Origin of the sequence: Frigidibacter sp. MR17.24 (genome assembly GCF_037095655.1) — a bacterium.
Taxonomy (GTDB): domain Bacteria; phylum Pseudomonadota; class Alphaproteobacteria; order Rhodobacterales; family Rhodobacteraceae; genus Frigidibacter.
The window spans coordinates 1-55,796 of the sequence record NZ_JBAWKE010000013.1 but is presented as its reverse complement, the minus strand read 5'-3'; the positions used below and the strand labels follow the sequence as shown (position 1 = coordinate 55,796).

At 72.4% G+C, this 55,796-nt stretch carries 54 protein-coding genes and 2 riboswitches (1 of these 56 running past the window's edge); of the genes, 25 read left to right on the top strand and 29 right to left on the bottom strand.

Annotated features, from left to right (window positions below; all coding sequences use genetic code 11):
- The 3 genes in view from queE to queC are tightly spaced (each overlapping or abutting the next) and all read right to left on the bottom strand, a layout consistent with a single transcriptional unit that may run on beyond the window.
- A protein-coding gene (gene queE / locus V8J39_RS22115) for a 7-carboxy-7-deazaguanine synthase QueE (RefSeq protein WP_336463144.1) crosses the window boundary here: on the bottom strand, positions 1-589 show its 5' portion. The gene continues 122 nt to the left of window position 1, outside the view; the window shows 589 of its 711 coding nt (coding positions 1-589); its start codon is at positions 587-589; its stop codon lies beyond the left edge, outside the window.
- A complete protein-coding gene (locus V8J39_RS22110; protein ID WP_336463143.1) occupies positions 586-939 on the bottom strand; it encodes a 6-pyruvoyl trahydropterin synthase family protein in 354 nt (117 codons plus the stop codon). The genes queE and V8J39_RS22110 overlap by 4 nt, the downstream gene beginning before the upstream one ends.
- On the bottom strand, positions 932-1,639 hold the full coding sequence (gene queC, locus V8J39_RS22105; protein WP_336463142.1) for a 7-cyano-7-deazaguanine synthase QueC: 708 nt from the start codon (positions 1,637-1,639) through the stop codon (positions 932-934). Before queC ends, V8J39_RS22110 begins: the two co-directional genes overlap by 8 nt.
- A 208-nt stretch (positions 1,640-1,847) precedes the next feature.
- Between queC and V8J39_RS22100 the strand changes: the two genes are divergently transcribed.
- Together V8J39_RS22100 and aroQ are read left to right on the top strand one after the other, a co-directional pair.
- On the top strand, positions 1,848-2,027 hold the full coding sequence (locus tag V8J39_RS22100) for a hypothetical protein (RefSeq protein ID WP_336463141.1): 180 nt from the start codon (positions 1,848-1,850) through the stop codon (positions 2,025-2,027).
- Positions 2,028-2,147: 120 nt separating this feature from the next.
- Positions 2,148-2,597 carry a type II 3-dehydroquinate dehydratase gene (gene aroQ, locus V8J39_RS22095; protein WP_336463140.1) on the top strand — a complete coding sequence of 150 codons (450 nt, stop codon included), beginning with the start codon at positions 2,148-2,150 and terminating at the stop codon, positions 2,595-2,597.
- 40 nt (positions 2,598-2,637) lie between these two features.
- Here aroQ and V8J39_RS22090 read toward each other — a convergent pair whose 3' ends face one another.
- The 8 genes from V8J39_RS22090 to V8J39_RS22055 form a co-directional block, all read right to left on the bottom strand.
- Positions 2,638-3,135, bottom strand: coding sequence for a flavin reductase (locus V8J39_RS22090; RefSeq protein WP_336463139.1), 498 nt, complete (start codon positions 3,133-3,135; stop codon positions 2,638-2,640).
- Between the two features lie 134 nt (positions 3,136-3,269).
- A complete protein-coding gene (locus V8J39_RS22085; RefSeq protein ID WP_336463138.1) occupies positions 3,270-4,247 on the bottom strand; it encodes a class 1 fructose-bisphosphatase in 978 nt (325 codons plus the stop codon).
- A 201-nt stretch (positions 4,248-4,448) separates the two neighbouring features.
- Positions 4,449-6,068: a thiamine pyrophosphate-binding protein gene (locus tag V8J39_RS22080; RefSeq protein ID WP_336463137.1), complete on the bottom strand. Its 1,620-nt coding sequence runs from the start codon at positions 6,066-6,068 to the stop codon at positions 4,449-4,451.
- 5 nt (positions 6,069-6,073) lie between these two features.
- Positions 6,074-6,856, bottom strand: coding sequence for an ABC transporter permease (locus tag V8J39_RS22075; RefSeq protein ID WP_336463136.1), 783 nt, complete (start codon positions 6,854-6,856; stop codon positions 6,074-6,076).
- A 4-nt stretch (positions 6,857-6,860) separates the two neighbouring features.
- On the bottom strand, positions 6,861-7,718 hold the full coding sequence (locus tag V8J39_RS22070; protein ID WP_336463135.1) for an ABC transporter permease: 858 nt from the start codon (positions 7,716-7,718) through the stop codon (positions 6,861-6,863).
- On the bottom strand, positions 7,718-8,767 hold the full coding sequence (locus V8J39_RS22065; RefSeq protein WP_336463134.1) for an ABC transporter ATP-binding protein: 1,050 nt from the start codon (positions 8,765-8,767) through the stop codon (positions 7,718-7,720). Before V8J39_RS22065 ends, V8J39_RS22070 begins: the two co-directional genes overlap by 1 nt.
- A gap of 184 nt (positions 8,768-8,951) precedes the next feature.
- On the bottom strand, positions 8,952-9,986 hold the full coding sequence (locus V8J39_RS22060; RefSeq protein WP_336463133.1) for an ABC transporter substrate-binding protein: 1,035 nt from the start codon (positions 9,984-9,986) through the stop codon (positions 8,952-8,954).
- Between the two features lie 66 nt (positions 9,987-10,052).
- Positions 10,053-11,012: an isopenicillin N synthase family dioxygenase gene (locus V8J39_RS22055; protein WP_336463132.1), complete on the bottom strand. Its 960-nt coding sequence runs from the start codon at positions 11,010-11,012 to the stop codon at positions 10,053-10,055.
- A gap of 141 nt (positions 11,013-11,153) precedes the next feature.
- Here V8J39_RS22055 and V8J39_RS22050 point away from each other — a divergent pair, with 141 nt between their 5' ends.
- The 4 genes from V8J39_RS22050 to V8J39_RS22035 are packed head-to-tail and all read left to right on the top strand — an operon-like array spanning position 11,154 to position 16,186.
- Positions 11,154-12,332, top strand: a complete 1,179-nt coding sequence (locus V8J39_RS22050; protein ID WP_336463131.1) for a carbohydrate kinase — start codon at positions 11,154-11,156, stop codon at positions 12,330-12,332.
- A 12-nt stretch (positions 12,333-12,344) separates the two neighbouring features.
- Positions 12,345-13,256, top strand: a complete 912-nt coding sequence (locus V8J39_RS22045; RefSeq protein ID WP_336463130.1) for a pseudouridine-5'-phosphate glycosidase — start codon at positions 12,345-12,347, stop codon at positions 13,254-13,256.
- A gap of 36 nt (positions 13,257-13,292) precedes the next feature.
- Positions 13,293-14,117, top strand: a complete 825-nt coding sequence (locus tag V8J39_RS22040) for an enoyl-CoA hydratase/isomerase family protein (protein ID WP_336463129.1) — start codon at positions 13,293-13,295, stop codon at positions 14,115-14,117.
- Positions 14,117-16,186, top strand: coding sequence for an acetate--CoA ligase family protein (locus tag V8J39_RS22035; RefSeq protein WP_336463128.1), 2,070 nt, complete (start codon positions 14,117-14,119; stop codon positions 16,184-16,186). The genes V8J39_RS22040 and V8J39_RS22035 overlap by 1 nt, the downstream gene beginning before the upstream one ends.
- A gap of 121 nt (positions 16,187-16,307) precedes the next feature.
- Here the strand turns inward: V8J39_RS22035 and V8J39_RS22030 are convergent, their stop codons facing one another.
- Positions 16,308-17,246: a nucleoside hydrolase gene (locus V8J39_RS22030; protein WP_336463127.1), complete on the bottom strand. Its 939-nt coding sequence runs from the start codon at positions 17,244-17,246 to the stop codon at positions 16,308-16,310.
- The gene (locus tag V8J39_RS22025; RefSeq protein WP_336463126.1) at positions 17,239-18,687 is read right to left on the bottom strand and encodes an FAD-binding oxidoreductase; all 1,449 of its coding nucleotides are present in this window, start codon (positions 18,685-18,687) and stop codon (positions 17,239-17,241) included. Before V8J39_RS22025 ends, V8J39_RS22030 begins: the two co-directional genes overlap by 8 nt.
- 112 nt (positions 18,688-18,799) lie before the next feature.
- On the opposite strand from V8J39_RS22025, the gene V8J39_RS22020 reads away from it, so the two are divergent.
- Together V8J39_RS22020 and V8J39_RS22015 are read left to right on the top strand one after the other, a co-directional pair.
- Positions 18,800-19,591, top strand: coding sequence for a FadR/GntR family transcriptional regulator (locus tag V8J39_RS22020; protein WP_336463125.1), 792 nt, complete (start codon positions 18,800-18,802; stop codon positions 19,589-19,591).
- Between the two features lie 25 nt (positions 19,592-19,616).
- Complete coding sequence (locus V8J39_RS22015; protein WP_336463124.1) at positions 19,617-20,612, top strand: MDR family oxidoreductase; 996 nt, start codon at positions 19,617-19,619, stop codon at positions 20,610-20,612.
- A gap of 26 nt (positions 20,613-20,638) precedes the next feature.
- Here V8J39_RS22015 and V8J39_RS22010 read toward each other — a convergent pair whose 3' ends face one another.
- The 12 genes from V8J39_RS22010 to cobO all read right to left on the bottom strand — a co-directional run bounded on the left by V8J39_RS22010 (position 20,639) and on the right by cobO (position 33,259).
- Entirely contained in the window at positions 20,639-20,785 is a 147-nt protein-coding gene (locus V8J39_RS22010) for a hypothetical protein (protein ID WP_336463123.1), read from the bottom strand.
- A gap of 224 nt (positions 20,786-21,009) precedes the next feature.
- Positions 21,010-21,738, bottom strand: a complete 729-nt coding sequence (locus V8J39_RS22005; RefSeq protein ID WP_336463164.1) for an amino acid ABC transporter ATP-binding protein — start codon at positions 21,736-21,738, stop codon at positions 21,010-21,012.
- A 19-nt stretch (positions 21,739-21,757) separates the two neighbouring features.
- Positions 21,758-22,411 (bottom strand): amino acid ABC transporter permease, encoded by a 654-nt coding sequence (locus V8J39_RS22000; protein WP_336463122.1) that lies wholly within the window; start codon positions 22,409-22,411, stop codon positions 21,758-21,760.
- 6 nt (positions 22,412-22,417) lie between these two features.
- The gene (locus V8J39_RS21995) at positions 22,418-23,080 is read right to left on the bottom strand and encodes an amino acid ABC transporter permease (protein WP_336463121.1); all 663 of its coding nucleotides are present in this window, start codon (positions 23,078-23,080) and stop codon (positions 22,418-22,420) included.
- Between the two features lie 19 nt (positions 23,081-23,099).
- A complete protein-coding gene (locus tag V8J39_RS21990) occupies positions 23,100-23,906 on the bottom strand; it encodes a transporter substrate-binding domain-containing protein (protein ID WP_336463120.1) in 807 nt (268 codons plus the stop codon).
- Positions 23,907-24,123: 217 nt separating this feature from the next.
- On the bottom strand, positions 24,124-26,757 hold the full coding sequence (locus V8J39_RS21985) for a PAS domain S-box protein (protein ID WP_336463119.1): 2,634 nt from the start codon (positions 26,755-26,757) through the stop codon (positions 24,124-24,126).
- 192 nt (positions 26,758-26,949) lie between these two features.
- Positions 26,950-27,981: a c-type cytochrome gene (locus V8J39_RS21980; protein ID WP_336463118.1), complete on the bottom strand. Its 1,032-nt coding sequence runs from the start codon at positions 27,979-27,981 to the stop codon at positions 26,950-26,952.
- Positions 27,978-28,589, bottom strand: a complete 612-nt coding sequence (locus tag V8J39_RS21975; protein ID WP_336463117.1) for a cytochrome c oxidase assembly protein — start codon at positions 28,587-28,589, stop codon at positions 27,978-27,980. The genes V8J39_RS21980 and V8J39_RS21975 overlap by 4 nt, the downstream gene beginning before the upstream one ends.
- On the bottom strand, positions 28,586-28,972 hold the full coding sequence (locus V8J39_RS21970) for a hypothetical protein (protein WP_336463116.1): 387 nt from the start codon (positions 28,970-28,972) through the stop codon (positions 28,586-28,588). Before V8J39_RS21970 ends, V8J39_RS21975 begins: the two co-directional genes overlap by 4 nt.
- 10 nt (positions 28,973-28,982) lie before the next feature.
- Entirely contained in the window at positions 28,983-31,529 is a 2,547-nt protein-coding gene (ctaD, locus tag V8J39_RS21965; RefSeq protein ID WP_336463115.1) for a cytochrome c oxidase subunit I, read from the bottom strand.
- Positions 31,526-32,530: a cytochrome c oxidase subunit II gene (locus V8J39_RS21960; RefSeq protein ID WP_442902626.1), complete on the bottom strand. Its 1,005-nt coding sequence runs from the start codon at positions 32,528-32,530 to the stop codon at positions 31,526-31,528. The genes ctaD and V8J39_RS21960 overlap by 4 nt, the downstream gene beginning before the upstream one ends.
- An 84-nt stretch (positions 32,531-32,614) precedes the next feature.
- A complete protein-coding gene (cobO, locus tag V8J39_RS21955; RefSeq protein WP_336463114.1) occupies positions 32,615-33,259 on the bottom strand; it encodes a cob(I)yrinic acid a,c-diamide adenosyltransferase in 645 nt (214 codons plus the stop codon).
- A 37-nt stretch (positions 33,260-33,296) separates the two neighbouring features.
- A riboswitch (cobalamin riboswitch) is annotated at positions 33,297-33,510 on the top strand.
- A 98-nt stretch (positions 33,511-33,608) separates the two neighbouring features.
- On the opposite strand from cobO, the gene V8J39_RS21950 reads away from it, so the two are divergent.
- The 7 genes from V8J39_RS21950 to cobJ are packed head-to-tail and all read left to right on the top strand — an operon-like array spanning position 33,609 to position 41,762.
- Positions 33,609-33,968: a DUF1636 domain-containing protein gene (locus tag V8J39_RS21950; protein ID WP_336463113.1), complete on the top strand. Its 360-nt coding sequence runs from the start codon at positions 33,609-33,611 to the stop codon at positions 33,966-33,968.
- Position 33,969: 1 nt separating this feature from the next.
- The gene (gene cobW / locus V8J39_RS21945; RefSeq protein ID WP_336463112.1) at positions 33,970-35,016 is read left to right on the top strand and encodes a cobalamin biosynthesis protein CobW; all 1,047 of its coding nucleotides are present in this window, start codon (positions 33,970-33,972) and stop codon (positions 35,014-35,016) included.
- Positions 35,017-35,029: 13 nt separating this feature from the next.
- The gene (gene cobN, locus V8J39_RS21940) at positions 35,030-38,428 is read left to right on the top strand and encodes a cobaltochelatase subunit CobN (protein ID WP_336463111.1); all 3,399 of its coding nucleotides are present in this window, start codon (positions 35,030-35,032) and stop codon (positions 38,426-38,428) included.
- Positions 38,425-39,603, top strand: coding sequence for a precorrin-3B synthase (gene cobG, locus V8J39_RS21935; RefSeq protein WP_336463110.1), 1,179 nt, complete (start codon positions 38,425-38,427; stop codon positions 39,601-39,603). The genes cobN and cobG overlap by 4 nt, the downstream gene beginning before the upstream one ends.
- Positions 39,587-40,216, top strand: coding sequence for a precorrin-8X methylmutase (locus V8J39_RS21930; protein WP_336463109.1), 630 nt, complete (start codon positions 39,587-39,589; stop codon positions 40,214-40,216). The genes cobG and V8J39_RS21930 overlap by 17 nt, the downstream gene beginning before the upstream one ends.
- A gap of 11 nt (positions 40,217-40,227) precedes the next feature.
- Entirely contained in the window at positions 40,228-41,007 is a 780-nt protein-coding gene (locus V8J39_RS21925) for a precorrin-2 C(20)-methyltransferase (protein ID WP_336463162.1), read from the top strand.
- Entirely contained in the window at positions 41,004-41,762 is a 759-nt protein-coding gene (gene cobJ, locus V8J39_RS21920; RefSeq protein ID WP_336463108.1) for a precorrin-3B C(17)-methyltransferase, read from the top strand. The genes V8J39_RS21925 and cobJ overlap by 4 nt, the downstream gene beginning before the upstream one ends.
- Here the strand turns inward: cobJ and V8J39_RS21915 are convergent.
- Positions 41,708-42,481, bottom strand: coding sequence for a cobalt-precorrin-6A reductase (locus V8J39_RS21915; RefSeq protein ID WP_336463107.1), 774 nt, complete (start codon positions 42,479-42,481; stop codon positions 41,708-41,710). The genes cobJ and V8J39_RS21915 overlap by 55 nt on opposite strands.
- 1 nt (position 42,482) lies before the next feature.
- Here V8J39_RS21915 and cbiE point away from each other — a divergent pair, with 1 nt between their 5' ends.
- The 7 genes from cbiE to cobF all read left to right on the top strand — a co-directional run bounded on the left by cbiE (position 42,483) and on the right by cobF (position 48,683).
- Complete coding sequence (gene cbiE / locus V8J39_RS21910) at positions 42,483-43,658, top strand: precorrin-6y C5,15-methyltransferase (decarboxylating) subunit CbiE (protein WP_336463106.1); 1,176 nt, start codon at positions 42,483-42,485, stop codon at positions 43,656-43,658.
- The gene (locus tag V8J39_RS21905; RefSeq protein WP_336463105.1) at positions 43,655-44,008 is read left to right on the top strand and encodes a cobalamin biosynthesis protein; all 354 of its coding nucleotides are present in this window, start codon (positions 43,655-43,657) and stop codon (positions 44,006-44,008) included. Before cbiE ends, V8J39_RS21905 begins: the two co-directional genes overlap by 4 nt.
- Positions 44,005-44,787: a precorrin-4 C(11)-methyltransferase gene (cobM, locus tag V8J39_RS21900; RefSeq protein ID WP_336463104.1), complete on the top strand. Its 783-nt coding sequence runs from the start codon at positions 44,005-44,007 to the stop codon at positions 44,785-44,787. The genes V8J39_RS21905 and cobM overlap by 4 nt, the downstream gene beginning before the upstream one ends.
- Positions 44,784-46,127 (top strand): cobyrinate a,c-diamide synthase, encoded by a 1,344-nt coding sequence (locus V8J39_RS21895; protein ID WP_336463103.1) that lies wholly within the window; start codon positions 44,784-44,786, stop codon positions 46,125-46,127. Before cobM ends, V8J39_RS21895 begins: the two co-directional genes overlap by 4 nt.
- Positions 46,124-46,879, top strand: coding sequence for a uroporphyrinogen-III C-methyltransferase (cobA, locus tag V8J39_RS21890; RefSeq protein WP_336463102.1), 756 nt, complete (start codon positions 46,124-46,126; stop codon positions 46,877-46,879). The genes V8J39_RS21895 and cobA overlap by 4 nt, the downstream gene beginning before the upstream one ends.
- 19 nt (positions 46,880-46,898) lie before the next feature.
- Positions 46,899-47,149: riboswitch (cobalamin riboswitch) on the top strand.
- 33 nt (positions 47,150-47,182) lie between these two features.
- Positions 47,183-47,860, top strand: coding sequence for an energy-coupling factor ABC transporter permease (locus V8J39_RS21885; RefSeq protein ID WP_336463101.1), 678 nt, complete (start codon positions 47,183-47,185; stop codon positions 47,858-47,860).
- A gap of 82 nt (positions 47,861-47,942) precedes the next feature.
- Positions 47,943-48,683: a precorrin-6A synthase (deacetylating) gene (gene cobF / locus V8J39_RS21880; protein WP_336463100.1), complete on the top strand. Its 741-nt coding sequence runs from the start codon at positions 47,943-47,945 to the stop codon at positions 48,681-48,683.
- On the opposite strand, the gene V8J39_RS21875 is transcribed toward cobF, so the two are convergent.
- Entirely contained in the window at positions 48,680-49,981 is a 1,302-nt protein-coding gene (locus V8J39_RS21875; RefSeq protein WP_336463099.1) for a D-amino acid dehydrogenase, read from the bottom strand. The two genes, cobF and V8J39_RS21875, sit on opposite strands and share 4 nt — an antisense overlap.
- A 200-nt stretch (positions 49,982-50,181) precedes the next feature.
- Positions 50,182-51,045 (bottom strand): 3-keto-5-aminohexanoate cleavage protein, encoded by an 864-nt coding sequence (locus V8J39_RS21870; protein WP_336463098.1) that lies wholly within the window; start codon positions 51,043-51,045, stop codon positions 50,182-50,184.
- Between the two features lie 302 nt (positions 51,046-51,347).
- Here V8J39_RS21870 and V8J39_RS21865 point away from each other — a divergent pair, with 302 nt between their 5' ends.
- Positions 51,348-52,322: a ParB/RepB/Spo0J family partition protein gene (locus V8J39_RS21865; RefSeq protein WP_336463097.1), complete on the top strand. Its 975-nt coding sequence runs from the start codon at positions 51,348-51,350 to the stop codon at positions 52,320-52,322.
- Between the two features lie 21 nt (positions 52,323-52,343).
- Here V8J39_RS21865 and V8J39_RS21860 read toward each other — a convergent pair whose 3' ends face one another.
- Positions 52,344-53,051, bottom strand: a complete 708-nt coding sequence (locus tag V8J39_RS21860) for a GntR family transcriptional regulator (protein ID WP_336463096.1) — start codon at positions 53,049-53,051, stop codon at positions 52,344-52,346.
- Between the two features lie 141 nt (positions 53,052-53,192).
- Here V8J39_RS21860 and araD point away from each other — a divergent pair, with 141 nt between their 5' ends.
- Both araD and V8J39_RS21850 read left to right on the top strand, forming a co-directional pair.
- Entirely contained in the window at positions 53,193-54,929 is a 1,737-nt protein-coding gene (araD, locus tag V8J39_RS21855; RefSeq protein WP_336463095.1) for an L-arabinonate dehydratase, read from the top strand.
- Between the two features lie 9 nt (positions 54,930-54,938).
- A complete protein-coding gene (locus V8J39_RS21850) occupies positions 54,939-55,682 on the top strand; it encodes a ribonuclease activity regulator RraA (protein ID WP_442902625.1) in 744 nt (247 codons plus the stop codon).
- Positions 55,683-55,796 lie beyond the last annotated feature (114 nt).

The window sequence follows — 55,796 nt, the reverse complement described above, 5'->3', positions numbered from 1 at the left end:
GATCGACCGGCAGGTCGGGATCGACCTCGGGATTGCCGGGCTGCACGAACAGCGGCAGCTGCGGATAGCGCCCCGCCACGTCGCGCGCCCAGTCGAAGTCGCGATCGTCGAAGATCACGATCTTCAGCGCCTTCGGCGCCGCGCCCGAGGCCGCGAGGCAGGCGTCGAACGCCGCCCAGTCCGGGGTCTCGCCGCTCGAGGGCGGCTTGGGGCTGAGCACCAGCATCGCGAGATCGGCGAACCAGTCGCGCGCGACCGAGCCCTGGGTCTCGCAGGCGAAACGGTAGCCCTTCGCGCGGCCCAGCGCGATCAGCCCCGAGAAATCCTGGATCGCCGGGTTGCCGCCCGAGATCGAGACCGTCAGCGGCTCGCCGCCCGACAGGCGCTCGACCTCGTCGAAGACCGCGGCGGGGGTCATCGCCGCCCAGGTCTCGCGGAAGGCGCTGTCGACCGCGTGCAGGCTGTCGCACCACGAACAGCGATAGTCGCAGCCCCCCGCGCGCACGAAGACCGTGGGCTCGCCGATCAGCGCGCCCTCGCCCTGCACCGTGGGGCCGAAGATCTCGGCGATGCGCAGCCGGGCGGTCACGGGCGGTACTCCGACCAGGTCTTGGGGGTTTCCGAGACGCGCACCGCGACGACCTCGGGCCAGCGGGCGACGGCCCAGTCGTGGAAGTGCCGCGCCAGCCGCTCGGCGGTGGGATTGCCGTCGAGCACGTCGTTGAGGTGGCGGTGATCGAAGCTGTCGTCGATGTAGTGCTTCAGCGCCGACAGCTCGCGGTAGTCGCGCACGAAGCCCACCGCGTCGAGATCGGCCGAGGCGAGTTCGACCACCACGGCATAGTTGTGCCCGTGCAGCCGCGCGCAGGGATGATCGGCGGCCAGCCCCTCGAGCACGTGCGAGGCCGAGAAGGCGAATTCCTTGGCGATCCTATACATCCTGTGCCGCCTTCCGCGCCACGGCCCCGGCCCAGAAGTCGGGGTCTTCGTAGTCGGTCGGGTCGGGCACGCCGGCCAGGTGGAACGCCTCGCGCCGCTCGACGCAGGTGCCGCAGCGGCCGCAGTGGCGCGCGCCGCCCTTGTAGCACGACCAGGTCTGCGCGAAGGGCGTGCCGGCCGCGGCGCCGGCGGTGACGATGTCGGCCTTGGTGCGGTGCACGAAGGGCGTGACAAGCCGCACCTCGGCATAGCCGTCGAGCGCGGCGCGCTGCATCGCGTCGAAGGCCTGCGTGAAGGCGGGGCGGCAGTCGGGATAGATGAAATGGTCGCCGCCGTGAACCGCGGTGGCGACGGCGGTGTCGCCGTTCGCGGCGGCGACGCCGAAGGCCACGCTCAGCATGATCGCGTTGCGGTTCGGCACGACGGTGATGCGCATCGTCTCCTCGGCGTAATGGCCGTCGGGGACGTCGACGTCGTCGGTCAGCGCCGAACCGGTGAGCGCGGCGCCGATCGCGCGCAGGTCGATCAGTTGGAACGGCACGCCCAGCCGGTCGGCGCAGGCCGAGGCAAAGAGCGTTTCCTTGCGGTGGCGCTGGCCGTAGTCGAAGGAGATCAGGCGCGACAGGTGGCCTTCGGCCGCCGCGACATGGGCGAGCGACACGGAATCGAGTCCGCCGGAGCAGATGACGAGGGTCTTCATCGGGGTCCTTGTTTTGATACCCGGGTAGGCTGCGACCGGGAGGCCGCCCTTATAGGCCCGGCGCGGCGCCTTGCCAAGCGCCCGATCCGAAACGCACGGGAACCCGCGCACGGCCGGAACCGAACGGCGGTGCGGCGGTTGTCGCGCCAGAGCCCGGGCACCGCAGCCCCGCGGTCGCGGCCGGGCACCCCGTTCGGAGGAGACACAGATGAAACGCTCGATCCTGATCCTGGCCTGCCTGTCGGCGCTGAGCGTCGCGGCCTGCGGCGACACCAAGGGCACCCGCATCGGCACCGGCGCGCTGATCGGCGGCGGTCTGGCGGCCGCGACCAGCAACAACGTCGCCGCGGGTGCGGTCGCGGGCGGGGCGGTCGGCGCGCTGCGCTGATCGCGACGCCGAGGGTTATTACCCGCGGCCCCGCGAGGGTTGGCATTCGGGCGGCGTTGGGCGAAGGTCCGGCGCCGCCCTGTCCGTTCCGGGCCGGGCAAAACTGCCGGAACCCGTGCCATGTCCAATCTCGTCTACATCCTGAACGGCCCGAACCTGAACCTTCTGGGCAAGCGCCAGCCGCACATCTACGGCCACGAGACGCTCGCCGACATCGAGGCCGACTGCGCCCGCCTTGCCGCCGAGCTGGGGCTGGAGATCCGGCTGCTGCAGTCCAACCACGAGGGCCAGATCATCGACTGGATCCACGAGGCCCGCACCGACGCCTGCGGCATCGTCATCAACCCGGGCGCCTTCACCCATACCTCGGTCGCGATCCTCGACGCGCTGAACGCCTTCGAGGGCGCGGTGATCGAGGTGCACATCTCGAACGTGCACAAGCGCGAAAGCTTCCGCCACCACTCCTACGTCAGCCTGCGCGCCGATGGCGTAATCGCCGGCTGCGGCACCCAGGGCTATCAGTTCGGCCTGCGCCGGGTGGCGATGCTGGCCGCGACCGCCAAGGCCTGAGACTGAGTTGCCCCGCGGGAGGCGGGGCGCGCGGCCGGGGTCAGCCGAGGTCGTGGAACCGCCGCCCGAACCAGACGCTGCCGCGCAGGTCGTCGATGGCCATCCGCACGTCGACCACCTGGCAGAACAGCACCGAATGGGTCGCGACCTCGGCCCGTTCGGTGACGCGGGTGTCGAACGATACCAGCGCCTCGTCCAGCATCGGCGCGCCGGTGGCGCCGCGGTGCCAGACCGCGCGGGCGAAGCGGTCCTCCATCGGGGTGCGGCCGCCGAACAGGCGCGCAAGCTCGGCGTGGCGCGGGCCGACGGTGTTGACGCACAGCGCCGTCGCCGCGCGGAACGCCGCCGCGACCGAGCTGCCGTTGTTGACGCAGACGAGCAGCGTCGGCGGCGCGTCCGACACCGAGCAGACCGCCGAGGCGGTGAAGCCGACCAGCCCGGTCGCGGTCTCGGTGGTAATGATGTTCACCGCCCCCGCCAGACGCGACATGCCTTCGCGGAACAGATCGCGGGCGACGGGGTCCTGTGGAAGCGTCATGCGGTCCTCGGGCGGCCGGGGGCGTGGGGTCACCGGGGCCGTCCCCGGTGCGCCCTGATTACCGGCCGGGCCGCAGCGGCGCAACCGCCCCCCCGGGGGCGGGGGCGTCGCGGCCCGCGCCGCCCGCCGCGGTGTCAGCCGGCCTCGGCGATGTATTTCTCGATCAGCGCCACCTCGTCGGCCGCGCCGAAGATCAGCGCGCAGTGCTGGTGCGGCGCGGTGGGGACGATCTCGCTGATCGGGCGGTGGCCGTCCGAGGCGCGGCCCCCCGCCTGCTCGACGATGAAGGCCATCGGCGCGGCCTCGTACAGCAGCCGCAGCCGGCCCTGCTCATAGCCCGGGCGGCCGTCGGCGGGATACAGGAACACGCCGCCCTTCAGCAGGATCCGGTGCAGATCGCCCACCGCCGCGCCCAGCCAGCGCATGTTGAAGTTCTTGCCCATCGGGCCGTCCTTGCCCGCGCGCATGTCCGCGACCCAGGCCTTCAGCCCCGGCCCCCAGTGCCGCTCGTTCGAGGCATTGTAGGCGACCGAGCTTGAGGCGGACTTCATCGTCACGTTTTCGCGCGCGATGCGGAACTGGCCCAGCTCGCGGTCGAGGGTGGCGATGTGCAGCCCCGCGCCCAGCGAGAAGCCGAAGTCGCACGAATGCCCGAACGAGGCATAGCCGGCCGCGACCACCGCCGAGGAGGGGCGCAGGAAGCTGTCGGGACCGCCCGCGGGCAGGATCGTGTACAGAAGCCCCAGCGGCGCGCCGATGCCGATGCTGCCCGAGCCGTCGATCGGGTCCATCGCCACGTCCCAGGCGCCCTCGGGATCGAGCACGCAGATCTCCTCGGCCTCCTCGGACAGCACGCGGGCGACGCCGGTGCCGCGCAGGGCGGCCAGGATGTGCTCGTGCGCGCCGACGTCCAACGCCTTCTGCTGGTCGCCGCTGTCGTTGGTGCCGACGATCGCCTCGGGGTCGCCGTGCAGGCGGCCCGCGGCAAGGCGGTCGGCCAGCGCCGGCAGCGCGTTGGCGATGGCAAGCGTGATCGCGGCCGGCCCCGTGCCGGTCAGGACCTGGTCGATCGGCGTGCCGGTGGCGGCACCGTCATTGGGAAGACGCAGCATGAGGACCCTCGATAAGCAGCGGCCGGACCCGGTCCGGCGGATTGTCCCCGTTGTTCTGCGGGTTGCCGCCCGCTGCGTCAATCGCCGCGGCAGCAAAACCCGGCGGCGGACCGCCGGTGGCGGCCGGGCCGCCGCCCCCGTGCCGCCCCCGCGCCGTCACGGCGCCGTCACGGCGCAGTCTCGCGGGCGCGGCCGCGACGGTCACATCCGCATCGCGTGGGGATCGAGCGCGAGGTCGATCAGCAGCGGCCCCCGCCGGTCCGCCAGCGCCGCGATCGCCGGCCCGATGTCACCGGGCGCGGCGATGCGCAGCGCCCGCGCCCCCATCGCCCGCGCAAGCGCCACGAAGTCCGGCGGGTGGATCAGCGACAGGCCCGGATCCATGCCCTTGGCGGTGAACTGGATGTGCTCGGCGCCATAGGCACCGTCGTTGTGCAGCAGCACGACCAGGTCGAGCCCCTCGCGCACCGCCGTCGACAGCTCGGCCAGCCCGCCGAGCAGGAACCCGCCATCCCCCGCCAGCAGCACCGTCCGTCGCCCCGGCGCGGCGCGCGCGGCGCCGATGGCCTCGCCCATGCCGCAGCCGATGGCGCCGAAGTTGCAGGAATAGACGAAGGCGCCCGGCGCGCGCACCGACAGCACGCCCCAGGCGGTGACGGTGAAGCGCCCGAGGTCGCCGACCAGCACGCGGTCGGGCGTCAGCGCCGCGTCGAGCCGCTGCAGCGCCGGGCCCGCGTCGATCGTGCCGGGCGCGGTGGCGGCGAAGGGCGCGGGCGGCGCGGCCCGCAGCCCGGCCAGCCGCGCGGCCAGCGCGGCATCGGCGGCGCCCGAGGGCGGGATCTCGGCCTCGTCCATGATCTTGGCCAGCCGCGCGGCGGTGGCGGCGATGTCGCCGATCAAGAGCACCGTCGGCTCGGTCCGGCGGTCGTTCTCCATCGGGTCGGCCAGCACCTGCACCACGCGGCGGCCGCGCAGATAGCTGCCCGCCTCGGTGGTCTGGCGGCTGAGGCTTGCCCCGAAGGCGATGATGCAGTCCGACTGCAGGATCGCCTCGACCGTCACCGGCCCCGACAGCCCGCCGAAGACGCCCAGATCGTGCGGATGGCCTTGAAACAGGCCCGAAGCCTTGAGCGTGGTCGACACCGGCGCCTGCAGCCGCGCCGCCAGCCGTTCGAGCGCGGCACGCGCCTGCACCGCGCCCCGCCCGGCCAGGATCAGCGGCCGGCGGGCCGAGGCGATCATGCCGGCGGCCTCGTCGAAGGCCTCGCCCTCGGGCACGGCGGCGCGCACCTGCGGCACCGGCCAGGCGACCGGCGCGGCCGCGGTCGGCTGCCACATCAGGTCGGCGCGCATGTTGAACACGATCGGGCGACGCTCGAGCGCCGCGCGGCGGAAGGCGCGCGCCAGATCCTCGGCCGCCGTGTCGGGCGCGCGCAGCTCGACAAAGCCCGCGCCGGAGGCCTTCACGATCTCGCGCTGGTCGATCTTCTGCAGGTGCTCGAGATCGCCGGGCGCGGTGTCGCCCGCCATCACCACCGCCGGGATCCCGCCCTTGGCGCCCTCGGCCAGGGCGGTGACGACGTTGGTCAGCGCCGGCCCGTGGGTGATCGTGGCCACGCCGACCCGCCCCGCGACCTGCGCGTATCCCAGCGCCGCCAGCACCGCATTCGCCTCGTGCGTCAGCGCGGTATAGCGGCCGTGCCCGGCCCGCACCCAGGCATCGACCATGTAGAGGTTCGCATCGCCCACCAGTCCGAACAGATGCTCGACCCGGTGCGCGGCCAGACATTCGGCCAGCAGTTCGAAGGTTTTGCGTTCCATTTGCCTCAGAACCGGTGAATCCGCAGTCCCAGCACCTTCTCGGACACGACCACCACCGCGACGGTGACGAAGATCGAGCACGAGGCGACGGCGGCGGCCTCGGGGGTGTAGTTCGACTTCAGGTAGTCGAACAGCTGGATCGGCAGGGTCGAGCTGCCGATGGATTTCAGCATGAAGCTGATGGTGAAGACGTCGAAGGAGATCACGAAGGCGAAGAGGCAGCCCGAGAACACGCCGGGCTTGATCAGCGGCAGCATCACCCGGCGGAACCGGGTCCAGCGCCCGGCGCCAAGCGACCGGGCGGCCATGGTCCAGTCGGGGTCGTAGCCCTCGAGGCTGGAGGTGACGTTCATGAACACGAAGGGCAGGCAGATCAGCACGTGGCCCACCAGCAGCCCGAACATCGTCGTGGTGCCGATGCCGACGGCATAGACGAAGAACAGAAGCGAGATCGCGGTCAGCACCTCGGGCAGCAGCAGGGGCGACAGCAGCGCCACCCGCAGCTGTTCCTTGCGCCGGCCGGCGAACTGCACGTAGTAGACCGCCGCCATCGTGCCGATCGTCCCCGCCACCAGCGTCGCCACCGCGGCGATCCACAGCGAGGTACCGATCGCGCGCAGGAAGACCTCGTTGTGCAGGAAGGCCGCGTACCAGCGCAGCGACAGGCCCTGCGGCGGGAAGGTCAGGAAGGCCCCCGCGTTCAGCGAGGCGCCGATCACCACGACGATCGGCGCCATCAGGAAGGCGTAGATCACCAGCGAATACAGGTTCAGGACCTGGCGTGCCACGGGCTCAGCCCTTCCACTTGAGGCGCGTGAGCCGCGCGAAGATCACCACGATCAGCGCGCCCACCGCCGACAGGATCAGCGCCAGCGCCGCCCCGAGCGGCCACTGGAACGTATCCAGAAGCGCGTCGACCACCGTCACCGCCATCGTCTTGACCCGCAGCCCGCCGATCAGCGCCGGCGTGACGTAGGACGACAACGACAGCACGAAGACGAGGATGCAGCCCGCCTGGATGCCCGGCATCGCCAAGGGCAGCAGCACCCGGCGGATCACCGTCACCCGCCCCGCCCCGAGCGACCGCGCGGCCGCGCTCAGCGCCGGGTCGATCGACTGCACCGCGCTCATGATCGGCAGGATCATGAACGGCAGGAACACGTGGGTCAGCGCGATGATGATGCCAAGCGAGTTGTACATCAGCGGCAGCGGCCGCTCGATCAGCCCGGCGCCGATCAGGCCGCGGTTGATGACGCCGTTGTTGCCCAGCAGGATCGTCCAGCCGTAGGAGCGGATCACGATGCCGACCAGAAGCGGCGACAGCACGATGCCATAGCACAGGCCGCGCAGCCGCAGGTCGGCCCGGGCCAGCTGGAACGCCACCGGCAGGCCGATGACCAGCGTCGCGAAGGTCGTGACAAGCCCGATCCACAGCGTGTTCAGCATCTGCCCCTGGTAGAGGTCGCTGGTCAGGAACCGGCCGTAGTTCGCCAGCGTCCAGCCCGGCGCATAGGGCGTGCCCTGCCCCGGGTTGCGGAAGCTGATCGCAAGGATGTTGAGGTAGGGCACCGCCAGAAACACCACCAGCAGCAGCGCCGCCGGCAGGATCAGCAGCACCGCGCGGCGCCGGTCGGCGGCGGCGGCGGCCATCAGTCCTCCTCCAGCGGCCAGAGCCGCGCGGGATCGACGGCAAGGCGCAGGGCGGTGCCCGGCACGTGCAGGCCGCGGTTGATCGCCTTCACCTCGATCTCCGAGCCGTCGTCGAAGGCCAGGCGATAGTCCACGATCGCCCCGCTGTCGAAGCCCGCGATCACCCGCGCGGGCAGGCCCTGCGCGGCATCGGCGGGCAGCAGGTCGATCGCCTCGGGGCGCAGCGCCAGCGTGACCGGCGCGCCGGGCGCGCGCGGCGCGGCAAGCGCGGTGGTGCCGAAGCGGCTTTCGGCCAGCGTGCCCGGCGCGGCGACGCGGCCCTCGACTAGGTTCACCTGGCCCACGAAGCCCGCGACGCTGCGGCTGGCGGGGCGCTGGTAGATCTCGGCCGGCGGGCCCGCCTGGGCGATGTGGCCGCGAAACATCACCACCACCCGGTCCGACATCGTCATCGCCTCGGCCTGGTCGTGGGTGACGTAGATCGTGGTGATGCCGACGCGGCGCTGCAGGTCGCGGATGAACACGCGCATCTCCTCGCGCAGCTTGGCGTCAAGGTTGGCCAGCGGCTCGTCCAGCAGCAGGATCCGGGGCTCGATCACCAGGGCACGGCCGATCGCCACCCGCTGCTGCTGCCCGCCCGACAGCTGGCGCGGATAGCGGTCGGCCAGCGCCGTCAGCTGCACCAGATCGAGCGTGGCGTCGATGCGCCGCGCCATCTCGGCCTTGGGGACCTTGCGCATCTCGAGCCCGAAGGCGAGGTTGCCGCGCACCGTCATGTGCGGGAACAGCGCGTAGTTCTGGAACACCATGCCGATGTCGCGCTTCTCGGCCGGGACATGGCCCACGTCCTGCCCGTCGAAGGCGATGGTGCCCGAGGTCAGGTCCTCGAACCCGGCGAGCATCTTCAGCGTGGTGGTCTTGCCGCAGCCCGAGGGCCCGAGCAGCGACACGAATTCGCCCGAGGGAATGTCGAGCGAGATGGCATCGACGGCCGGGGCGATGGCGGGGCCGTAGGACTTGGTCAGGCGGGTCAGGGTGACGCGGGTCATCGGGGGGCTTTCGGCGGGGCTTTTCGGCAGGCTTTTCGGCGGACTTTTCTGCGGGGCCGGTCTAGGTCCCGGTGCAGGCCCCCGATCCGGTGCGCCCGTCCGGAACCCGGGTGGTGCGCGGGTCGTCAAAGTCCCGCGCGCGCCCGAGAGGGCAGGCGCGCGCGGGCCGGGGCGTCGTGGCCGATCAGCCGACGGTCGCGGCCCAGCGTTCGGACAGCGCGGCCTGGTTGTCGTTCACGTAGCCCCAGTCCCATTGCAGGATGTCGCCCATCGCCTCGCCCGAGATCGGCACCTCATAGGCCAGCTCCTCGGGCGCGGTGACCGAGGCGTTGGTGGGCGAGACGAAGAACTGCTTCATCAGCTGCTCCTGCATCGCGGCCGACAGGATGAAGTCGGCATATTGATAGGCCAGGTCCTTCTCGGGACCGTTCGCCAGGATGTTCAGCGTCTGGTCGAAGGCCAGCACGCCCTCTTCCGGGATCACGTAGTCCACCGGCAGGCCCTGCGCCTTCAGCCGCGCGATCTCGGCGAAGTCGAACGGGGCCACGACGATCTCGCCGCCCGCGAGCGCCGTCGACAGGTTGAAGTCCACCTGCACCACCTGGCCCAGCTTCTTCAGCGCGTCGAAGCCCGCGTCGCTGTCGTACTGGTCCTTGCCGAACAGCTTCGAGGCCAGCAGCAGCTCCATCTTCCCGGCCGAGTTGGCGAAGTTGTAAAGCCCGATGCGGCCGGCGAACTCGGGGTTCTCCCACAGGTCGGCCCAGCGCTTGGGCGGGGTCTGGACCATGTCGGTGCGATAGCCCAGTCCGATCGGCGAATAGCAGGCGACGACGCCGTAGCCGTCGGTGCCCTGCGCGATCGGATAGGTCGCGGCGTAGTTCGGCAGCTTGGCCATGTCGAGCTTCTCGAAGAAGCCCTCCTTGCGCAGGCCCTGCGCGAAGACCTCGTTGGTCATGACGATCGAATAGGGCGGCTTGTCGACGCCCGCGGCGCGCAGGTTGGCGCCGAACACCCGGCCGTTGCCGACGTCGAGCGTGACCGCCGCGCCCGAGGCCTCGGTGAAGGCGGGGGCGACGGTGTCGCGCCAGAACTGTTCCCAGACCCCGCCGAGCGTCGGCACGATCAGGGTCTTCTGCTGCGCGAGCGAGGGGCGGGCGAGAAGCCCGGCGGCGCCAAGCGCGGACAGGCCGCCGAGCGCCTGCCGTCTGGTGATGGTCATCTGCGTCTCCATGTTGGCGGGTCGCCGGTCATTCGCGCCGGTCGTTCCCAGGGATAGGGGGCGGTGTCAGTCCTTCCGGAAGGCCTGCGAGGTCTTCAGCCTGATGTAGTCGCCGTAGGTGATCGGCGGGTATTTCGCGCCCTGCCCGGCATAGGCCGGCAGGCAGTCGATCACCGTCCCGGCGCCGGGGTTGAGGAAGAACGGGATCGACTGGCGCCGCGCCTGGCCCGCATAGCCCGAGGGCGGGTTCGCCACCCGATGCGGGGTCGAGACCCATTCGTCGTTGGTCCAGCGCATGAAGGCGTCGCCGATGTTGATGACATAGGCCCCCTCGACCGACGGCGCGTCGAGCCATTCGCCCTCGCGCGTCTGCACCTGCAGCCCGCCCGGCGAGGCCTCGGAGCGCAGGATGGTCATGAAGCCGTAATCGGTGTGCTGGCCCGCGCGCAGCTGGCCCGGCTCGGGCGCGACGTGCTGCTCGGGGTAGTTGATCACCCGCAGCGCCGACAGGTGGCCCTCGAAATCCTTCTCGAAATGGTCGGGCGCAAGGCCGATCGCCTGGCAGAAGATCCGGCGCATGTGCCCCGCCAGCACCTCCATCGCCGCGAAATAGTCGGCGAAGGCCTGCTGCAACCCGGCCGGCCGGTCCGGCCAGGCATCCCCCGGCAGCCGTGGCCCGAAGTTCAGGCTTTCCTTGAAATCGCCCGGGGTCTTCAGCCCCAGCGTCGCCGCCAGCGCCTCGTCCGCGATCGGCGAGAAGGCGACGCCGCCCATCACCCCGGTGCCGCGGCCCTGCGCCGCCTTCCAGGCCTGCGGCTCGTCGAAGAAGGCCCGCGCCCCGTCGTACAGCGCGCGCGTCACCGCGACCGGCACGCCGTGGCCGGTGACCAGCAGGAAGCCGGTGCTGCGGCAGGCCGCCTCGACCCGGGCGACCACCTCGTCGGCGCCGGGGCCGCCGGCGATGAACGGGGCGATGTCGATCACCGGGATCGCGGTCGAGGTAGCGGTGGCGGATGTCGAGGTCATGGGCAGCTCCTTCGCAGGACGGGTCGGGCGGCCGCGCGGCCGCTGACTCACCGGCCGCACGACCGGCCGACAAACAATTGTTGACAACGAAAACTGTTGACGTCTACTCAAAAAAACATCCGCAGCAGACAAGATGTGACCATGGACGACCTCGCCCCCCAGGAAGCGGCGGTGCTTGACCAGATTTCGCGCAATCCCTTCGCCGGGCAGCAGGAGATCGCCGATGCGCTGGGCATCGCGCGCTCGACCGTGGCTGCGCATGTCGTGCAGCTGATCAAGAAGGGCTACATCCTCGGGCGCGGCTACGTGCTGCCGACCTCGGGGCAGGTGCTGTGCATCGGCGGTGCCGTCTTCGACCGCAAGTACCGCGCCCTGCAGCCGCTGGTGGCCGAGACCTCGAACCCGGTCGAGGCGTTCCACAGCTTCGGCGGCGTCGCGCGCAACGTGGTCGAGAACCTCGCGCGGCTGGGCGAGCCGGTGGGATTCGTGTCGATCCTGGGCGACGACCAGACCGGCCATCACATCCTGGGTCACCTGCGCGACCAGGGCGTCGACGTCAGCCGCGTGATCATCGCCCCCGACGCGACCACCGCCGAATACGGCGCGATCCTGACCCCGGCCGGCGAACTTGCGCTCGGGATCGCCGACATGGCGATCTTCGACCGGCTGACGCCCGCGGCGCTGTCGCGGGTCTGGTCGCATGTCGCGGGCGCGGCCTGGGTCTTCGCCGACGCGAACCTGCCGGCCGAGACGCTGGCCGCGCTGATCCGCCGCCACGAGGGCGGGCGTTACCAGCTGACGATCGACGGCGTCTCGACCCACAAGATCCGCAAGCTGCCGGCGGACCTGTCGGGCATCGACCTTCTGTTCATGAACGCCGACGAGGCGGCGGCGCTGCTTGATCTGCCGGTCGCGCGCGACCTGCCCGAGGCGCTCGACGCCGCGCGCGCCGCCGTGGCCCGCGGCGCCAAGCGGGCGCAGGTCTCGATGGGGGCGCAGGGCCTTGCCATCGCCGGCGACGGCTACGAGCTGGTGATCCCCGCCGTCCCGGCCGCCAGCGTCGACATCACCGGCGCGGGCGACGCGATGGTCGCGGGCACGCTGCACGCGCTCGTCTCGGGCCACGACTTCCCCACCGCGGCGCGCACCGGCGCGCTGATGGGCGCGCTGACGGTCGAGACGCCCGGAACCGTCCGCGCCGACCTCGGGCGCGAGATGCTGGAAACCCATGCCCGCAGCCGGCTGACCGCGCCCAGCGCGGCCGCCCCCGCCCCTGAACTGACCACACCGACCACACCGACCACACCCGCCACCGCCTGACCGGAGACGCCCATGACCGACCTTCCCCTCGACATCCACCCCGAGGTCGCCGCGGCGCTGAAGGCGGGACGTGCCGTCGTGGCGCTGGAATCGACCATCATCACCCACGGCATGCCCCATCCCCAGAACGTCGAGACCGCCCGCGCGGTCGAGGCCGCGATCCGGGCCGAGGGCGCGGTGCCCGCGACGATCGCGCTGCTGAAGGGCCGCATCAAGGTCGGGCTGTCCGACGCGGATCTCGACGCGCTCGTCGCCGATCCCGACTGCGTCAAGGCCTCGGGGCGCGACCTCGCGGTGGCGATGGTGCGCGGCCGGTCGGCGGGCACGACCGTCTCCTCGACCATGCTGATCGCGGCGCGCGCGGGCATCCGCGTCTTCGCCACCGGCGGCATCGGCGGCGTGCACCGCGGCGCCGAGGACACGTTCGACATCTCGGCCGACCTGACCGAGCTGGGCATGACCGAGGTCGCCGTGGTCTGCGCGGGCGTGAAGTCGATCCTCGACATCCCCAAGACCCTCGAACATCTCGAGACGATGCGCGTGCCGGTGATCGTGCACGGCTCTGACGACTTCCCGGCCTTCTTCTCACGCGTGTCGGGCGAGCCCGCGACCCATCGGCTCGACACCGCGGCCGAGATCGCGGCGGCGGTGGCGACGCACCTGTCGCTGGGCACCGGCACCGGCCTGCTGATCGCCAACCCCGTGCCCGAGCCCGACGCGATCCCCGCGGCCGAGATCGACGGCACCATCGCCGAGGCGGTGGCCGAGGCCGCGGCGCAGGGCATCCGCGGCAAGGAGGTGACGCCCTTCCTGCTGGCGCGGATCAACCGGCTGACCGAGGGGCGCAGCCTGGCGGCCAACATCGCGCTGGTGCTGAACAATGCCCGCCTTGCCGCGCAGGTGGCCGGCGGACTGGTGAAATAAGCGGGCACAGACCCGGATCCGACAGGGAATTCCAAGATGGCCTACGAGACGATCCTTTACGACAAAGACCCGGACGACAAGTTCGCCACCATCACGATCAACCGGCCCGACAAGCTCAACGCCATGAACAAGACCGTGGTGCGCGAGATCGACGCCGCCGTGGCCGAGGCCGGCGCCGACCCCGAGGTGAACGCGCTGATCCTCACCGGGGCCGGGCGGGCCTTCTCGGCCGGCTACGACCTGCAGGGCGGCGATTTCGACGTCGATTTCGACTTCTGGGTCGAGGACATGACCGAGAACGCGCAGGCGCTGATGAACATCTGGGACGCGCCGATCCCGGTCATCGCCGCGGTCAACGGCTATGCGCTGGCCGGCGCGCTGGAACTGGTGATGGCCTGCGATCTCGCCATCGCCGCCGACACCGCCAAGTTCGGCGAGCCCGAGGTGCGCCACAACTCGGGCCCGCCGGCGCTGATGATGCCCTGGCTGCTGGCCACCCGCGACGTGCGCTGGCTGATGTACACCGGCGACACCGTCGACGCGGCCGAGGCGCTGCGGATGCATCTCGTGAACCGCGTGGTCCCGGCGGACGCGCTGATGGACAAGGCGAAGATGCTGGCGCGCAAGCTGGCGCGCAAGCTGGCGCGGATGCCGGTGCCGGCGCTGAAATACACGAAGAAGTCGATCAACAACCAGCAGATGATCGCCGGGATCAAGGCGTCGTTCGACTACAACATCACCGCCATCGCCGGCCTGCACGTCACCAAGCAGGGCAACGAGTGGATGAAGATGCTGGGCAAGATGACGCTGAAGGAATACCTCGACTTCCGCGACGGCCCGTTCCGGGGCCTCGACGTCTGATGGCGCATCCGCTCGCGGCGCTGATGGCGCCGGGCTCGGTCGCCGTCGTCGGCGCGACCGAGCGGCCGGGCGCCTCGGCCGGCTACGTGATGCGCAATCTCGCGGCGATGGGCTATGGCGGCGCGATCCTGCCCGTCCACCCGCGCGAGGCGCGGGTCTTCGGCCATGCCGCCGCGCCCAGCCTCTCGGCGCTGACGGTCACGCCCGACTGCGTCGTCGTCGGCATCGGCGCGCCCCATGTCCCCGCGATCTTGGACGAGGCCGGCGCGCGCGGCGTGAAGGCCGCGGTGGTCCTCGCCTCGGGCTTCGGCGAGACCGGGGCCGAGGGCGCCGCGCTCGAGGCCGAGATGGCGGCCATCGCGCGCCGGCACGGCATGGCGCTGTGCGGGCCGAACTGCCTTGGCCTCGTGTCGCTCGCCCCCGGCGCGGCGCTGTATTCCTCGACCCTCGCGCCGGGGATGCGGCGCGGCGGCGTGGCGCTGATCTCGGCCTCGGGCGCGAGCGCCATCGCGCTGGCCCATTCGGGGCGCTTCGGCGTCTCGGCGGTGGTGTCGATGGGCAATGCCAGCGTGACCGGCCTTGGCGACTACCTCGACTGGTTCGCCCAGGATCCCCAGACCCGGACCGTCGGGCTGGTGATCGAGGGCATCCGCGACCCCGAGGGGCTGGCACGCGGGATGGCCGCGATCCATGCCGCGGGCAAGACCGCGCTCGCGCTGCGGGTCGGGCGCACGGCGGCGGGGCAGCGCGCGACGGCGGCCCATACCGGCGCGCTCGCCGGCGCGGCCGAGGCGCAGGCGGCGCTGCTCGACCGGCTGGGGATCGTCGATCTGCCCGACATGGACAGCTTCGCCGAGGCCGCGGCCCTGTGCGAGGCCGGGCTGCGCCCGCCGCGCGGACCGGTCGCCGTGGTCGGCGTCAGCGGCGGCGGCATCGCCCATGTCTCCGACATCGCCAGCGATTGCGGCCTGCCGCTCGCCACGCTCGCGCCCGCGACGGTGGACCGGCTGCGCGCGCTGCTGCCGGGCTTCGCGACGCCGCAGAACCCGCTCGACCTGACCGGGGCGGCCTTCGGCGATGCCGATGTGTACGCGCAGGCGCTGGCGGCGCTCGACGCCGATCCCGGGGTCGCGGCGATCATCGCGGCGCAGGATGCGCCCCCGGGGCTGTCCGAGGCGATCGCGGAGGAATACCTCGGCATCGCCGGGGCGATCGGCGGCTACGGCGGCGCGACGCCGGTGGTGGCGATGGCGAACCTGTCGGCCGGGCATCACCCGCGCGTCGCGGCGGCCTTCGGCACCGCCGCGCGCCTGCACGGCACCCGCGCGACCCTCACCGCCATCGCCGCGCTGCAGCGCGGGGCGCGCGGGATCAGCTGGACCGGCGCCGCCCCCGCCCAGCCCCTGCCCTGCGGCGATCTCGGCGAGGCGCAGGCCCGCGCGATCTTCGAGGCCGAGGGCATCGGCGGCCCGCGCGGCGCGGTCGTCGCGGAGGCCGCCGCCGCGGGCGCGCTGGCCGAGCGGCTGGGTTTCCCGGTGGTGATGAAGATCGCCTCGCCCGACATCGCCCACAAGACCGAGGCCGGCGGCGTCGCGCTGAACCTGACCGACCGCGCGGCGGTCGAGGCGGCGTTCGGGCGCATCACCGCCGCGGCCCGCGCCCATGCGCCCGCGGCGCGGATCGACGGCGTGCTGGTGCAGGAGATGGTGACCGGCGGGGTCGAGGTGCTGCTGGGACTGGTGCAGCACGCGCCCTTCGGGCTGGGCATGGTGGCGGGGATCGGCGGCACGCTGACCGAGCTGGTCGGCGAGGCCGCCTTCGACCTGCTGCCCGTCGATGCCGCGCGCGCCGGGGCGATGATCGACCGCACCCGGCTTGGCGCGCTGCTCGCGGGTCAGCGCGGCGCGCCGCCCGCCGATCGCGCCGCGCTGGTCGCGGCGATGGTGGCGCTGTCGGATTTCGGCATGCGCCACGGCACCGCGATCGAGGCCGTCGACCTCAACCCCGTCGCGGTCCTGCCCGAGGGGCGCGGCCTGCGGCTGCTGGACGCGCTGATCCTGCGGGCCTGATCGCGAGGGCCCCGGCGGCCCCCGGTCGCAGTCAGCCCGGTCGCGGTCAGCCCGGTCGCGGTCAGCCCGGTCGCGGTCAGCCCGGCCGCGGTCAGCCCGGCCGCGGTCAGCCCGGCCGCGGTCAGCCCAGCCGCGCCAGCCGCTCGGTCAGCAGCGCGAAGAAGCCCGCGTCGTCGACGTCGCGGATCCAGGTCGCGTTCTTCTCGCGCGGGGTGACGCCCCACCAGTCGACGACGGTCATGCCGCGCGTCAGCTCGGAGTCCGCCTCGATCTCGACGTTGCACAGCCGGCCGTCGTAGAGGTTGGGCTTCAGCAGCCAGGCGATGACGTTGGGGTCGTGCAGCGGCCCGCCCTGGCTGCCGTATTTCTCGACGTCGAACCGCTCGAAGAACTCGAGCCAGCCCGCCGCAGCCTGTCCAAGCCGGGTGCCGATGCCGCGGATCGCCGCGATCCGCTCCGGCGAGGTCAGCACCTTGTGCGTCACGTCGAGCGGCAGGATCGTGACCTCGATCCCCGCCCCCAGCACCAGCGTCGCCGCGTCGGGATCGACGAAGATGTTGAACTCGGCCGCCGGGGTGATGTTGCCGCCCTCGAAGAAGCCGCCGCCCATCAGCACGATGCGCCTGATCCGCCCGGCGATGTCGGGCGCGCGCGACAGCGCGGTGCCGATGTTGGTCAGCGGCCCCAGCGGGCACAGCGTCACCGTGCCCGCAGGCTCGCGCCGCAGGGTCTCGATCAGGAAGTCGACGCCGTGCAGGTCCGACACCGGCATCGCCGGATCGGGAAGGTCGTAGCCGTCAAGCCCGGTCTTGCCGTGCACATGCTCGGCCGTGACCAGCGCGCCGCGCATCGGGCGGTCGCAGCCCGGGTGGATCGCCACATCGGTCCGCCCGGCCAGCTCGCAGATCTTGCGGGCGTTCTCGGTCGTGCGGCTCAGCGGCACGTTGCCGGCGACGGTGGTGATGCCCAGAAGCTCGATCTCGGGGCTGGCCAGCGCCAGCAGGATCGCGAAGGCGTCGTCCTGGCCGGGGTCGGTGTCGATGATGATCTTCTCAGCCATTGCCGGCGCTCTCCGTCTGGTCCGTCATCTTGTCAGTCGTCTTTTCCGTCGTCCTGTCGGCCTGCAGGATCCGGCCCGGGTTCAGCACGCCGGCCGGATCGAATGCCGCCTTCAGCCGCGCGATCGCAGCCAGTTCGCCCGCGCTGCGCACGAGATGCAGCCAAGGCGCCTTGTCGGTACCGATACCATGCTCGGCCGAGATCGTGCCACCCGCCTTCGCGACCGCGCGCAGCACCGCCGGACCGGTCGCGCCCGGGTCGGCCGTCTGCACCATCACGTGCAGGTTGCCGTCGCCGGCATGGCCGAAGACCATCAGCCCCGCCCGCGGATCGGCCGCGGCCAGCGCGGCGCGGATCGCGGCCAGCCCCTCCTCGAGCCGCGCGAGCGGCAGGCCCACATCATGCCCCGTCATCCCCGGCCGGGAAAACAGGTATTCGCTGACCCCGTCGCGGATCCGCCACAGCTGCGCCACCTCGCGCCCCGACCCGGCGATCACCGCATCCTGCGCCAGCCCGTCCTCGATCGCCGCCATCAGCGCGGTCTCGAAGGGCCCGGCCTCGTCGCGGTCGGACTGGATCTCGACCAGCGCGTAGAAGCCGGCACCGGCGGGCAGCGGCGGCGCGATCGCGTGATGGGCAAGCGTCGCGGCGTAAAGCGCGGGGTCGATGACCTCGAAGGCCGAGACCCGCCCCGGAAGCGCGGCGCGCAGCCGCGCCAGCACCGCAAGCGCCGCCCCCAGCGACGCCAGCGCCACCAGCGCCACCGCCTCGTGCGCCGGCGCCGGATGCAGCCGCAGCCGCGCCCGCGTTACCACGCCCAGCACCCCCTCGGCGCCGATGAACAGCTGGCGCAGGTCGGGCCCGGCATTGTCCTTCGGCGGCCGGTCGAGCCCGCCCACCACCGTCCCGTCCGCCAGCACCGCCTCAAGCCCGGCGACCTGCTCGCGGAACATGCCGTAGCGCAGCACCCGGATCCCGCCGGCATTCGTCGCGATGTTGCCGCCGATCGTGGCCGAGCCGCGCGCGCCGAGGTCGACCCCCAGCATCATCCCCGCCGCCCGCGCCGCCTGCTGCACCGCCTCGAGCGGCGCCCCCGCCCCCGCGGTGATCGTCTGCGTCAGCGGGTCGGGCCGGCCGATCGCGGCCATCCGTTCGGTCGCCAGCGCGACCTCGCCCGGCCGCGGCCGCGCGCCGCCGGTCAGCCCGGTGCGACCGCCCTGCACCACCACGGGCTGGCCAAGCGCCGTCGCCGCCGCCAGGATCGCCGCGACCTGCGCGGTGTCGCGCGGGCGCAGCACCAGCGCGGGGCGGGCGCCGTCGAAGGGCTCTCCGTCGCGGGCATAGGCCGGGCCGACCGCGTCGCCGCGCAGTACCGCGCCCGCGTCCAGCGCCGGCGCCAGCCGCGCCAGCAGCGCCTCCAGTCTGTCGGTCTCGGGCGGCATCGCGGGCAGTCCCCCATCGGCCCCGCGTCCCGGGACCGCGGCCAGAGTTCCGCAGCGTCGCGCCAATTGTCAAACAAATAATAAAATATGGAAATGCCGCGCGGCGCGTGCCATGCTGGGCGGCAGAGAGGGGCCCGGGATGGTGTTGAACTACGACGAGGTGGTGCGCGGCGGGCTGGCCCGCCAGATCGCCGACACGATCCGCGCCGCGATCCTCGACGGCCGGCTGAAGGTCGACGAACGCCTGCCGACCGAGGAGGAGCTGGCGCGCCGCTTCGGCATCTCGCGCCCGACGGTGCGCGAGGCGCTCAAGCGGCTGGCCGCGCAGAACCTCGTGCAGTCGCGCCGCGGCCCCACCGGCGGCACCTTCGTCGCCCGCCCCGACCCCGCGGGCCTGGCCGAGACCATCGCGACCTCGGCCACGCTGCTCGTGGGCTTCGGCGCCTTCGACATCGACCAGATCGTCACCGCCCGGCGCGAGACCGAGGCGATCTGCTGCCGCCTCGCCGCGCAGCATCGCACGCCCGGGGATCTCGACCGGATGCGGGCCGAGATCGCGACGCAGGAGACGACCGGCCTGTCGGACGAGGCGTTCTGCGCCTCGGACGTGCGGTTCCACCGCGCGCTGGTCGAGGCCGGGCGCAACGGCCCGCTGTCGCTGATGATGCACGCGGTGATCGAGGCCTTCATCCCGATCACCAACCTGATCACCTTCCGCCTGCGCGACCGGCGCGAGGTGGCGATGTACCACCGCCGCATCGTGGCGGCGGTCGAGGCGCGCGACGGCGCCGCGGCCGAGGCGGCGCTTGGCGCGCTGCTCGACTACCTGCGCGCCGCCCATGCCGCGGCGCTCGCCGCGCGCGAGGCCCGCGCCGCGGACAAGGATCATCCCAGGGGCCCGTGACGCGCCCGCAACCGAGGACGACCGCATGACCGAGACATTCCGGGCGATGGTGATCGACGCCGTCGAGGGCAAGCCGAAGGCCGGTTTGCGCGACCTCACCCTCGCCGACCTGCCCGACAACGAGGTGCTGGTCGAGATCAGCCACTCGACGCTGAACTACAAGGACGGGCTCGCGATCTCGGGCAAGGGCCGGATCGCGCGGCGGATGCCGATGATCGGCGGCATCGACCTGGCCGGGACGGTCATCGACAGCCGGTCGCCCGACTGGGCGCCGGGCGACCGGGTGATCGTCAACGGCTGGGGCCTGTCGGAGACCGAGCAGGGCGGCTACACCCGCTTCCAGCGGCTGAAGCCCGACTGGCTGATCCCCCTGCCGTCGGCGTTCTCGCCGCTGCAGGCGATGGCGATCGGCACCGCGGGCTATACCGCGGCGCTCTGCGTCGACGCGCTTGAACGCTGGGGCCGGATCGCGCCCGGCGCGGGCGAGGTCCTGGTCACCGGCGCCGCCGGCGGCGTCGGCTCGGTCGCGATCAGCCTGCTGTCGCGCGCGGGATACAGCGTCACCGCCGCCACCGGCCGGCCGGAAACGCACGACTACCTCGCGGGCCTTGGCGCCACCGGCTTCGTCGCGCGCGAAGAGCTCGCCGCCAAGGCCGGGCCGCTGCAGAAAGAGCGCTGGATCGGCGGCGTCGACACCGTGGGCTCGACCACGCTTGCCAATGCGCTGGCGCAGACGGTCTATGGCGGCGCGGTCGCGGCCTGCGGGCTGGCGGGCGGGCCGGACCTGCCGGCGACGGTGCTGCCGCACATCCTGCGCAGCGTCGCCCTGATCGGCGTGGATTCGGTGATGGCCCCGCGCGAGCGGCGCCTGGCCGCCTGGGCGCGGCTCGCCCGCGATCTCGATCCCGCGCATCTCGAGGCGATCACCCGCGTCGCGCCGATGTCCGACCTGCCGCAGCTGGCCGAGGACATCGTCGCCGGCCGGATCCGCGGCCGCGTGGTGATCGACGTCACCGGCTGAGAGGGCAGGAGACGGGCCGGGGCGGCTCAAGCCGCCATCGCCGCCCGCAGCGCGTCGGCGATCCTCTCGCGCGTCAGCGCGCAGCACCTCGTGCCAGCCCGCGCCCGGTCGTCGTGCCGTTCAAGCACGGCCAGCAGCAGGTCGATCGTCGACCCGCGCGAATGCCTACTCAAAACTCAAGCATTCAACCGGGCCGCACCCGCCGGCAGGCCGGGAACGCTGCCCGTCACCGAGGCCAGCGCCCACGACGGGACAGATGGGGTGCAGCTCTATCTCCGCCAGCCGGCCCTGACGCTGCCGGAAACCGTCGCGCTCGCGCCCTGACGGCGGCCAGAGGCGGTCCCTGTCCCGGCGCCCGGACGCGGCCGGGATGGGGGCCTTGGCCGGGACCGGGGCCTCAGTCGTGCAGCGAGGACAGGAACTGCTGCAGCTCGGGCGTCTGCGGCGCGCCGAACAGCGCCTCGGGCGGGCCCATCTCGTGCACCCGGCCCTGGTGCATGAACACCACCCGGTCCGACACCTTGCGCGCGAAAGCCATCTCGTGCGTGACCATCAGCAGCGTCATCCCCTCGTCGGCGAGGCTCTCGACCACGCGCAGCACCTCGCCCACCAGCTCGGGATCGAGCGCCGAGGTGATCTCGTCGCACAGCAGCACCGCGGGCTCCATCGCCAGCGCGCGGGCGATCGCGACGCGCTGCTGCTGGCCGCCCGACAGCTGGTCGGGCATCGCGTCGAACTTCTCGGCCAGGCCCACGCGGTCCAGCAGCCTGCGCGCCTGCGCCTCGGCCGTGCCCCGGCCCGCCTTCTTCACCAGCGTCGGCGCCAGCATCACGTTGCGCCCGACCGTCAGGTGCGGGAACAGGTTGAAGCTTTGGAAGATCATCCCCACCCGCTGGCGCAGCGCCCGCATCGCGGCGGCGCTGTCGTGCAAGAGCGCCTTGCCGTCGACGGTCAGCCCGCCCGACTGGAATGTCTCGAGCCCGTTGATGCAGCGCAGAAGCGTCGACTTGCCCGAGCCCGACTTGCCGATGATCGCCACCACCTCTCCGGGCGCGATCTTCAGGTCGATGCCCTTCAGCACCTCGTTGTCGCCGAAGGATTTGCGCAGGCCCGCGATCTCGACGATCGGGGGGCGGTGCGATGCGTCAGCCGCCACGGACATGCAGTTTCCTTTCGAGGTGACGGGCATAGAGGCTGATCGGATAGCACATGATGAAATAGGTCAGCGCGACGCAGGCGAAGACGGTGAAGGGGGCGTAGGTGACGTTGGCGATCATGTTGCCCGCGCGGGTGAGTTCCACGAAGCCCACGACCGAGGCCAGCGCCGTGCCCTTGATGACCTGCACCACGAAGCCCACGGTCGGCGGGATGGCGATGCGCAGCGCCTGCGGCAGGATCACGTGGCGCAGCTGCTCGCCGAAGGACAGCGCAAGCGAGGTCGACGCCTCCCACTGCCCCTTCGGGATCGCCGCGACGCAGCCGCGCCAGATCTCGGTCAGGAAGGCCGAGGTGTAAAGCGTCAGCGCCAGCGAGACCGAGACCCAGACCGAGACCTGCACCCCGAACAGCCGCAGCCCGAAATAGCTCAGGAAGATCTGCATCAGCAGCGGCGTGCCCTGGAACAGCTGGACATAGGCGCCGACGGGGCGGTCGAAGACGGCCGGGCGCCAGATCCGCAGCACGAGGAAGGCCGCCCCCACGACGCCGCCGCCGACGAAGGCGATCAGCGACAGCACCAGCGTCCAGCGCGCGGACAGGATCAGGTTGCGCAGGATGTCCCACAGGCTGAAATCGACCATCGCGCGTCAGCTCCCGAACACGAAGCGCGGCCCCGCCCAGTTCAGCAGGCGCCTGAGCCCGATCGCCAGCAGCAGGTAGATCAGCGTGGCGACGATGTAGGATTCGAAGGTGCGGAAGTTCATCGCCGAGATGACGTTCGCGGCATAGCTCAGCTCTTCGGTCGCGATCTGGCCGCAGACGGCCGAGCCGAGCATGACGATGATGATCTGGCTGGTGAGCGCCGGCCAGACCCGCTTCAGGGCCGGCGGCAGCACCACCCGGGTGAAGACCTGCGTCTCGGTCAGGGCGAGCGAGCGCGCGGCCTCGATCTGGCCGCGCGGCGTGGCGAGAAGCCCCGCGCGGATGATCTCGGTGCCGTAGGCGCCGAGGTTCAGCACCATCGCGATCACCGAGGCGGTCGCGGGCGACAGCCGGACCCCGATCGCGGGCAGGCCGAAGAACACGAAGAACAGCTGCACGATGAACGGGGTGTTGCGGATCAGCTCGACATAGGCGCCGACCGGGATCGCGATCCAGGCCGGGCCGGTGTTGCGCGCCCGCGCGCAGGCCACCGCCACGACCAGGCCGAACACCATCGCGACCGCCGTCAGCCACAGCGTCCACAGGACGCCGGTGGCCAGCAGCGGCCACTGCGCCAGCACCGACAGGAAATCAAGCGAGATGGTCACCGCCGCGGGGTCCCGACGCTCAGTTCGACAGCGGCAGCTCGCCCTCGATCGGCTGGCCCAGCCACTTCTCGGCCATCGCGTTCAGCGTGCCGTCGGCCTTGGCCGCCAGGATGATCTCGTTGACCTTGGCGCGCAGCGCGTCCTGGCCCTTGGCGACGCCGATGTAGTTCGGGCTTTCCTTGATCAGCAGCTTGAACTCGGCATCCAGCTGCGGGTTCTTCTGCGCCATCAGCGTGGCGTTCGACACCGAGGTCGCGATCACGTCGGTCTGGCCGGCGACGAAGGCCGCGGTGCTTTGCGCCTGGTCGTCATAGCGCATGAACTCCATGCCGGCGGGGCCGACCTTGGTCAGCTCGACCTCTTCCATCGCGCCCTTGGCGACGGCGATCTTCTTGCCGTCGAGATCGGCGAAATCGGCGATCTCCATAGACTTCGGGCCATAGACGGCCTGGAAGAACGGCGAATAGGCATGGGTGAAGTCGATCACCTTCATCCGCTCCTCGTTCTTGCCCAGGGTCGAGATGATCAGCTCGGTCTGGCCGGTCTGCAGGTAGGGGATGCGGTTGGCCGAGATCACCGGCACCATCTCCAGGGTCGCGCCCAGCTTCTCGGCCACCAGCTTGGCCATGTCGACGTCCAGCCCCTGCGGCTGCAGGTCGGTGCCGACGAAGCCGTAGGGCGGATAGTCGGTCGGCACGCCGATGCGGATCGTGCCGGACGAGGTGATCTTTTCCAGCGCGTCCTGCGCGAAGGCGGCGACGGGGGCTGCGACCGCGACGGCGGCAAGCACGGTGGCGGCAAGGACCTGGCGGCGGAAGACGGTCATCTGGGCGGCTCCAATCTGCAGCGGACGATCCGCGACCTTGCCCGCCCCCGGCCCCCCGCGGTCAATCCGGGCGCCCCGCACCGCCGGCGCCCCGCCCGGCCCCCGCGACGTCAACGCCCGCAAAAGACGCGCGCCCGCCACATATTTGGGCGGGCGGCGAACGCGGCACGCCGGACGCTGCGCCGGACGCTGGGCGAGGTGGAACGGCGGGCGGGGCTCAGTCGCCCAGCAGTTCCTTCACCACCGCCTCGAGCCGGGCGCGGCTTTTGATCAGGTTGTTGCAGATCCGCGGATCGGTCGGGCCGTCGCGGTCGCTCAGGCCCAGGATCGGCACCTCGGGCTGCAACCGCTCGATCGTGTCGAGAAGGCTGGCGCTGCCCTCGGTCATGCTGTCCCAGTCCACCACCACCAGGTCGTACTGGTTCTGGCGCACGTGCCAGGCGGCCTCGGCCATGGTCACGGCATGGGTGACGATGGCGCTGCCGGCGCAGGCGTGGCGGAACACCTCGGCGAAGTCGCGGTCATGCTCGGCATGCAGGATCATCGGCCGGCGCGGCGCGGTGGACAGCCGCGGCAGGTTCATCCCGCGGCTGTCGACCGGCGTCACCTCGGGCAGGATCACCCAGAACTCGCAGCCCCCGCCGGGCCGGTTGGTATAGCCGATCTCGCCACCCATCCGCTCGACGATCTGGCGGGTGATGTTCAGCCCCAGCCCGGTGCCGCCCTTCGAGCGCGTGGCAGAGCCGTCGGCCTGGCTGAACGGGGTGAAGATCCGCTCGGCGAATTCCTCGGGCACGCCGGGGCCGCAGTCGATCACGCTCAGCCGCACCCGGCCGTTCGCCGCGCGGCTCTCGATGCGCACCGTGCTGCCCGAGGGCGAGAACTTGGCCGCGTTCGACATCAGGTTCGACATCACCTGCTGGAAGCGGTCGACATCGACGCGCACCCAGGCCGCGGTCACCGGCGGCGTCATCTCGAAGCTGACGCCGTGTTCGACGCCATAGGCCTGGTTGATCGACACCGCCTGTTCCAGAAGCCCCGCCAGCGCCGCGTCGGTGTTGCGGAACCGCGCCTGCCCGGACGAGATCTTCTCCATGTCGAGGATGTCGTTCACGAGCATGGTCAGCCGCTCGCAGTTCTTCAGCGCGATCGACAGAAGCCGCTCGGCCTTGGGGTCGAGCGTCGCCTTCATCGCGCCCAGCACCAGCGACAGCCCGCCCTTGATCGAGGTCAGCGGCGTGCGCAGCTCGTGGCTGACGGTGGCGACGAAGTTCGACTTCATCTGCTCCATCTGCCGCCGCTCGGTGATGTCTTGCACCTGCACGATGAACTCGACCGCCTCGCTGCGCGACGAGCGCTGCTGCGAGATGTGCAGCAACGCCCAGGCCTCGCTGCCGTCCTTGCGGATCATCCGCCGCTCCAGCTGCAGAAGCCGCACCTCGCCCGAGCGCATCCGCTTGCGGTCGTGCTCCGAGATCACGCGACGGCTGGGCGGGATCAGCGTCGACAGCCGCAGCGCCAGCAGCTCCTCGGCGGGATAGCCGGTGAAGCGGCACAGCGCCTCGTTCACGTGCAGCAGGTGGCAGTCCTCGTCCAGCAGCGCCATGCCGACGGGCGCGAGGTCGATCGTGGTGCGGAACTGCGCCTCGGCGGCCTCCAGCGCCTCGGCGGCGGCCCGCGCGACGGACTCGTCGGCCTCGGACATCTGGCCCAGCACGCGCTTGCGGTCGGTGATGTCGGTGGCGAACTTCACCACCTTGAACGGCTTGCCGTAGGGATCGAAGATCGGGTTGTAGCTGGCCTGGATCCAGACCTCGCGGCCGCCCTTGCCGATGCGGCGATACTCGGCCTCCTGGAACTCGCCGGTGGCAAGCTTGCGCCAGAACTCGCCATAGGCCTGGCTGCCGGCCTCGCCGGGGGCCACGAACATGCGGTGGTGCTGGCCCTGGATCTCGGCCAGCTCGTAGCCGAAGGTGTGCAGGAAGTTGTCGTTGGCGGTCAGCACCGTGCCGTCCATCGCGAACTCGATCACCGCCTGGGCGCGCGACAGCGCCGACAGCTGACCGTTGTGGTCGACCGCGCGCAGCTTGGCCTCGGTCACGTCGGTGGCGTATTTCACGATCTTCACCACCGCGCCGGTGCTGTCGAACACCGGGCTGTAGCTGGCCTGGAACCAGACCTCGCGGCCCGCCTTGCCGTGGCGGTGGAACTCGCCGCTCTCGGCGTGGCCCTCGCGCAGGCGGTCCCAGAACGCGGCGTAGAAGTGGCTCTGGGCCTCGGCGGGCTTGACGAACAGCCGGTGATGGCGGCCGCGGATCTCGTCCAGCCGGTAGCCGGTGGCGCGCAGGAAGTTGTCGTTGGCATCCAGGATCGTGCCGTCCAGCGCGAATTCGATGATCGCGTGCGACAGCGAGATCGCGGCGATCTGCCCGGCATGGTCGGCGGCCGCGGTCTTGGCCGCGGTCACGTCATAGGCGAACTTGGCGATCTTGCAGGGCAGCCCGTCGGGCCCCGGCAGCGGGATGTAGCTGGCCTCGAGCCAGACCGGGCGCCCGCCCTTGCCCAGCCGCTGGAACGTGCCCTTCTGCGCCTCGCCGCGCCGCAGAGCGGCCCAGAAGCCGTGATAGGCGGCCGAGCGGCCATAGGTGCGGTCGACGAACATCAGGTGGTGGCGGCCGCGGACCTCTTCGAGCGCGTAGCCGGTGGCGCGCAGGAAGTTGTCGTTGGCGTTCAGGATCGTGCCATCCAGGTCGAACCAGATCACCGATTGCGCGCGGTCGATCGCCGACATCAGCAGCCCCAGATCGATGACGTTTTCGGCGTTCGGCTCGGCGACCGGATGGATATACATGTCTGTCTCCGGCCCGGGGGAGGCGGAAAAATCCGGCGGGCCCAGTTAGGTCTGTTCCAGCCCCGGAACCGAGTCACGGTATCGCGGCTGCACTGCATCCTGGCCGGCAAAAGCGCGCGAATTGGGGATCAAAGGCGACTTAAATGTGCATCATTTAAATCTGTGCCTGTTCAACGGCTTGAGTGCTCGCCCTTAGCGTGCATCCGGGGCGGGCCGGGCCGCGAAATACGCAGCCAGCGCGGCGATCTCGCCATCGTCCAGATCCCGCGCCGCGGCGGCCATCAGCGGCGCGCGCTCGGCCCCGCCGCGCGCGCCATCGCGCCACAGCCGCAGCTGCGCGGCGATGTAGGCGCGGCCCTGCCCGTCGATCGAGGGCATCATCGGGTTGTCCTGCGCGCCATGGCACGACAGGCAGGCCGGCACCGCGCGGCTGCCGCGCGCGGCAAGCGCCGCGCCGGCTTCGGTCTGGGCGCGGACGGGCTGCGCCGGCGGCCCCGGCAGCCGCGCGAGATCGCGCGCCAGCGCCGCGTCGCGCGCGGGGTCGGCCTTGGTGGCGGCATGGGCCATGATCCCGCTCGGGCGCCGGCCCTCGCGGTAGGCGGCGAGCGCCTCGGCGATGTAGCCGGGCTGCAGGATGTCGAGCCGCGGCGCGCGCTCGGTGCCGGCGGGGCCGTGGCAGCCGGCGCAATAGCCTTCGGGCGCGGGCGCGGTGATGCGCGCGTATTCGGCGCCGTCCATGCCCTGCTGCACGGCGCGCAGGAAGGCCACGACCGCCCAGACCTCGTCGCCGCGGCCCGCGGCGGGCCAGGCGGGCATGCCGGTCATCTTCACGCCCTCGGCGACGATCCAGTGCATCTCGGCCTCGGTCCAGGGCGCGACCGCGGTCTCAAGCTGCGGCGGATGCGGGACCATGGCGGCGATCGTGGCGCCGGCATCGGCCCCGGGCGTCGCGTGGCACATCGCGCAGGCGCTGTCGTAATGCCGCGCGCCCAGCTCGATCAGCGCGGGGTCGTCGAGATCGTCGGGCACCGCGCGATCGGGCGGGGCGAGCCGCGCCACCCGGCGCTCGAACGTGGTGTGCATCGCCCAGTCGGTCACCGCCCAGTGCCCGTTGCGGGCCGAGGTGTCGAACAGCCCGAAGGCGACGGTCGCCGCGCCGCCAAGCCCGCCCAGCACCGCCAGCGCGGCCAGCGTGGCGACAAGGGTGCGAAGCGGGGTCATCATGCGCGGGCCTCCTCAAGGCGCAGGGCCCGGGCGGCCAGCGCCACCCCGGCCAGCAGGTAGACCGGCGATCCGATCGCCAGCATCAGCATCCCGCCAAGCGCCTGGCCGGCGGGATCGGGAACGGTGCCGCAGGCGGCGGCATAGACGTCGCGCGGCGCCAGCGTCAGCACCGCGCCCAGCAGCACCATGTGCATCGAGGTCAGCAAGAGCCCTCCCGCCCCCGCCAGCGCGTCGCCCGCCGCACCGCTGCGCGCGGCCTGCAGGCAGCCCGCCCAGACCAGCAGCCCCGCCACCAGGAACATCGCCTGTTCCAGCACGAACAGCCCCGCCACCCGGTAGGCGCCGCCGTGCAGCCCCGGCAGGTGCCAGGCCCAGACCAGCACGAACTCGACCCCCGCCGCGACCAGCGGCGACATCGCCAGCGCCCGGGCAAGCGCGGGGGCGGCCAGCACGATCAGCGGCGCCGCCACCGCCACCAGCCCCATGTGGCGCAGCATGTGCGCGGCAAAGCGCGGCATCAGCGCATCGAGCGGCAGCGCCCACAGCCCCGCCAGCACCGCCGCGGCGGCCAGCGCGCAGGCGGCGCGCAGGCGCACCGGCGCGCTCACCGGCAGCTCGCGATGAACAGGGCGGGCAGCGCGACATAGGCCACCCCCACCGCCGAGATCACCGACAGCAGGAAGGCCGCGCGCCCGAGGAAGCGGTGGCGGTGCTCGGGGCGCGACAGCTCGGGCGGGGCGACGCCCTCGCTCGCGCGCAGGCCGCGCCAGCCGTTCCAGGCGATCGCCGCCAGCGCCGCCAGCGTCAGCCCCAGGATCGACAGCCGCAGCCCGCCGATCCCGCCGCCAAGCTTGGCGCACCAGATCGCGGCGCCGCCGTAGCACAGCAGGAAATGCCCCGCCCAGATCACCGGCGCCGCGGTGATGCGCCACAGCGTCGCGCTTTCGTCCAGCAGCTCGTCGCGGTCGTCGCGGGTCTCGATCCGGTTCATGCGCGCCCCCTCACAGCAGATGCGGCGCCACGCCGATCACCGCGGCGGTGACCAGCACGGTCAGCACGTGGAAGTGCCAGTAGAGCGTGACGTTCCACAGATCGGCATCGTGGTCGCGGTCGATCTTGCCGAAGACCAGCCCGGCCAGGCAGTAGGCCTGCATCACCACGCCCACCGCGACATGGGCGCCGGTCCAGATCACCAGCGCGCAGACGACCGCCGGATAGACATGGGCCGCGGGCGCAAGCCCCGCCACCGACAGCGCCAGCGCCCCGCCGCCGCCGATCGCCAGCACCATGCCGGCGATGACCGCGCCCACCGCCTGCCCCTGCCGCCCGGCCCGGTTCAGCCGCCGCGCGCCCAGCGTCGCCGCCCAGGCCAGCGCCAGCGCCGCCGCGGCCAGCGCGACCAGCCCCGGCACCGCATGTTCGGCCCCCGGCGGCAGGAAATCGGCGCGCGCGGTCCAGTAGAAGAAGAAGCCGAAGACGATCGAGGCGAAGGCGGTGGCGTCGCCCAGCATCGTGATCCACATCGCCCACCAGCCCACCGCCGCCGGCCCCGCCGCATAGGTCGGCAGCCGCAGGCCCAGCCCCACGTCCTTCATCGGCTTCTCGGGCACCCGCGCGGTCGAGGTCCACAGCCAGTAGAGGATGCAGCCGACCGCGATCAGCCCGGCCACCACCGCGGGCCCGTAGAGGTGGAAGGTCGGCAGGATGAAGCACCCGCCAGTGAAGGCCGCCGCCGCCAGCGTGATCCAGGCGTCGCCCGTCACCCGCTGCACCTGCACCGGCCGCGCGTCGATGACCGAGGTGATGATGGTCTCGCGCAGCCCCTCCTCGGCATCGGGCAGGTAGTACCGGCCCGCGTCCATCCGCGCGACGATTTCCGGCTGGTCCCACAGCGGATAGCGCGAGGTGACGTAGGGGATCGAGCGCACGCCCCAGTCCTCGCCCTCGACCGTGTCGGTCCATTCCAGCGTGCCGGCCTTCCACGGATTGCGGCTGGCCAGCCGCGGCTTGCCAGGGCGCAGCAGGTCGACGGTGAAGATGAGGAACCCCGCGGCGATGACGAAGGCGCCGACGGTCGAGATCAGGTTGAGCCAGTTCCACCCCAGGTCGCCGGGATAGCTGAACACCCGCCGCGGCATGCCCAGCAGGCCCGTCAGGTGCATCGGCAGGAAGCACAGGTTGAAGCCGCCGAAGATCAGCCAGAAGGCCCAGCGGCCCAGCCGCTCGGACAGCATCCGCTTGGTGAAGAACGGATAGAAATAGTAGACCCCCGCCATCACCGGCAGGATCATGCCGCCAAACAGCGTGTAGTGCAGGTGCGCCACGACGAAATAGGTGTCGTGCACCTGCCAGTCGAAGGGCGCGATCGCCAGCATCACCCCGGTCAGCCCGCCGGCGGTGAAGACGGCAAGCCCGCCCGCGATCCACAGCATCGGCAGGCTCATCGTCACCCGCCCGACCATCAGCGTGGCGAGGAAGACGAAGATCTGGATCCCCGTCGGGATCACCACCGCCTCGGACGCGGCCGAGAAGAACGCCAGCGAGATCGCCGGCAGCCCGGTGGTGAACATGTGGTGCACCCACAGCCCGAAGCTGAGGAACCCGGTGCCGACGGCCGAAAGCACGATCCAGGAATAGCCCAGGATCGGGCGCTGCGCGACGGTGGGCACCACCATCGCCGCGATCGCGATCGAGGGCAGGAAGACGATGTAGACCTCGGGGTGGCCGAAGATCCAGAACAGGTGCTGCCAGAAGATCGGGTCGCCGCCGCGGGTATGGTCGAAGAACGGCCAGTCGAGCGCGCGTTCCAGTTCGAACAGCAGGTCGCCCGCGATCAGCGGCGGGAAGGCGAACAGGATCATGCCGCCGACCACCAGCACGTACCAGCTGTAGAGCGGCATCATGTGGATGCGCATCCCCGGCGGGCGGCACTTCAGCACGCCCACGATCAGCTCGACCGCCGCCGCGATCGAGGCGACCTCGATGAAGGACAGCCCCAGCAGCCAGATGTCCGACCCCGGCCCCTCGGCCTCGGTCGCGAGCGGGGGATACATGAACCAGCCCGAATTCGGCGCGGCATCGAACAGGATCGAGCCCAGCACGAAGATGCCGCCGATCAGGAAGCACCAGTAGCCGAAGGCCGACAGCCGCGGGAACGGCATGTCGCGCGCGCCGAGGAACGCGGGCAGCAGCAGGATCGCCATCGCCTCGAACAGCGGCACCGCGAAGAGGAACATCATCGCCGAGCCGTGCATCGTGAAGAACTGGTTGAACCGGTCGGCATCCAGGAACTGGATCCCCGGCCAGGCCAGCTGCACCCGCATCAGCAGCGCCAGCACCCCGGCGCAGAGCATGAAGGCGAAGCAGGTCAGCGAATACCACTTGCCGATCTCGGAATTGTTGACCGAACTCCAGTAGCCAAGCCCGGTCCTGGTCTGCCAGACCGCGCGCAGCCGGCGCTCCTGCGCCGCGGCAACCTCGGGCGCGACCGGCTCGGCCAGCATCTCCTCGGTCGGGGGATAGAGGCCCTCGGGCGCGCGCTGGGTCATTTCAGGCTTTCCAGGTAGGTGGCGAGCGCCGAGAGATCCGCGGCCGCGATCCAGTCGTAGGACGGCATCGCGACCCCGGGCTTGATCGCGCCGGCATGGGCGATCCAGTCCTGCAACGCCTGCGCGCCCATCGGAAGCGTGCCGGCGCCGACCGACCCGCGCGCGCCCAAATGCGTCAGGTCGGGCCCGACGAGGCCCGCATGCGCGGTGCCGCGGATCGCGTGGCAGGCGCCGCAGCCCTCGTCGCGGAACACCTCGGCGCCGCGGATCTCCTCGGGCGTCTCGGGGGGCCGGGCGGGGCGCGCCTCGGCGGCAAGCCAGGCGTCGAAATCGCCGGGCGCCAGGATCACCGCCTCGAAGGCCATCAGCGCATGCGAGGGGCCGCAGAACTCGGCGCACTGGCCGCGATAGCCGCCGGGGGTGTCGGGGCGCAGGGTCAGCACCGTCTCGCGGCCCGGGATCATGTCCATCTTGCCGCCAAGCGCCGGCACCCAGAACGAGTGGATGAAGCGGTTCGCGTTCAGCCGCAGCTCGGTCCGGGTGCCGGTGGGCAGGCGGATCTCGTTGGCGGCGACGATCGGGGCGGTCGCACCCTCGGGCCAGTATTCGACCCGCCACCACCATTCCTCGGCGGTGACGCGCAGCGTCAGCCCCTCGCCGGGCGCGCGCTGGGCGGGCATGATCGACAGCCCCCAGGCGAGCAGCGCCCCCACCAGCACCGTGGGCAGCACGACGCCGCCGCCGACGATCACCGCATTGGCGCGCGCGACCGGCATCGCGCCGGGGCGGTGGCGGGTGACGTACCAGAACAGCCCGTTCAGCCCCAGCCACAGCACCGCCGCGCCCGACAGCATCACGATGAACAGAAGCTTGAGCTGCGCCGCATCCTCGCCCGCCGGCGCCAGCGCCGACTGCCGTCCCGAACAGCCGGCAAGGATCGCCACCGCAAGCCACAGGGCCTGCGGCAGGCGGGCGGGAAGGAAAGGTCTCGTCTGTCGCAAGCCGGCCCCGGGGCAATCGTTCGATGCCCTAAGCACCGACGGCGCCGCAGGGTTCCCGAAAAATCGCGCCGGCGGCGCGCGGCGTCAGAACTCGACCCCGGCCTGTCCCTTGACGCCCGACCGGAACGGATGCTTGACCAGCGTCATCTCGGTCACCAGGTCGGCGGCCTCGATCAGCGCCTCCTTCGCGTTGCGCCCGGTCAGCACGACATGGGTCATCGCCGGCTTCTCGTCGCGCAGGAAGGCCAGCACCTCTTCGATGTCGAGATAGTCGTAGCGCAGCGCGATGTTGATCTCGTCCAGCAGCACCATGCGGATGGCGGGGTCGCGGATCAGCTCCTTGGCCTTCTCCCAGCCCGCCCGCGCCGCGGCGATGTCGCGCGCGCGGTCCTGCGTCTCCCAGGTGAAGCCCTCGCCCATGGCGTGGAACTGGCACAGATCGCCGAAATGGGTGGTGAGCAGGCGCCGCTCGCCGGTGTCCCAGGCGCCCTTGATGAACTGCACCACCGCGCAGGGCATGCCGTGGGCGACACAGCGCAGGATCATCCCGAAGCCCGAGGACGACTTGCCCTTGCCCGCCCCGGTATGGACGATCACCAGCCCCTTCTCGCCCTCCTTGGTCGCCATCATCCGGTCGCGCGCGGCCTTCTTCTTGGCCATCTTGCGGGCATGGCGGGCGTCGTCGCCCTCGGGCACCGCCGCGTCCTCACCCTGGGTCGCATCGCTCATCGGGGTCTCCTCAGCTTGACAACCGCCCCCCTCCTGCCTCAGGTGACGGGGCGCTGGTTCCTGTCCATAGGGCAGGCGAAGAGGGAATGCGATGCCCGGGTCCTCCGGTCAAGCGCAGCCGCCCCCGCGACCGTGACCGGAAAGGTCCGCCCAAGGCCACTGGCTTCAGCCGGGAAGGCGGGACGGACCGCTGGGAAGCCCGCTTCCCTGGATCCGCAAGCCGGGAGACCTGCCGGCGCGAGGAAGTTTCGGGCGGACGGGGTGATCCGCGACCGGCGCAAGGCGGGGCGCACCCGTCTTTCCGCCCGTTCGGCCCCCGCCCGCACATCTGAAGGGAGGCGCCGGCGCGATGACGGTCCTGCATGTCTGCACCACCTGCCGCGGCACCGAAGAGGTGCCCGAGGGCGGCCTGCGTCCCGGCGCCCGCCTGCACGCGGCCCTGGCCGACGGCCCCGCGCCCGCGGGCGTGACCGTGGTGCCCGTCGAATGCCTCTCGGCCTGCAATTCCGGCTGCGCCGTCGCGCTCTCGGCCCCCGGGCGCTGGTCCTATGTCTACGGCCGCATGACGCCCGAGGACGCGCCCGAGATCCTGCGCGGCGCCGCCGCCTATGCCGCCACCGCCGACGGGCTCGTGCCCTGGCGCGAGCGGCCCGTCATCTTCCGCAAGCAGTCGCTCGCCCGCATCCCCCCCATCCCGCAGGAGGCCTGAGATGTCAGACCTGACCAAGATCCCCGTCACCGTGATCACCGGCTTCCTCGGCTCGGGCAAGACGACGCTGGTGCGCCACCTGCTGCAGAACCCCGGCGGCCGGCGCCTGGCGGTGCTGGTCAACGAATTCGGCACCGTCGGCGTCGACGGCGAGATCCTGAAGGGCTGCGCCGACGAGAACTGCCCCGAAGAGAACATCATGGAGCTGGCGAACGGCTGCATCTGCTGCACCGTCGCCGACGACTTCATCCCGACGATCGAGAAGCTGCTGGCCCAGCCGGTGCGCCCCGAGCACATCCTGATCGAGACCTCGGGCCTCGCGCTGCCCAAGCCCCTCTTGAAGGCCTTCGACTGGCCCGCGATCCGCTCGAGGATCACCGTCGACGGCGTGATCGCGCTTGCCGATGCCGAGGCCGTGGCCGCCGGCCGCTTCGCCCCCGACGTGGATGCGGTGAACGCCCAGCGCGAGGCCGATGACAGCATCGACCACGAAACCCCGCTGTCCGAGGTGTTCGAGGACCAGATCGCCTGCGCCGACATCGTGCTTCTGACCAAGGCCGATCTCGCCGGCGAGGCGGGCCTTGCCGCCGCCCGCGACGTGATCGCGGCCGAGGCGCCGCGCCCGCTGCCGACGATCCCGGTGACCGAGGGCGCGATCGACCCCGCCCTGATCCTCGGCCTCTCGGCCGCGGCCGAGGACGACCTCGCCAACCGCCCCTCGCATCACGACGGCCATGACGACCACGAGCACGACGATTTCGACACGGTGGTCATCGACCTGCCCGAGATCGCCGATCCCGCCGACCTCGCCGCCCGGATCCAGCGCCTGGCGCGCGAGCAGCAGATCCTGCGGGTCAAGGGCTGGATCGCGGTGACCGGCAAGCCGATGCGGCTTCTGGTGCAGGCGGTGGGCGAGCGGGTGCGCCACCAGTTCGACGCGCCCTGGGGCGCGCGGCCGCGCAGCTCGCGGCTGGTGGTGATCGCCGAGCATGACCACGTCGACGTCGCCGCGATCCGGTCGGTGCTGCTCGACCCCGTCGAGGCCTGAGCCCGGCCGCGCCATGCACGTCGTCTTCCGCGAAAGCCACGGCCTCGACGAGACGGCCACCCCCTACGATCCCGGGCAGTCGCCCGGCGATCTGGTGGTGCTGTCCTTCTCCGACAGCGACCTCGGCGCCTTCGCCGAGGGCTGGCGGCAGGCCCGCGCCCGCGCGGCGGACCGACAAGACAGGACAGACGGGGTAAACGGGGCGGACCCGGTGCCCAGCCTGCGGCTGTGCAACCTCGTGGCGCTCAGGCACCCGGTCTCCACCGACACCTATGCCGAGACCACCCTGCAGGGCGCCAAGGCGATCCTCGTGCGCCTGATCGGCGGCGAGGCCTACTGGCCCTACGGCCTCGCCACCCTGCAGGACCTCGCCCGCCGCCGCGGCATCGCCCTCGCGGTGCTGCCCGCCGACGGCCAGGACGACCCGCGCCTCGCCGCGCTCTCGACCGTGCCGGGCTCGACGCTTTCGCGGCTCAAGCAGCTCTGCGATGCCGGCGGCGCGCTGGCGGCCGAGGCCGCGCTCTCGCAGCTCGCGCTCGCCGCCGGCCTCTGGCTCGCGCCGCCCCCCGGCGCCAAGACCCTGCCCGATCACGGCCTCTGGCACCCCGACCACGGCCCCCTCGTCGACTTTGCCCAAATATCCCGGGGGAGCGCCGCAGGCGCGGGGGCAGCGCCCCCGCCCGCCGCGGTCGTCACGGTCTACCGCAGCTATCTCACCGCCGCCGACATGGCCCCGGTCGCGGCGCTGGTCCGCGCGCTCGAGGCCCGCGGCTTCACCGCCTATGCGGCCTTCGTGCCCTCGCTGAAGGCCCCGGCCTCGGCGGCCTGGCTCGCCGCCCACCTCGCCGCGCACCCGCCCGCGGTGGTGATCAACGCCACCGCCTTCTCGGCCCGCGACGGCGCGGGGCGCACCCCGTTCGACGCGGTCGCGGCGCCGGTGTTCCAGGTCGCGCTCTCGACGGCGCGCGCGCGCGACTGGGCGGCGTCCGACCGCGGCCTCTCGCCCGCCGACCTCGCGATGCATGTGGTCCTGCCCGAGGTCGACGGCCGCATCGGCGCCGGGGTGATCAGCTTCAAGCAGCCCGCGCCCCGCGATCCCGATCTCGAGTGGTCGCGCTTCGCCCACCGCGCCCACCCCGGGCGCATCGACGCCGCCGTTGCGCGGATTGCCAATTGGCAATCGCTGCAAACCCTTCCCGCGCATGAGAAAAGCATCGCCCTCGTGCTGTCGACCTATCCCGGCCGCGCGCATCAGATCGCCCATGCCGTCGGCCTCGACGCGCTCGCCTCGGCCGAGGCGCTGATCGCCGATCTCGCAGCATCCGGGCATGACATCGGCGAGCTGGGCGGCCAGGCTGCAGGTCAGGCTGCGGGCCCGGCTGCGGGTGAAGAGGCGGCACCCGGGCAGGACCTCGCCCGGCGGCTGCTGCACGAGACGCTCGACTGGCCGCTCGCCGCATATCACGCGGCCCTCGCCGACCTGCCCGCGTCCCTGCGCGCGGCGCTCGCCGCCGCCTGGGGCGCGCCCGAGGACGATCCCCTGTGCGACGGCGCCAGCTTCCGCTTCCCGGCGGTCCGCAGCGGCCGGCTCGTCATCGCGCTGCAACCCGAGCGTGGCGAGATCGCCACGCGCGAGGACAGCTATCACGATCTCGCCCGCACCCCGCGCCACGGCTATGTCGCCTTCCACCTCTGGCTGCAGGCGCAGGGCATCGACGCGCTGATCCACATGGGCGCGCACGGCACGCTGGAATGGCTGCCCGGCAAGTCGGTCGCGCTGTCGGACGAGTGCTGGCCCGAGGCGCTGACCGGCGCGATCCCGGTGATCTACCCCTTCATCGTCAACGACCCCGGCGAGGCCGCGCAGGCCCGCCGCCGGATCGGCGCGCTGACGCTCGGCCACCTGCCGCCGCCGCTCGTCGCCGCCCAGACCCCGCCGGCGCTGCGCGAACTCGAACGGCTGCTCGACGAATATTCCACCGCCGACGGCCTCGACCCGGCGCGGCGCGACCGGCTGGTGGCCGCGATCCGCGCCGAGGCGCAGACGGCCGGGGTCGAGACCGACCTTGCCATCCCCGCCGCCGCCAGCGCCGCCGAGGCGATCCCGCAGATCGACCGCTTCGTCTGCGACCTGAAGGAAAGCCGGTTCGGCGACGGGCTGCATGTCTACGGCCGGGGCGCCTGCGGCACGGCGGAACGCGACGGGCTTCTCGCGGCGCTGGCCGGGGCCCGGGTCGAGGCCGGGCCCTCGGGCTCGCCCGCGCGCGGGCGCACCGACGTGCTGCCGACGGGCCGCAACCTCTATTCCGTCGACCCGCGCGCGGTGCCGTCGAAGGCCGCGCAGGCGCAGGGCGTGCGGCTGGCCGAAGAGCTGGTCCGGCGCCACCTGCAGGACCACGGCGACTGGCCGCGCGGGCTTGTCGTCGACCTCTGGGGCTCGGCCACGATGCGCACCGCGGGCGAGGATTTCGCGATGGCGCTGCACCTCGCGGGGCTGGCGCCGACATGGGATGCCGGCACCGGCCGCGTCACCGGGGTCGAGGTGATCCCGCTCGCGCTGCTGGACCGGCCGCGCATCGACGTGACGCTGCGGGTCTCGGGGCTGTTTCGCGACATCTTCCCCACGCTCGCGCAGCTGTTCGAGACCGGCACCGCCGCCCTCGCCGCGCGCGACGAGGACCCCGCCGACAACCCCTATCTCGCCCGGATCGCGCGCGTCTTCGGCCCCCGGCCCGGCCTTTACGGCGTCGCCATGGCCGCCGAGCTTGACACCTTCACCCCCGAGGCGCGCGCGGCGGCGGGCGAGGCCTGGCTTGCCGCCTCGGCCTGGGCGATCGGCGCCGACGGCGAAGCGCGCGAGGCGCGCGCCGCGCTCGAGACCCGGGTGCGCGGCGCCGATGCCTTCGTCCATGCCCAGGACCTGGCCGAGACCGACCTGCTGCTGGCCTCGGACTATGCCGCGCACGAGGCGGGCTTCGCCGCCGCCGCCGCCCGGCTGGGCGCCGCGGCGCCCAGCCTCTATCACCTCGACAACACCGACCCCGACAGCCCGCGCGCCCGCAGCCTGACCGAGGAGATCGCCCGCGTCACCCGGGCCCGCGCCGCCAACCCGGCCTGGGCCGAGGGGATGATGCGCCACGGCTTCCGCGGCGCCGCCGAGATCGCGGCCACGGCCGAGCACATGGCCGCCTTCGCCCATCTCGCCCAGGCGGTGCCGCCGCACCTGTTCGACCTGTATCACCAGGCGACGCTAGGCCGCGACGAGGTCACGGCCTTCATGGCCAGCGCCAATCCCGCCGCTTTGGCCGCACTCGGCGACGTTTTCCGCCGCTTGGCCGAGGCCGGTCTGTGGCACACCCGGTCGAACTCGATCGCGGCAGGTCTGGGTGCAGGGCCGGGGGGCGGGGAATGACCGGGTTCGAGATCAGGGGCTGGTGTCCCGGCGCGCTGCGCCCGATGCGGTCGGGCGACGGGCTGGTCGTGCGCATCCGCGCCCATGCCGGGCGGCTGAGCCCGGCCCAGGCCATCGGCATCGCCCGCGCCGCCGAGATCCACGGCAACGGCCTGCTGGACCTGTCGGCGCGCGCCAACCTGCAGATCCGCGGCGTCACCGACGACAGCCACCCGGCGCTGATCGAGGCGCTGCGCGCGCTGGGGCTGGTCGATGTCGACATCGCCGCCGAGACCCGGCGCAACATCCTGTGCACCCCCTTCGCCGAGACCCGGCCGCTGGCCGCCGCGCTCGAGGCCGCGCTGGCGGGCGCGCCGCCGCTGCCGGGCAAGTTCGGCTTCGCGCTCGATACCGGCGCACGCCGCTGGCTGGCCGGGGCCGCCGCCGACATCCGCATCGAGCGTGGCCGCGACGGCGGGCTTTTGCTGCGCGCCGACGGTGCCGAGACCGGGCTGGCGGTGACCGAGGCCGAGGCGCCCGCCCGCGCGATCGCCCTGGCGCACTGGTTCGCCGACAGCGGCGGCGCGCCCGAGGGCCGGGGCCGGATGGCCGCGCATCTTGCCGCCGGGGCCCGGATCCCGGCCGCGCTGTCGGGCCCGGCCATGCCGGCCGAGGCCGCGCCCGCGCCGGGCCCGGGCCTGCGCCCCGAGGGCGCGCTGGTCGGCTTCGCGATGGGCGAGATGCGGGCGCGGACGCTGTCGGCGATCGCGGGCATGGGCCACGACCTGCTGCTGACGCCGTGGCGGATGATCCTGATCGCGGGGGCCGAGCGGCTGCCCGCGCTGCCCCATGTCGTCACCGATCCCGCCGATCCGCTGCGCCGCATCGTCGCCTGCACCGGCGCGCCGCGCTGCCCGCAGGCGCTGGCGCCGACGCGGGCGCTGGGGCGGGCGCTGGCCGCCAACCTGCCCGAGGGCGCGCTGCTGCATGTCTCGGGCTGCGCCAAGGGCTGCGCCCATCCCGGCCCCGCGCCCTTCGTGCTGACCGCCACCGCCCACGGCTTCGACTTCGCCCGCGAGGCCCGCGCCTCGGACCCGCCCGAGATCCGCGACATCGGCCCCGAGGCCCTCGCCGACCCCGCCCTGTTCACCGCCCGACCGCATGCCAGAGAAGACGACGATGCCCCATACCTATGAAACCGACGGCGCCGCCATCTACCTGGAAAGCTTCGCCACGATCCGGGCCGAGGCCGACCTCGCGCGGTTCACCCCCGAGGAGGAGGTGGTCGCGGTGCGCATGATCCATGCCGCGGGCATGGTCGGGCTGGAGCGCCACGTCCGCTTCACCCCCGGCATGGCGATCGCGGCGCGTGCGGCGCTCGAGGCCGGGGCGCCGATCCTGTGCGACGCGCGGATGGTCAGCGAAGGCATCACCCGCCCGCGCCTGCCCGCCGGCAACCAGGTGATCTGCACGCTGCACGATCCCGCGGTGCCCGAGATGGCGAAGGCGATGGGCAACACCCGCTCGGCCGCGGCGCTGGAGCTGTGGCGGCCGCACCTGGCCGGCGCGGTCGTCGCGATCGGCAATGCGCCGACGGCGCTGTTCCACCTGCTGAACATGCTGGAAGACCCGGCCTGCCCGCGCCCGGCCGCGATCATCGGCTGCCCGGTGGGCTTCGTCGGCGCCGCTGAATCGAAGGCCGCGCTGATCGCCGCGCCCCCCTGCCCCGCCGTCGTGGTCGAGGGCCGGCTCGGCGGCTCGGCCATCACCGTGGCCGCGGTCAACGCGCTTGCCAGCCGCAAGGAGTGAGGCCCGTGAAGATGCCCCCCTCTCCCGCCGCCCAGCCGCACGAGCCCGTCGCCAAGGTGACCGGCCGCGTGATCTGCGCGGGCCTCGGGCCCGGCGACCCGGACCTTCTGTCGGTCAAGGCCGACCGGGTGATCCGCGCCGCGCGCCACGTGGCCTTCTTCCGCAAGGCCGGCCGCGCCGGCCAGGCCCGCCGCATCGTCGAGGGGATGATCGACGCGCAAGCCATCGAATACGCGATGGAATACCCGGTCACGACCGAGATCCCCTTCGATCATCCCGACTACGTCACCGCGCTCGCCCGGTTCTACGACGACTGGGCGGCGCGGCTCGCCACCCTCGCCGCGACCGAGGAGGTCGTGGTGCTGTGCGAGGGCGATCCCTTCTTCTACGGCTCGTTCATGCACCTGCATTCGCGGCTGCAGGGCCGCGTGCCGGTCGAGGTGATCCCGGGCATTCCCGGCATGGCCGGCTGCTGGCATGCCTCGGGCGTGCCGATCACCTGGGGCGACGACGTGATGACCGTGCTGATGGGCACCCTGCCCGAGGCCGAGCTGGCGCGCCATGCCGCCGGGGCCGACGCGCTGGTGGTGATGAAGACCGGGCGCAACCTGCCCAAGGTGCGCCGGGCGCTGGCCGCCGCCGGGCGGCTGGCCGATGCCTGGCTGGTCGAGCGCGGCACGATGCCGGGCCAGCGCGTCGCGCGGCTGGCCGAGGTCGCCGATGCCGACTGCCCCTATTTCGCGATCGTGCTGGTGCATGGCCGCGGCCGCCGGCCGGAGCTGCCGGAATGAGCGGCTGGGTCAAGGTCGTGGGCCTCGGCCCCGGAGCCGAGACGATGGTCACGCCCGAGGTGACGGCGGCGCTGGATGCGGCCACCGACATCGTCGGCTACATTCCCTATGTCGCCCGCGTCGCGCCGCGCGCGGGCCTGACGCTGCACCCCTCCGACAACCGGGTCGAGGCCGAGCGGGCGCGCGCCGCGCTGGACATGGCCCGCGCCGGGCGGCGGGTGGTGGTGGTGTCCTCGGGCGATCCCGGCGTCTTCGCGATGGCGGCCGCGGTGCTCGAGGTGCTGACGCCCGCGGATGACACGCTCGACGTGCAGGTCCTGCCCGGCATCACCGCGATGCTGGCCGCGGCGGCGCGCGCCGGGGCGCCGCTCGGGCACGATTTCTGCGCGATCAACCTGTCGGACAACCTCAAGCCCTGGGCGCTGGTCGAACGGCGCCTGCGGCTGGCGGCCGAGGCCGATTTCGCGATGGCCTTCTACAATCCCCGCTCGAAATCCCGCCCCGAGGGCTTTGCCAAGGTGCTCGGGATCCTGCGCGATGCCTGCGGCCCGGACCGGCTGATCACCTTCGCCCGCGCCGTCTCGACCCCGGACGAGCGGCTGGTGACCGTGACCCTGGCCGAGGCGCGGCCCGAGATGGCGGACATGCGCACCGTGGTGCTGGTGACCAACAGCCTGGGCCGCCGCGCCGGGCGCTTCGTCTATTCGCCGCGCTCGGTGCCGGCAGGTCCGGATCCGGCGGGGACCCCCGCGTGAGCCAGCCAGCGCGTCACCTCCTCGACCGTGCCGAGCACGGGGCGCGCGGGGATCGCCGGGCGGTCGATCATCACCACCGGCAGCCGCAGCGCCCGCGCGGCGTCAAGCTTGGCGCGCGCCCCGCTGCCGCCCGCGTTCTTGGCCACGACATGGGTGATGCCATGCGCGCGCATCAGCGCGAGGTCGTCCTCGGTCGTGAAGGGGCCGCGGGCGATGACGGCCTCGGCATTGGGGATCGGCAGCGCCTCGGGCAGGTCGACAAGGCGCAGCAGGTAGCGGTGCTGGTCGCGCGCGGCGAAGGGCTGCAGCGACTGGCGGCCGATCGCGAGGAACACCGCCGCCGGCGTCTCGGGCAGCGCGGCCGCGGCGGCATCGGCATCGGGGACGCGGGTCCAGTCGTCGCCGGGCACCGGCGCCCAGGCCGGGCGTTCGAGCGCGACCAGCGCCGTGCCCGCGGCGCGGCAGGCGGCGACGGCATTGGCGCTGATGCGCGCGGCGAAGGGGTGGGTCGCGTCGATCACGTGGCTGATCGCGTGGTCGCGCAGGTAGGCCGCCATCCCCTCGGGACCGCCGAAGCCGCCGATGCGCACCGGGATCGGCTGCGCCGCCGGCGCCTCGGTGCGCCCGGCGTAGGAGAAGATCGCGGGGCGCCGGGCATCGGCCAGCGCCCGGGCCATGCGGCTGGCCTCGGTGGTGCCGCCGAGAAGAAGGATGCGCATCGTGGCTGAGCCCTGGGTCACGATCATCGGTCTGGGCGAGGATGGCCCGGAGGGGCTGTCGGTGGCAAGCCGCGCCGCGCTCGACGCGGCGGAAGCCGTGTTCGGCGGGCCGCGCCACCTGGCGCTGGCCGGGATCGACGCGGGCCGCGCGCGGCCCTGGCCGGTGCCGTTCGACACCGCGCCGGTGCTGGCGCTGCGCGGCACGCGCGTCGCGGTGCTGGCCTCGGGCGACCCGTTCTGGCACGGCGCGGGCGGCACGCTCGCCGCCGATCTCGCCCCCGGCGAATGGCGCTGTTTCCCGGCGCCCTCGGCCCCCGCGCTCGCCGCCGCGCGGCTGGGCTGGCGGCTTGAGGACTGCATCGCGCTCGGGCTGCATGCCGCGCCGTTCGAACGTCTGCGCCCGCTGCTGGCGCCCGGGGTGCGCGCCATCGTCACCCTGCGCGACGGCGCGGCCCCGGCCGAGCTGGCCCGCTGGCTGACCGCGCGCGGCCACGGCCCCTCGCGCGTCTGGGTGATGCAGGCGCTTGGCGGCCCGCGCGAAGAGATCCTTGCCGCCACCGCCGAGACCTTCGCCAGCCCCGCCGCGGCGCCCTGCCTGATGGCGATCGAGGCCGCGGGCACCGGGTTCCTGCCGCGCGCGCCGGGCCTGCCCGAGGATCTCTTCGCCCATGACGGCCAGATCACCAAGGCGCCGATCCGCGCCGTGACCCTATCCGCGCTGGCGCCGCGTCCGGGCGAGCACCTGTGGGACGTCGGCGGCGGCTCGGGGTCGGTCTCGGTCGAATGGGGGCTGGCGGGGGGACGGGCCACGGTGATCGAGGCCAAACCCGCGCGCGCCGCGAACATCCGTGCCAATGCCGAGGCCTTCGGGCTGGCGCACCGCATCGCCGTCGTCGAGGGCCGCGCGCCCGAGGCGCTGGCGGGCCTGCCGCCGCCCGAGGCGGTCTTCGTCGGCGGCGGCTTCTCGCTCGCGCTGTTCGAGGCGCTGCGCGCGGCGGCGCCGGCGGCGCGGATCGTGGTGAACGCGGTCACGCTCGAGACCGAGGCGCTGCTGGTGCACCTGCAGGGCAGCCACGGCGGCAGCCTGCTGCGGATCGAGACCGCGCAGGCCGAGCCGCTGGGCCCGCTGCACGGCTGGTCCCGGGCGCGGCCGGTCGTGCAATGGCGGCTGGGATGAGCGTGGCGGGGGTGGGCTTCACTTCGCGCGCGACGGCGGCCTCGGTCGCCTCGGCGCTGGCGCGGGCGGGCGGGGCGCCGCAGGCGCTGGCCACGGCGGCGGCCAAGGCCGAGGCGCTGGAGCGGCTGACGGGCCGCGCGGTGATCGCCGTCGCGCCCGCCGCGCTGGCCGCGCAGCGCACGCTGACGGACAGCGCGGCAAGCCGGGCGGCGCAGGGCACCGGCTCGGTCGCCGAGGCGGCGGCGCTGGCGGCGGCGGGCCCGGGCGCGCGGCTGGCGGGGCCGCGGGCGATTTCGGATGACGGACAGGCCACGGCGGCGCTCGCCCTTGGCCCGGGAGAAGACCTATGACTGTGCATTTCATCGGCGCCGGACCGGGCGCGGCCGACCTTCTGACGCTGCGGGGCCGCGACCTGATCGCCGCGGCGCCGGTCTGCCTTTACGCGGGCTCGCTGGTGCCCGAGGGGGTGCTGGCGCATTGCCCGCCCGGCGCCCGGATCGTCAACACCGCGCCCCTCAGCCTCGACGAGATCATGGCCGAGATCGCCGCGGCCCATGCCGCGGGCCAGGATGTCGCGCGGCTGCATTCGGGCGACCTGTCGGTCTGGTCGGCGATGGGCGAACAGCTGCGCCGGCTGCGCGCGATGGGCATCCCCTATGACGTCACCCCCGGCGTGCCCAGCTTCGCCGCCGCCGCCGCCACGCTGGGGGCCGAGCTGACGCTGCCCGGGCAGGCGCAGTCGGTGGTGCTGACGCGCACCTCGGGGCGCGCCACCGCGATGCCCGAGGGCGAGACGCTGGCCAACTTCGCCGCGACCGGCGCGGTGCTGGCGATCCACCTGTCGGTGCACGTGCTGCCGAAGGTGGTGGCGGAGCTGACGCCGCATTACGGCCCCGACTGCCCGGTCGCCGTGGTCTGGCGCGCCAGCTGGCCCGACGAGCGCGTGGTGCGCGCGACGCTCGCCACCATCGAGGCCGCGGCCGAGGACACGCTGGGGCGCACCGCGCTGATCCTCGTGGGCCGGACGCTCGCGGCCGAGGGCTTTGGCGAAAGCCGGCTTTACGCGGGCGACTACGACCGCCGCTATCGCCCCGTCGGCACCGATCCCCGCTTTCCCGACGCCTCATGACCGCGCCCGGCCTCATCATCTCGGCCCCCGCCTCGGGCACCGGCAAGACCACGGTCACGCTGGGGCTTGCGCGCGCCTTCGTCCGCGCGGGCGTCGCGGTGCAGGCGTTCAAGAGCGGCCCGGACTACATCGATCCCGCCTTCCACCGCGCGGCGACGGGGCGGGCCTCGGTCAACCTTGACAGCTGGGCTATGGGCGCGGGGCAGATCGGCGCGCTGATCGCCGCCGGAACCGGGGCCGAAATCGGCGCCGACACGCCGGCCGAACTGGTGATCGCCGAGGGGTCGATGGGCCTGCACGACGGGGTCGCGGCCCCGGGCGAGAGCGGCACCGGCTCCTCGGCCGACCTTGCGGCGCTGACCGGCTGGCCGGTGGTGGTGGTGATCGACGCCTCGGGGCAGGCGCAGACCGCGGGTGCGGTGGCGCTGGGGCTGGCCGCGTTCCGCGCCGACATCCGCATCGCGGGGGTGATCCTGAACCGCGTGGCCTCGCCCCGCCACGAGGCGCTGCTGCGCGCCGGGATCGGGGCCGCGGGGCTTGCGGTGCTGGGCGCGCTGCCGCGGCTCGCCGCGATCGAGATGCCCGAGCGTCACCTCGGCCTCGTGCAGGCCGAGGAGCAGGCGGGGCTCGACGCGATCCTCGACGCGGCGGCCGATCTGGTGGCGGGGCATTGCGATCTGGACGCGATCCGCGCCGCGGCGCGGGCCTGTGCGCTGGGCGCCGCGGCCCACCGGCCGCTGCCGCCGCCGGCCGGGCGCATCGCGCTGGCGCGCGACGAGGCCTTCAGCTTCGTCTACCCGCATCTCGTCGCGGGCTGGCGCGCGGCCGGCGCGACGATCCTGCCGTTCTCGCCGCTGGCCGACGAGGCGCCCGATCCCTCGGCCGGCGCCTGCTGGCTGCCCGGCGGCTATCCCGAGCTGCATGCCGGACGGCTGGCCGGCGCGGCGCGCTTCCGCGCGGGGCTGCGCGCCTTCGCCGAGACGCGCCCCGTGCACGGCGAATGCGGGGGCTACATGGCGATGGGGGCGGGGCTGGTGGCCAAGGACGGCACCCGGCACGAGATGGCCGGGCTCTTCGCGCTCGAGACCAGCTTCGCCGGGCGCCGGATGCACCTGGGCTATCGGCTGGCCGAGCTGGCCACCCCCGCCCCCGGCCTGCCCGCCCGGGCGCGCGGGCACGAATTCCACTATGCCACGATCCTGTCGCAGCCTGATGCGCCGCTCGCGCGCGTCACCGACGCGACCGGCGCCGCGGTGCCCGAGACCGGATCGACGCGCATCCTGCCCGGCGGCGGGCGCGCGACCGGCAGCTTCTTCCACCTGATCGCCGAGGCCACATGACGACCGATCCCTTCCCTCCCGGCTCCGTCGCCTTCGTCTCGGCCGGCCCGGGCGACCCCGAACTTCTGACGCTGAAGGCGGTGGCGCGGCTGGCCGCGGCCGACGTGGTGCTGTTCGACGATCTCGCCTCGGGGCCGGTGCTGTCCCATGCCCGCGCGGGGGCCGAGCTGATCGCCGTCGGCAAGCGCGCCGGGCGGCCCTCGGCCAAGCAGGACCACGTCAACCGCCTGATCGTCGAGCAGGCGCAGGCCGGGCTGCGGGTGGTGCGGCTGAAATCCGGCGACAGCGGCATCTTCGGCCGGCTGGAGGAGGAGATCGTCGCGCTGCAGGCCGCCGGCATCGGCTTTCACATCGTGCCCGGCGTGCCCTCGGCCTGCGCGGCGGCGGCGGCGGCGGCGATCCCGCTGACGCGGCGGCTGACGGCGCGGCGGGTGCAGTTCATCACCGGCGCCGACGTGAGCGGCGGCCTGCCCGAGGCGATGAACTGGGCCGCGCTCGCCGATCCCGAGGCGACCACGGTCGTCTTCATGGGCCGGCGCACCTTCCCGACCTTCGCGGCGCTCCTGATGACGCGCGGCCTGTCGCCCGCCACCCCCGCGCTGATGGCCGAGGCGGTGGGCCAGCCCGAGCAGCGGCTGGTGCGGATGACGCTGTCGACGCTGGCGGCGCGGCTGGCGTCCGAGGCGCCGGGCACGGCGCCGGCGCTGATCCTTTACGGCCCGCTCGCGGGCGAGGACGGCGCAGGGACTTGACCGCCGCCTCACGCGCGCGTTACCTGAAGATCTCTTTGGTGCCCGCAAGCACGCCCCAGGCGTCGGGCTTCATCGGGAACGGGGAAGGGCGGACCCAATCGCGGCGCCCGAAGCCCCGGCCGCCCCCGCGACTGTATGCGGTGAGGCGGGCCTGCCACGCGTGCCACTGGGCCAAGCCGCCGCGCCGATCCTCGGCGCCGGAGCCCGGGAAGGCCGCAGGTCCGCCCTCGACCCGCGAGCCAGGAAACCGGCCTGAGAGGTGACCCTCGGACCGCCGTCGGGTGTGACGGCAAGGAGATCCTGATGCATATCGAACATGGCGTCGTCACCGGCGCGAAACTGCTGCTGAGCTATGGCACCGCCGCCGCCGCGGGCGCGACCGCGCTGAAGATGACGGCCGAGGCCGCGCTGGAGAAGGGGCTGCCCTCGCTCGCCGCGCGCTCGGTCCTTGCGACCGCCGCCGTCTTCACCTTCTTCCAAGTGCTGCCGCACCATCCCGTCGGCATCTCGGAGGTGCACCTGATCCTGGGCTCGACCCTGTTCCTGCTGTTCGGCGCCGCGCCGGCCGCGGTCGGGCTGGCGATGGGCCTGCTGCTGCAGGGCCTGTTCTTCGCGCCCTTCGACCTGCCGCAATACGGCATGAACGTCACCACGCTGCTGGTGCCGCTGTTCGGCCTGCGGGCGCTGGCCGCGCGGATCATCGCGCCCGGCACCGCCTATGTCGATCTGAGCTATGGCCAGGCGCTGAAGCTGTCGACCGCCTATCAGGGCGGGATCGTCGCCTGGGTCGGGTTCTGGGCGGTCTACGGCCAGGGCTTCGAGGCCGCGAACCTTGCCGCCATCGGGTCGTTCGGCCTGGCCTACATGTCGGTCGTGCTGCTGGAGCCGCTGGTCGACCTGGCCGTGCTGGCCGGCGCCAAGTCGCTGAAAGGGCTTGAGAAGTCCGGCATCGTGACGCCGCGCCTGCATCACGCCGCCTGATCTTTCGCGCTGGCGCGAAACCGTCTATCGCTTGCGGGCCCCGGGGATCGATCCCGGGGCCCGTTCCATGTCCGGGGGGCCCATGATCCATCTTTCGCTGGTCGGCATCGGCACCGGCCACCCCAAGCACCTGACCTTCCAGGCGGCCGAGGCGCTGCGCGCGGCCGACATCGTGCTGATCCCCGAGAAGGGCGAGGACAAGGCCGACCTTGCCGACCTGCGCCGCGCGATCGCGGCCGAGGTGATCGGCGACACCGGCCGGCTGCGGCCGTTCCCGCTGCCCGTCCGCGATCCCGCGATCCCCGCCTACGAGGCCCGCGTCGCCGACTGGCACGACCGCATCGCGGCGGTCTGGGACCGGGCGATCGGCCCCGGCCCGGCGAGGGTGGCGCTGATGGTCTGGGGCGATCCGTCGCTGTATGACAGCACCCTGCGCATCGCCGGGCGGCTGGCCGCGGTGCGGCCGGTGACGGTCGACGTGATCCCGGGCGTGACCTCGATCCAGGCGCTGTGCGCCGCGCACCGCATCCCGCTGAACGAGGTCGGCAAGCCCTTCGTGGTCACCACCGGGCGGCGGCTGCGCGACGAGGGCTGGCCCGCTGGCGTCGACACGGTGGTGGTGATGCTGGACGCGGGCGGCGCCTTCGCGGCCGTGCCGCCCGCGGGGGTGGAGATCTGGTGGTCGGCCTATGCCGGCATGACCGAGGAGATCAGCATCTCGGGCCCGCTGTCCGAGGTGTCGGACCGCATCCTGCAGACGCGGGCCGCGGCGCGGGCGCGCCACGGCTGGATCATGGACATCTACCTGATGCGCCGCGCCTAGGCCGGCTGTGCGATGCCGCGCGCCCGGGCAAGGCTGGCCGCGGTCTTCACGTAGCGGGCAAAGCCCAGGTCGCTTGCGTCGATGTCGGTCGCGCGGCCCGAGATCAGGTCCGCCAGCACCCGGGCCGAGCCCGCCGACATCGTCCATCCCAGCGTGCCATGGCCGGTGTTCAGCCACAGGTTCTCGACCGGCGAGCGGCCGACGACCGGGGTGCCGTCGGGCGTCATCGGGCGCAGGCCGGTCCAGAAGCTGGCGGCCTTCAGGTCGCCGCCGCCGACGAACAGGCTGCCGGCCGAGCGTTCCAGCGTGCCGCGGCGCTTGAGGTTCAGCGACTGGTCGAAGCCGTTGATCTCGGCCAGGCCGCCGATGCGGATCCGCTCGCCCAGCCGGGTGATCGCGATCTTGAACGTCTCGTCCATCACCGTCGATTCCGGGGCGCGCGACGGATCAAGGATCGGCGCGGTCAGCGAGTAGCCCTTGACCGGGTAGATCGGCAGCCGGAACCCCAGCGGCGCGGTCAGCGCCGGCGAATGCGACCCGAGCGCCAGCACGAAGGCATCGGCGTGGATCAGGCCGCGGTCGGTCTCGACCGCGTCGATCCGGCCCGCGCGCGCCACCAGCCGGCGGATGCCGACGCCCCAGCGGAATGCCACGCCCGCCGCCGCCGCCATCTCGGCCAGGCGGTTCGAGAACTTGAAGCAGTCGCCGGTCTGGTCGTTGGGCAGCCGCAGCCCGCCCGCGATCAGATGCGCCGCGCCGGCCATGCCGGGTTCGACCGCGAGGCAGCCGGCGCGGTCGAGTTCCTCGAAGGCGACGCCGTCCTCTTTCAGGACCTTGATGTCCTTCTGCACCGCCTCGATCTGCTTTTCGGAGCGGAACACCTGCAGCGTGCCCTGCTGGCGGTCGTCGAAGGTGATGCCGGTGGCGGCGCGCAGGCTGTCCAGCCGATCGCGGCTGTATTCGGCAAGGCGGGTCATGCGCGACTTGTTGACCGCGTAGGCGGCAGAGGTGCAGTTGCCCAGCATCTCGCCCAGCCAGGTCAGCTTCAGCCGGTCGGGCGCCAGGTTCAGGATCAGCGGCGCGTCCTTCTGGAACATCCACTTCAGCGCCTTCAGCGGGATGCCCGGCGCGGCCCAGGGGGTGGAATAGCCGGGGCTGACCTCGCCCGCGTTGGCAAAGCTCGTCTCGAGCGCGGGGCCCTGCTGGCGGTCGATCACGGTGACCTCGTGGCCGGCCTGTGCAAGCTCCCACGCGGTGGTGACGCCGATGACCCCTGCCCCCAGTACCACGATGCGCATGGCGATGATCCCCGATCCGATGCCGATGTTGCGTTGGCAAAAGGATATCCGAGGAGCGGGAAATATCTTGGCAAATGCGCCCGCCGCCGCCCGCTGCGGCGCGACAGGCTTGCGCGGACAAGGCCGGATCGTCGAAGCTTCTTCGACATCCGGCGGAACGGGCCGAAGCCTGTCCCGCCGATCGTCCGAATCGGCGGCGATCAGCCCGCCACGGGCATCCGCAGGCCGAGGATCTGGCGCGCCTGCTGCCAGGTCGCGACCGGCCGGTCGTATTTCGCGCACAGATCCACCGCCCGGCGCACCAGCGCCGCGTTCGACGGCGCGAGCCGCTCGCGGTCGAGGCGGACGTTGTCCTCCATGCCGGTGCGGGTGTGGCCGCCCTTGGCGATCGACCATTCGTTGATCGTCAGCTGCGCCGGGCCGATGCCGGCGGCGCACCACTGCGCGTCGGGCGCCAGCCGCTTCAGCGTCTCGATGTAGAAATCGAAGATCGGCTCGTCGGGCGGCATCGCGTTCTTCACCCCCATCACGAACTGCACGTAGAGCGGGCCCTTCAGCCGGCCGTCGGCCTGCATCCGCGTGGCCTGCACGATGTGCGACAGGTCGAAGGCCTCGATCTCGGGCTTGATGTCATGGGCGAGCATCTCGGCGGCCAGCCAGTCGACCAGATCGGGCGGGTTCTCGTAGACCCGGGTCGGGAAGTTGTTCGAGCCGACCGAGAGCGAGGCCATGTCTGGCCCGAGCGGCAGCATCCCGCCGCGCGTCCGCCCCGCGCCCGAGCGCCCGCCGGTCGACAGCTGCACGATCAGGCCGGGGCAGTGCGTCTCCAGCCCCTCTTTCAGCCGCGCGAAGCGCTCGGGGTCCGAGGTCGGCTTGCCCTCGTCGTCGCGCACGTGGCAGTGGGCGATGGTGGCGCCGGCCTCGAAGGCCTCGTGCGTCGACTCGATCTGTTCGGCGATCGTGATCGGCACCGCGGGGTTGTTGTCCTTGGTCGGCAGCGATCCGGTGATCGCGACGCAGATGATGCACGGCGGCGTGGCGGCGGAGGGGGTCGGGCTGGTCATCGCATGTCTCCTGGTCGGGCCGGGGGTCCGGGACGTGCCCGGGCCGTCGCCGGGCAAGGGAACACCGCTTTGCGCTTCGGGCGCAAGGCCTTGCAGCACCGCACCGGCGCCGCGCCCGCCCCGGGTGCCGCGCGGGCAGGCCGTGCAGCAGGCCGGGCGGGGATGCCGTGCGGGAACGGGTCGCAAGGGTCCGGCGGGGCGGGCGGGCCGTCGGCGCAAGCGGGACGTGCGCCCTGCTGCGGATTTGTTAGGATCGCGTTGACCAGGATGCCGGGCAAGGTGGAAGGACGAGGCGAAAGGACATGGCCGTGACCAGCCGCGACGATGACGACGTCTTCGACCAGATCCTGAGCGGTCTTGGCACCGCGCCGGAGGGCGGCCCCGACGGGACCGCCGGCGATGCCCCGGCGGGCGCGCCGGCGCGGCTGTCCTGGGTCGATCCCGCCACCTGCGTGATGTGGGGCCGCCACAACCGCGCCTATGACAAGCTGACCCCGGAGAGCTGCCGCGAGCTGATCGATTCGATGCGCGCGCAGGGACGGCAGGAATTCCCGGCCGTCGTGCGCCGGCTGTCGCCCGAGGCCTCGGCCGCGCGCGGCGGCGCGCTGTTCGAGGTGATCTGCGGCGCGCGCCGGCATTTCGCCGTCAGCTGGCTGCGGGCACAGGGGCTGGGGTTCCTGTACCTGGTCGAGGAGCGCGGCCTGGCCGACGAAGAGGCGTTCCGCCTGGCCGACATCGAGAACCGCGAGCGCAAGGACCTGTCGGACCTTGAACGCGCGCGCGACTATGCCGACGCGCTCGACCTTTATTACGGCGGGCGGCAGCGCACGATGGCGCAGCGGCTCGAGGTGTCGGAGGCTTGGCTGTCGCGCTATCTGCAGCTGGCACGGCTGCCGGCCGAGATCGTCGAGGCCTTCGCCAGCGCCGGCGAGCTGAAGGAACTGCATGCCCGCGCGCTGCGCCCGATGCTGGCCGAGGCCGAGCACAAGGTGATCGCCGAGGCCCGCGCCATCGCCCGCGAGCAGGAGCGCGCACGCCGCGGCGAGGGCGACGCGGTGCACACCGCGCGGGTGCTGTCGCGGCTGCGCGGCGCCTGGAAGGGACCCAAGCCCGACAAGGGCGTGCGCGGGCTGGTGTTCCGCCGCAGCCAGCACGAAAGCGGCGTGGTCATGCGCCGCAAGGGCCGGTCGGTCACGCTGGAATTTTCCGACAGCCTGTCCGAGGCCGCGCTGCGCGCCGCGCTCGAGGCCTATCTCGAGCACCGGTTCCGAGGCTGAGGCCGGCCCGCCGGGCGCGGGTCAGGCGAAGTACTGCGGGAATTCCTGGCGCAGGATCTCGACCCGGGCCACGGTCTGGCTGAGATGGTCGCGCACCGCGCGCATCGCCTGTTCGGGATCGCCCGAGGCGATGCCCGCGACGATGTCGTTGTGCCCCGCCAGGATCGACAGCACCTTGCCCGTCTCGGGCAGGTGCAACCGGCGGATCCGTTCGAGATGGCCCGAGCGTTCGCGCGACAGGTGGTTCAGCCCGGTCTGGCCGACGCCGGCGAACAGCGTCTGATGGAACAGCTCGTCCAGTTCCTGAAACAGCGCGATCTGGCTCATGTCCTCGGCGATCGCCTCCTGCATGCGGATGATCGACCGCGCCCGGGCGAGGATCGCGCCGTTGTCGGCCACGGCAAGCCGCCGGCAGACCTCGGTCTCGAGCGCAAGGCGCAGGAAATGCGCCTCGTAGACCTTGGGCACGTCGATCCGGGTCACCACCGTCTTCGACTGCGGGAAGATGAACACCAGCCCCTCCTGGCGCAGCAGCTGCAACGCCTCGCGCACCGGGGTCTGGCTGACGCCGTATCCTGCCGCCAGCTCGTTGCGCGCCAGCGTCGTGTCGGGCGCGAGGTCGAGCGTGATGATGCGCTGGCGCAGGTCGCCATAGATGCGCTGCACCGTCGTGCCGCTTTGCACCAGCGGCGACGTCAGTCCGAAGCTTTCGGCAAGGGCAGTGGTCATGCGCGTCTCCTGATGGCCCACAAATCTAGACGCTGCCTGAGACGCAGGCAACAGCGATTGGGGTATTGATATGCATGCGTAACTGAAATATTAGTATCTGCGGAGCGCATCGATCCCGATTCCGATGCGAAGGAGAGGAACATGGCGACAGTTAAGACGGCCGGCGAGCTCCGGTCCGCGCGATGGTTCGCGCCCGACGACCTGCGCAGTTTCGGCCACCGCAGCCGGATGAACCAGCTGGGCTATTCCGAGGACGAGTTCCTGGGCAAGCCGCTCATCGGCATCCTGAACACCTGGTCCGAGATCAATTCCTGCCACGGCCACTTCCGCGAACGCGCCGCCGACGTGAAGCGGGGCGTGGCGCAGGCCGGCGGCTTCGCGGTCGAAATGCCGTCGCTGTCGGTCGACGAGAGCTTCACCAAGCCGACCTCGATGCTCTATCGCAACATGCTGGCGATGGAGACCGAGGAGATGATCCGGTCGCACCCGTTCGACGGCGTGGTGCTGATGGGCGGCTGCGACAAGACCACGCCGGGCCTGGTGATGGGGGCGCTGTCGGCGGGTGTGCCGATGATCTACCTGCCGGCCGGGCCGATGCTGCGCGGCAATTACGCGGGCAAGATCCTCGGCTCGGGCTCGGACGCGTGGAAATACTGGGACGAACGCCGCGCGGGCAACATCAGCGACGAGGAATGGCTGGGCGTGCAGGGCGGGATCGCCCGGTCGCACGGCACCTGCATGACGATGGGCACCGCCAGCACGATGACCGCGATCGCCGACGCGATGGGGCTGACGCTGCCCGGCGCCTCGTCGATCCCGGCGGTGGATGCCAACCACCAGCGGATGTCGGCGGGCTGCGGGCGGCGGATCGTCGAGATGGTCTGGGAGGACCTGACGCCCGACCGCATCGTCACCGACGCCGCCTGCCGCAACGCCGCGATCGTGGCCATGGCCACCGGCTGCTCGACCAACGCGGTCGTGCACCTGATCGCGATGGCCCGCCGCGCGGGCTGCTCGCTCACGCTCGACGATCTCGACGCGCTGGGACGCGAGACGCCGCTGATCGCCAATGTCCGCCCCTCGGGCAAGGACTACCTGATGGAGGACTTCTTCTACGCGGGCGGGCTGCGCGCGCTGATGAAGCAGATCGAGGACCGGCTGGACACCTCGGTGATGACGGTCACCGGCAAGACCATGGCCGAGAACCTTCAGGGCGCGCAGGTCTACAACGACGACGTGATCCGGCCGCTGTCGAACCCGGTCTATCACGAGGGGTCGCTTGCGCTGCTGCGCGGCAACCTCTGCCCCGACGGCGCGGTGATCAAGCCCGCCGCCTGCGATCCGAAGTACCACGTGCACGAGGGCCCGGCGCTGGTCTTCGACAGCTATCCCGAGATGAAGAAGGCCGTCGACGACGAGGATCTCGACGTCACGCCCGACACGGTGATGGTGCTGCGGAACGCGGGGCCGCTCGGCGGCCCGGGCTTCCCGGAATGGGGCATGCTGCCGATCCCGAAGGCGCTGATCAAGCAGGGCCACCGCGACATGCTGCGGATCTCGGACGCGCGGATGTCGGGCACGTCCTACGGTGCCTGCGTGCTGCACGTGGCGCCCGAAGCCTATGTCGGCGGGCCGCTCGCGCTGCTGAAGACCGGCGACATCGTGCGGCTGGACCTGCCGGCGCGCCGGCTCGACATGCTGGTCGACGAGGCCGAGATCGCGCGCCGCCGCGCGGCCTGGGTCGCGCCCGAGCCGCGGTTCGAACGCGGCTGGGGCTGGATGTTCCAGACCCATGTCACCCAGGCCGACAAGGGCTGCGACTTCGACTTCCTCGAAACCTCCTTCGGCCGCGCCGCGGGCGAACCCGACATCTTCTGAGAGGCCGACATGACGATGCAAAGCCAGATCGAGACCCCGGCGCTGTCCGACGAGACCCGCGCGAAGCTGATGAAGGTCTCGACCGCCTCGATCGCGACGGCGCTGTTCAAGCGCGGCCTGCGCAACCAGTTCGTGCAGGGCGTGGTGCCGGTGGCGGCGAAGGGGGCCAACATGGTCGGCCCCGCCTTCACCCTGCGCTACATCCCCGCGCGCGAGGACCGCAACCCGATCACCGTGTTCCGCAACCCCGAGCATCCGCAGCGCGTCGCGGTCGAAAGCTGCCCCCCCGGCCACGTGCTGGTGATGGACGGGCGCAAGGACGCGCGGGCGGCGACGGCGGGGTCGATCCTGATCACCCGGCTCGCGATCCGCGGCGCGGCGGGCGTGGTGACCGATGCCGGCATGCGCGATGCCGAGGGCATTGGCCGGCTGGACATGCCCGCCTATTACGCCAAGCCCTCGGCGCCGACGAACCTGACCCTGCACGAGGCGATGGACATCAACGTGCCGATCTCGTGCGGCGACGTGGCGGTGTTCCCGGGCGACGTGATGGTCGGCGACGGCGACGGGGTGATGGTGATCCCGGCGCATCTGGCCGACGAGATCGCGGCGGAATGCACCGGGATGGAGAGCTTCGAGGATTTCGTGCTGGAACAGGTCCAAGGCGGCGCGCCGATCATCGGGCTCTACCCGGCGACGAAGGACGAGAACCTGAAGAAATACGAAGACTGGCGCGCGAAGACCGGGCGCTGAGGCCGAGGCCCGGCCGGGGATGCCTCCGGCGGGGATATTTTTGCCAATGCGAAAGAACGGAGGAAGGATCATGACCTTCACGCCGCATGGAAAGCACCTGATCGCCGGGGAGTG

Coding starts and splice junctions, on each gene's coding strand:
- V8J39_RS22110 (WP_336463143.1), bottom strand. CDS start 939: ATGTATAGGATCGCCAAGGAATTCGCCTTCTCGGCCTCGCACGTGCTC.
- queC (WP_336463142.1), bottom strand. CDS start 1,639: ATGAAGACCCTCGTCATCTGCTCCGGCGGACTCGATTCCGTGTCGCTC.
- V8J39_RS22100 (WP_336463141.1), top strand. CDS start 1,848: ATGAAACGCTCGATCCTGATCCTGGCCTGCCTGTCGGCGCTGAGCGTC.
- aroQ (WP_336463140.1), top strand. CDS start 2,148: ATGTCCAATCTCGTCTACATCCTGAACGGCCCGAACCTGAACCTTCTG.
- V8J39_RS22090 (WP_336463139.1), bottom strand. CDS start 3,135: ATGACGCTTCCACAGGACCCCGTCGCCCGCGATCTGTTCCGCGAAGGC.
- V8J39_RS22085 (WP_336463138.1), bottom strand. CDS start 4,247: ATGCTGCGTCTTCCCAATGACGGTGCCGCCACCGGCACGCCGATCGAC.
- V8J39_RS22080 (WP_336463137.1), bottom strand. CDS start 6,068: ATGGAACGCAAAACCTTCGAACTGCTGGCCGAATGTCTGGCCGCGCAC.
- V8J39_RS22070 (WP_336463135.1), bottom strand. CDS start 7,718: ATGGCCGCCGCCGCCGCCGACCGGCGCCGCGCGGTGCTGCTGATCCTG.
- V8J39_RS22065 (WP_336463134.1), bottom strand. CDS start 8,767: ATGACCCGCGTCACCCTGACCCGCCTGACCAAGTCCTACGGCCCCGCC.
- V8J39_RS22060 (WP_336463133.1), bottom strand. CDS start 9,986: ATGACCATCACCAGACGGCAGGCGCTCGGCGGCCTGTCCGCGCTTGGC.
- V8J39_RS22055 (WP_336463132.1), bottom strand. CDS start 11,012: ATGACCTCGACATCCGCCACCGCTACCTCGACCGCGATCCCGGTGATC.
- V8J39_RS22050 (WP_336463131.1), top strand. CDS start 11,154: ATGGACGACCTCGCCCCCCAGGAAGCGGCGGTGCTTGACCAGATTTCG.
- V8J39_RS22045 (WP_336463130.1), top strand. CDS start 12,345: ATGACCGACCTTCCCCTCGACATCCACCCCGAGGTCGCCGCGGCGCTG.
- V8J39_RS22040 (WP_336463129.1), top strand. CDS start 13,293: ATGGCCTACGAGACGATCCTTTACGACAAAGACCCGGACGACAAGTTC.
- V8J39_RS22035 (WP_336463128.1), top strand. CDS start 14,117: ATGGCGCATCCGCTCGCGGCGCTGATGGCGCCGGGCTCGGTCGCCGTC.
- V8J39_RS22030 (WP_336463127.1), bottom strand. CDS start 17,246: ATGGCTGAGAAGATCATCATCGACACCGACCCCGGCCAGGACGACGCC.
- V8J39_RS22025 (WP_336463126.1), bottom strand. CDS start 18,687: ATGCCGCCCGAGACCGACAGACTGGAGGCGCTGCTGGCGCGGCTGGCG.
- V8J39_RS22020 (WP_336463125.1), top strand. CDS start 18,800: ATGCTGGGCGGCAGAGAGGGGCCCGGGATGGTGTTGAACTACGACGAG.
- V8J39_RS22015 (WP_336463124.1), top strand. CDS start 19,617: ATGACCGAGACATTCCGGGCGATGGTGATCGACGCCGTCGAGGGCAAG.
- V8J39_RS22000 (WP_336463122.1), bottom strand. CDS start 22,411: ATGGTCGATTTCAGCCTGTGGGACATCCTGCGCAACCTGATCCTGTCC.
- V8J39_RS21990 (WP_336463120.1), bottom strand. CDS start 23,906: ATGACCGTCTTCCGCCGCCAGGTCCTTGCCGCCACCGTGCTTGCCGCC.
- V8J39_RS21985 (WP_336463119.1), bottom strand. CDS start 26,757: ATGTATATCCATCCGGTCGCCGAGCCGAACGCCGAAAACGTCATCGAT.
- V8J39_RS21980 (WP_336463118.1), bottom strand. CDS start 27,981: ATGATGACCCCGCTTCGCACCCTTGTCGCCACGCTGGCCGCGCTGGCG.
- V8J39_RS21970 (WP_336463116.1), bottom strand. CDS start 28,972: ATGAACCGGATCGAGACCCGCGACGACCGCGACGAGCTGCTGGACGAA.
- ctaD (WP_336463115.1), bottom strand. CDS start 31,529: ATGACCCAGCGCGCGCCCGAGGGCCTCTATCCCCCGACCGAGGAGATG.
- cobO (WP_336463114.1), bottom strand. CDS start 33,259: ATGAGCGATGCGACCCAGGGTGAGGACGCGGCGGTGCCCGAGGGCGAC.
- V8J39_RS21950 (WP_336463113.1), top strand. CDS start 33,609: ATGACGGTCCTGCATGTCTGCACCACCTGCCGCGGCACCGAAGAGGTG.
- cobW (WP_336463112.1), top strand. CDS start 33,970: ATGTCAGACCTGACCAAGATCCCCGTCACCGTGATCACCGGCTTCCTC.
- cobN (WP_336463111.1), top strand. CDS start 35,030: ATGCACGTCGTCTTCCGCGAAAGCCACGGCCTCGACGAGACGGCCACC.
- cobG (WP_336463110.1), top strand. CDS start 38,425: ATGACCGGGTTCGAGATCAGGGGCTGGTGTCCCGGCGCGCTGCGCCCG.
- V8J39_RS21930 (WP_336463109.1), top strand. CDS start 39,587: ATGCCCCATACCTATGAAACCGACGGCGCCGCCATCTACCTGGAAAGC.
- V8J39_RS21925 (WP_336463162.1), top strand. CDS start 40,228: ATGCCCCCCTCTCCCGCCGCCCAGCCGCACGAGCCCGTCGCCAAGGTG.
- cobJ (WP_336463108.1), top strand. CDS start 41,004: ATGAGCGGCTGGGTCAAGGTCGTGGGCCTCGGCCCCGGAGCCGAGACG.
- V8J39_RS21915 (WP_336463107.1), bottom strand. CDS start 42,481: ATGCGCATCCTTCTTCTCGGCGGCACCACCGAGGCCAGCCGCATGGCC.
- V8J39_RS21905 (WP_336463105.1), top strand. CDS start 43,655: ATGAGCGTGGCGGGGGTGGGCTTCACTTCGCGCGCGACGGCGGCCTCG.
- cobM (WP_336463104.1), top strand. CDS start 44,005: ATGACTGTGCATTTCATCGGCGCCGGACCGGGCGCGGCCGACCTTCTG.
- V8J39_RS21895 (WP_336463103.1), top strand. CDS start 44,784: ATGACCGCGCCCGGCCTCATCATCTCGGCCCCCGCCTCGGGCACCGGC.
- cobA (WP_336463102.1), top strand. CDS start 46,124: ATGACGACCGATCCCTTCCCTCCCGGCTCCGTCGCCTTCGTCTCGGCC.
- V8J39_RS21885 (WP_336463101.1), top strand. CDS start 47,183: ATGCATATCGAACATGGCGTCGTCACCGGCGCGAAACTGCTGCTGAGC.
- cobF (WP_336463100.1), top strand. CDS start 47,943: ATGATCCATCTTTCGCTGGTCGGCATCGGCACCGGCCACCCCAAGCAC.
- V8J39_RS21875 (WP_336463099.1), bottom strand. CDS start 49,981: ATGCGCATCGTGGTACTGGGGGCAGGGGTCATCGGCGTCACCACCGCG.
- V8J39_RS21870 (WP_336463098.1), bottom strand. CDS start 51,045: ATGACCAGCCCGACCCCCTCCGCCGCCACGCCGCCGTGCATCATCTGC.
- V8J39_RS21865 (WP_336463097.1), top strand. CDS start 51,348: ATGGCCGTGACCAGCCGCGACGATGACGACGTCTTCGACCAGATCCTG.
- V8J39_RS21860 (WP_336463096.1), bottom strand. CDS start 53,051: ATGACCACTGCCCTTGCCGAAAGCTTCGGACTGACGTCGCCGCTGGTG.
- araD (WP_336463095.1), top strand. CDS start 53,193: ATGGCGACAGTTAAGACGGCCGGCGAGCTCCGGTCCGCGCGATGGTTC.
- V8J39_RS21850 (WP_442902625.1), top strand. CDS start 54,939: ATGACGATGCAAAGCCAGATCGAGACCCCGGCGCTGTCCGACGAGACC.